Source organism: Chryseobacterium lactis, from assembly GCF_003815875.1.
GTDB classification, from domain to species: domain Bacteria; phylum Bacteroidota; class Bacteroidia; order Flavobacteriales; family Weeksellaceae; genus Chryseobacterium; species Chryseobacterium lactis.
This window is the reverse complement of record NZ_CP033924.1, coordinates 2,306,627-2,364,297: the sequence shown is the minus strand read 5'-3', so window position 1 is coordinate 2,364,297 and position 57,671 is coordinate 2,306,627. Positions and strand designations below refer to the sequence as shown.

Sequence of the window (57,671 nt, the reverse complement as noted above, 5' to 3'; positions counted from 1 at the left end):
GCCCAATACTCTTTTTTAAGGGTATAATGAAGTTCCTTTTGCCATTTCTTTTGAAGAAATTCTACGATCGCTTCTCTTCCATTGACAAATGTGTCCCTGTTTCTCCACTCACTGTCGATCGTGTATGCTTTGGATACTCTTTCAGGATCCTGACTGTTCCAGGCATCTTCCGCCAATTGAATTTTTTCCTTCGCCGTTTCTAATGTGAAAGGGGGAAGCGGATGTTTCTGTTCCACTATTTATTGTATTAAACGGGTGACTATATTTTTTGATTTTTCAATAAGTTCATTGGATCTAAAAAGCTGGCTTTCAATAATACTGCTTTCAAAAAGCATATAAATATGATCTGCAAGAACTTGATTTTCTGCCAATCCTGAAAAGTAGTTTCTGAGATCTGTTTTATGGGATTGAATCACATCCAAAATCTTGATATTATCCATCGGGATTTCTGATAAAATATTCAGAAAGCTGCAACCTCTGAAATTCTCTTTTTGGTTCATGTAGATAAGAAAATCAAATGCTCCGGCTATCTTACCCTTTCTATTTTTTATTTCTGATAAAAAATTATTTAACTCATTAAACCAATATTCATGTCTTATCTTCAGGAATTCTACACACAAATCTTCTTTAGATTTGAAATGCTGATAAAAGCTCGCTTTTGCAACAGCTGCTTCAGCAATAATCTGATTGATTCCTGTAGAATTGTATCCTTGCTTCGCAAATAATTCAAAAGTTGTTTCTACAATCCTGTCTTTTGGAGATGCCATATGAGTTTGTTTGTGAGACAAATGTAGGATAAAAATCCAATATAGACAAACCTGTCTGTCTATTTTAATTTAAAGATAGAAGTTGGAAGTACTTTTTGTTTAAATAATTAATATGAAACTTCTGAAATAATGAAACCCAGTTATAGATGATCACAATATCACTTCTCTGTTCCTGTCTTCTATTCCCACAAAAAAGCCCCGAAATTTACATTCCGGGGCTGTATCTGTATAATCGTTTAAGACTTTTATTCTTCTAATTTTTCCTTTTCATCTTCCTTATCAGGGAACATAATGGATAGAATAACGGAAATAACCAATACTCCACCTACAATTCCAAGTGAAACCGGAGAAGAGATGTGATACCACGGTGCAATAAGCATTTTAACCCCGATAAACGAAAGGATAATCGCCAGGCCGTATGGTAATTTGCTGAACATGTGAATAAAATTCGCCAATAGAAAATATAAAGATCTAAGACCTAAAATAGCGAAGATATTGGATGTATAAAGGATGAATGGGTCATCAGAAATCGCAAAGATTGCAGGAATAGAATCTACCGCAAAAAGAACGTCAGTAAACTCAATTACTCCAACCACCACTAAAAGAGGGGTTGCCATCTTAATCCCATTCTGGATTGTGAAGAACTTATCACCATCGTAATTATCGGAAACTTTCCAGAAGCTCTTGATCAGCTTTGCTCCGGCAGTATTGCTATAATCTTCATCATCGTCATCACCACCGTCACCCCATGATTTGATTCCCGCATATACCAGGAATAATCCGAACAGAGTCATCACAATATTAATCTTTACGGCTTCTCCGAAAATATGCATTTCAGGAAGATAGGTAAGGTTGATAAGCCCTACTCCGGCGAAAATAAATATAGCTCTGAAAATCAAGGCTCCGATAATCCCCCAGAAAAGAACTTTATGGTGAAGAAATTTCGGAACTTTAAAGAATCCAAAGACAAGGATAAACACGAATAAGTTATCGACCGAAAGTGCTTTCTCAATCCAGTAGGCTGCCTGATATTGTGTAAATTTCTCCACCGCCAACGCATGGCTCTCTGGTGTTCCGTCTGTATTGAATGCCCAATAAACTACGCCTGAAAAGACCATGGATAGTGAAATCCATACGATAGTCCAGATGGTAGCCTCTTTAGACGATACTTCGTGACTTTTTTTGTTGAATACCCCTAAGTCAAGGAGCAGCATGATAACAACCGTTATCGCAAATCCCCACACCAGACCCGGGTGCAGCTCTAAAATACTTTGATGTTTTTCCACTTGATTAATGTGTTATTATATATGATAAAAGCAATAGATGCACAAGGTACAAATATTGCTGTTTTATTTTATCTTTTGATTGATAATTGATTACAAATAATTCATCTGTACAGTCTGGATCGTTTGCTCCAGTTTTCTGTCTGATGTAGGATCTCCGATAGCGTTGAATTTCCATTCTCCGTTTCTCTTATAGAAAACTCCCATAACCATGGCCACATGACCACTGAAAGAAGCGTCATTGGCAATGTCATATTTTGCAAATACTTCTCTGACGTTGGTAGGGCTTCCTTCATAGATTCTGATAGAAGCGAAAGGAATTGTTCCGAAATCCTGGCCTCTGTAACTGTTCAGAACCATTGCAACGTGTTCTACATTAGGTTCCAGATTGCTGAAATCTACAGTGATTACCTCGTTATCCAATCCGTCATCTCCGTCTACATCTCCCGTAAGGTCGTCTCCGCTATGTTTAACTGATCCGTTTTTGGATTTTAAATTACCGAAATAGATTACTTCCGTTACATTTTTGTTTGAATCATATAAAATACAGCTTCCATCCAAGTCTACTGCTTCTTTTTTAGTTCCGAAAAATCCTTTTTTTTCAATTGCTCCCCAGTTGATTCCTACACAAGCCTGGGAAAGCTCAGCTCCGTTTTCTTTTTTAAGGTTAATTCTTTGACCTTTTTGTAAGTTGATAGCCATTTTTTTATGTTTTGTTGTTATTTATTTTTTGTGAAAAGCCAAATTTCTAATGCAGATTAGTCTTTCCGTTTTCAAATTTCGTTCTAGTTATTATTCAAATTCAAATTAAGCATTGCTTTCAAAATATTTGTTTCTTCATCAAAATCAAATATTTTGCTCATAATGTCTATATTCTCAAGGTTTCTGAGATAGTCTTTTAAAACGCCTTCCACTTCTATGGGTAAAGTACGTTTTCTTTCATTCATACTGCTTTCCAGCTGTTCATTTTTCTGTTTTAGCTGATCGATAATGGAAGACTGATTAGATTGATTTTCAGAGATATCCAATTTATCCAACTCCTTATCAAAAAGATACAGCTTTTTATCATCCACACTAAAAATGAAATGATCATCAGACTGAAAGATCTTAAAAAGCTCATACTCATGGGTTCCAATCCGGTAACCACAAACAAAGCGGACTTTAAATCCTTGTATATTAAGCCTTCCCAACAGTTTTCTTTCAATGGAATAGTCTTTATACTGATAGGCCGGAAATGCTCCGGTTTTCAATAGTGACTCATCTGCTTCCGTTCTGTAAAATTCCTGCGCATATTTTTTATGAAAATACAGGACATTATCCCAATTGACAGTAAAAATCTCTTCCGTAAGATCTTTATACAGTGATTTCAGATGTTGAGAAAATATACCGCTATACATTTTCCGGTCAGTTTCAAAGCTGTCTACACGCCTTTCTTCAAACCCGGAAATATATTTAGTATTGATTCCCATCTCATTGATGACCGCCAGCATATCATTTTCTTTCTGCCTTTTGATCTTGGTTAAAAGCTCTATCAGACTATCGGTATACTGAAGGTGAAAAAGTTCCAGCTTATTGTAATCCAGAGCCGTATTTTCCTGGAACAAATTGTGGATAATATCTGTTTTGATGTAAATTGATATTATGTCAATATGTTCAAAAAAATTGGCAAGAAGCTTAAGCCTTGTTAATCTTCTTTTGCTCTGCGACAATATGGTTGCTGCATCATCCCCCACCTTAGTTCCCTATTAATTAACCTCTGACATTTGCTTTTAATTCATGCTCCAATGTCTGAAGATCCTGATCCAGTTTTCTTCTGTTATCAGCACCTTGTTTCTGGATTTGTTTCACTTCATTCAACGTATTGATCAACATTGAAGTAGTTTCTCTTAATGTTTCTACAGATACGATCGTCTGCTCATTGGCTCTTGCTACATTTACAGAATTCTGACCAAGACGCTCCGCATTCTTTCTTAAGATTTCTTCTGTAGTAGCAGACACTTTCTGCTGAATCTCAATATTCTGCTGCTGTCTGTACATGGCAACGGCAAGTGAAAGCTGGTTTTTCCATACCGGAAGTGTTGTGGTAAGAATCGTTTGCGCTTTTTCAGCAATAGAAACGTTGTTATTCTGTACCAGTCTGATTTGTGGAAGCGACTGCATCATGATCACACGTACCACTTTAAGATCAGCCATTCTTCGGTCTAATCTTGCAATGAAATCTCTTTTGTCTGCAATCTGATAATCCTGGAAATTCTGAGGAGCGGCTTCCATTTGGGTAAGCTCAACTGCTGCTCTTTCCATTCTTATATTTCCTGCAATTACAAGATCCTCGATCTGTTTAATGGAGTTCACATTACTTTCAAAAATAGTCTGAAGAACAGCGTTATCTTTGGTAGAGGTAATGATTCCTGCATTTACTTTATACGAGATCTGCTCGATATTATTGATGATCTTATCATATTTTGCAAATAAGTTTTCTACCTGAGTCATCACCTTCTTCATGAATGGTAATTTACTCAGGAAACTTTTTACTTTATTTCCGTTAAGCTCTTCTACATCTACATAGTTAAGCTCTACCAAAAGATCATTGATAAGTCCGCCCACCTCACCTGAGTTGGATCTTCTTACATTCCCTAAGAAGCTGTCACTCTGGTTGGTTAATGTTTTCTGAAGCTCAGCTCCGAAATTTACGATTGAACCCGGATTCGCTTCATCGATAGAATTCGCCAACACTTCATATTTCTGACGTTCCTCTGTCTGTATCTGAGTAAGATTTACATTTCCTTCTCTGTCAACAAGCACTGCCGGCGCTGAGTTTTGCACAGGCTGTCCCGGTGGTGGAGTCATTGGAGTTGGCTCAAATGTTTTAAGAGGTTCAATTGATCCAAGCGGATCTATAGGTTGATTTTCTTGATTGTCCATAATTACTTTTGATAAATTGATACAAATTTGTCAAGGCCGTCTCTTTGTCCTGCCCCTACTGCTTCAAATTTCCATTCTCCGTTTCTGTTGTAGATTCTTCCGAATTCTACTGCCGTTTCGATTGAGAAATCTTCGTCAAGTTCGTACTTTAAGATTTCTTCATTCGTATCTGTATTAAAAATTCTGATGAAAGAATTTCTTACCTGTCCAAAGTTCTGTCTTCTGGAATCTGCTTCGTGGATCGTTACTACCACTGTAATTTCTTTTACAGCATCATCAATTTTAGTAAGATCAATTTTAATCTGCTCATCATCACCTGATCCTTCTCCTGTAAGGTTATCCCCGGTGTGGATTACAGCTTTATCCGGAGATTCCAGGTTATTATAAAAAATAAAGTGATTGTCTGAAACTAATTTTTTATCATCTCCTAATAAAAATAGAGAAGCGTCAAGATCGAAACCGGTTCCTGTAGAAGTATTATTGATATCCCATCCTAAACCTACAGTAAATTTAGGTGCGTTGATGTTTTCTCTTTGTCCTTTTTGTAAGTTAATAGCCATAATATAATTCCGTTTGTGTTAAAGTATTGATGTTATTTTTATATTCTTTTATTAAATGATAATTGTTGCTGATGGCCAGTTCCAAAAGGAGATCCATCTGCTCTCTTTTTACATTAGACGTAAGATAATCAAAATTACTTGAATCCAGGCCTAAAATATATTTTACGATTCTTGTATTAAACTCAAAACTTGGTTTCTGCATTACTTCTGCAACGTGCACTGCATTTTGCACCGCATAATAATTGAAGAAGTTTTCAATTTTGGGATCGAGATTAAAATTCATTAATTCTGCATAATACAGGAACATAAAATCGGCCTCCACAGCATATTCATCAAGAATTTTATTGACCGTGTATTCATGACTTCCTGTTATTTTGATATCGTCTATAAAAATACAAAGTTTTCCTCTCAAAAAATCCTTGTCGATATAATAAGTATCATTGGCAATCAGATTTTTGCGATCTTCAAAGCTTAGATTCCCATAATCTGTGATATAGGTATGATTTCTATTGATTTTCGATAAAATACTAGACTTTTTTTCTTTCTGAAACAAATAGAAATCAAGTTGCTTTTTAAAGAAAAAACACAAAAAATTAGAAGCTGTGGGAATCGCCATATAAGGACTTGGAAGCACCACAATTTCTTTATCTGTATTTAAAAGCTCCTCATGTTCGGAAATAAATCCTTCGAATAATTCTTTTGCAAATTTTTCAGCATACGACTTATCGCCATACTTGAAATAGCTGTATTCAGCCGGTGAGAAACTAAACTCATCCGCCGAATGAATGTGGTGTAAGCTGTATCTTTTATTCATGTTTATATTAGTGTTTAAGTAAATGTGCACTGAAACCGAAGTCTGTTGCTCCTTTATAGTCTGCAAAAGGATTATCTCCGATATGCAGAACCTGGTGCAGAGGTATATCCTGATCTTTCAGATTATTCTTCACTTCCTGAAAAATAAGAGGATTCGGTTTGGAACAGTTGATCTCATCAGAGTAAATATGGAAATCAATATACTGATCCAGATTTTCATGAATCAGAAATTTTCTCATGGTTTTTCCCTTGATAAATCCTGTATTGCTTAAAATATTAATGGTTTTTCCCTGATTTTTAATTTCATCAAAAAAATCATGAATATTTTCAAAAATGACAACCGGTTTATATTCCAGAAACAACTCTTCACTTTTCTCATAGAACGCATTGAGTTTTTCTTTGTTTAAAAGCTTTACATCTACATTCAATGCTCCCAGAATCATCAGATAAATTTCAAAAGTATCAATATTTCCTCCTGTTACTTCATTAATGGTATTGCAAAGATCATCATAATATTTTACGGTTCTTGCCACTACTTCTATTGGTGCATCTACATTAAAAAATGAGGAGAACAGCTCAACTCTTTTTGTTTTAAATTCAGGATGAGATTTGATTAGGGTGAGCCACAGGTCAAAGGAAAAATGACAGTGGTTTTGAATGTCGATATCTGTTTTCAATATGTTTTAGTTAAAAGTTTTATTTAGCTCTTGAAAAAGATTTTTACTATTTTTTAATCATCAACAAGTGTTTACTTTTCTATTCTTCCCAAAGATAAAATTTTTATCATAAATGCATTACTTTACTTGTCTGTTTTAAGATATTTTTATGACTTTTCAATCCTGCTCCCTGATCTCACACATATTGTAAAACTGAAAAAAAATGAAAAAATTCTTTGAAAATGAAAAAATTATTATATTTTCGCAACCGATTAACAATCAACAATGTCAACAAAAATGATAAATATTATAACTTTAAGTAACCCTGTCAGAGCTGTGTTCTTTGGCAGCACTCAATATTTATCTGAATAGTTCTATAGATCTTTACAACAAAATATACTAAAGACCTGTCTATTCGGATAGGTCTTTTTTGCTGCCCTACTTTCAGACTTTAACAAACAACAGGTCTGTTGTTAAGATTATTCTGAAAAAATCACATTCACACAAAGTTCAAAAAATTTTACCGGCTTTATCAGGTCGGGTTATGCTTTGTGTCTGCTTTTTTCAGAACAACGCTTACACAGATTATTAAAAATCAACAATTTAAATCAAACAAAATGAAAAACAAAACCAGAAATATAGGGATTATAGCACATGTAGACGCCGGAAAAACAACTTTATCGGAAAGACTTCTTTATTACACAGGACTCATCCATAAAATCGGTAATGTAGACGATGGAAATACAACGATGGATAAAGACATTCAGGAGAAAAACAGAGGAATTACCATTTCATCGGCTGCTGTTTCTACTCAATGGAAAAAAGGAAATGAGGTGTATAATATCAATATTATTGACACTCCGGGACATATTGACTTCGCTGTAGAAGTAGAACGTTCATTAAGGGTATTGGACAGTGTCGTTGCCGTTTTCTGTGCTTCTTCAGGAGTACAGCCACAAACCGAAAATGTATGGTTCCAGGCTGAAAAACACGGAACGTCAAAGATTTGTTTCATCAACAAAATGGATAGAATCGGAGCTGATTTCTTTGCTGTTCTTAAAGATATTGAAACCAAGCTGGATGCTGTTCCTATGGCTTTACAAATTCCAATAGGAGCTGAAGATAACTTTAAAGGTATCATTGATCTGATACAACAGAAAGCTTTATACTGGACAGATGAAAACGGAGAAACTATTCTTGAAAAGGAAATTCCGGAAGATTACCGGGCAGATGCTGATGAATACAGAATGCAATTATTGGAAACTATTGCCGGACATGATGAAATCTTCTTTGAACTCTTCATGGAAGCTGAACATGAAATCACTGTTGAAAATATAATTAATGCAATACAAAGAATCTGCAAATCGGGAGCGGCTGTTCCTGTTCTTTGTGGTTCAGCATTCAAGAATAAAGGCGTACAACCTCTTCTTGACGCGGTGGTAACTTATTTCCCTGGTCCGGATGAGATTGCTGATATATGTGGAAAAGATCCTCAAACAGAAGAAAGCATCATGTTGCAGAGAAATGAAATGGAATCTTTTGCAGGTCTTGTCTTCAAAGTTGTTATTGATAAACACATGGGAAGACTAGCTATGCTGCGTATTTATTCAGGAAAGATAAAATCTGGTGACACTGTTCTCAATGTAAGAACCGGAGAAAGTTTCAGAGTTTCCAGGATTTTACAGATGCAATCTGACAAATCATTATCGATAGAAGAAGGACAAGCGGGAGATATTGTAGCCTTAACAGGAATAAAAGATGCTAAAACCGGAGATTCTTTATCCTCTGCAGAAAGGCCTGTATTATTGGAAACAATTATGATTCCGGCACCTGTTATCAGAGTTTCTATTGAGCCTAAAACCAATCATGATGAAAAATCTTTCGGTTTGGTCTTAGCAAAAATTCAGGAAGAAGATCCTTCTTTGGTGCTCGAAAAAGATCGGCAAACAGGAGAAACTTTGCTAAGCGGGCTTGGAGAGCTTCATCTTGAGGTCACTTTAGAAAAAATCAGATTGAATCATGGCATTGAGATTAATCAGGGACAACCTAAAGTTTCGTATCGTGAGATTTTAACTACTACTAAAGTTCACAGGGAAAAACTTTCAAAACAAAACGGAGGTAGTGGACAATTTGCGGACATCAGTTTTGAAATTGGTCCCAGAAATGATGAGGAACAAGGATTGGAATTTATTAATCAAATCAAAGGAGGTGTCATTCCGGGTGAATTTATTCCTTCTGTTGAAAAAGGATTCCGCGAAGCCATGGAAAATGGACCTTTGAAAAATTATCCTTTGGAAAGCATGAGGATAACTCTTCTTGACGGCTCTTTCCATGCTCAGGATTCTGCAGCTTTTGATTTTGAAATTGCTGCGAGGGACGGATTCAAAGCTGCCGCTAAAGGATGTAGTCCGAAACTTATGGAACCTGTAATGCAGGTTGAAATTCAGAGTATTGAAGAATACACCGGTGCAATTACCGCTGATATCAACCGAAGAAGAGGGATCATTACTTCAATTGAGGAAAGATCGGGAAGAAAGCTTTTTACAGCAGAAATTCCGTTAGCTTCAACTTTTGGATATATTTCTGATCTGAGAACGCTGACCAGTGGAAGAGCTTCCATAAGCATGAAATTATCACACTATGCTTTAGTGCCTGATTTCATTGCTAATACATTGATAATCTAAAAAGCAAGGACTGTAAATAGAATTACAGTCCTTGTCTGGTTATGGGTATTATCTTTTATAATTGATAATTGATAATTGATAATTGATGATTGATAATTGATGATTGATGATTGATGATTGATGATAAAATTAGTTTAAACCTTTCATTTCATATCTATTATCTCTTCATCTCTCATTTAAATATCTCTTTTTATCTTTCCGGCATCACTTTATAGGTCGGATCTTCCTGAATATTTACTTCAATAACAGCTTCAGCAGTCTTTAGCATCTTTCGGCAGTCTTCGCTGAGATGACGCAGATATACCGTTTTATTTTGTTGCTTATATCGTTTTGATAATTTATCCAACGTATCAATAGCACTCATATCCACAATCCGGCTTTCTTTGAAATCTACAACGACTTCGTCCGGATCGTTCATCGGATCAAATTTATCAGCAAATGCAGTTACAGAACCAAAGAATAATGGACCTGATATTTCATAATGTTTTATTCCGTTTTCATCTGTATATTTTTTTGCACGGATTCTTTTGGCATTATCCCAGGCAAAAACAAGTGCTGAAATAATTACTCCTACCAAAACAGCCAACGCAAGATTGTGCAAAATGACCGTTATCAGTGCTACCGTAATGCCGACAAATATATCCGACTTTGGCATTTTGTTGATAACTCTGATGGATACCCATTGAAAAGTACTGAGCGCAACCATCATCATCACTCCAACCAACGCTGCCATTGGAATTTTCTCAATAACGGGTGCTCCGAATAAAATAATCACTAAGATCATCAAAGAAGCAATAATTCCTGAAAGTCTGGCTCTTGACCCTGCATTCAGGTTTACCAGAGTTTGTGCAACCATCGCACAGCCGCCCATTCCGCCGAAAAATCCGTTCGTCATATTGGCAAGACCCTGAGCGATTGATTCTCTGTTCGTATTTCCTTTAGAATTGGTAATCTCATCTACCATTGATAACGTCAGAAGAGATTCAATCAAACCAACTCCGGCCATAATCAGGGCATAGGGGAAAATAATCTGCAGTGTTTCCAAAGAAAAAGGAATCTGAGGAATATGAAAACTTGGAAGATTTCCACTGATATGGGCGATATCAACTACTGTTTTAGTATTGATATTAAAACCTAAAACAACGGCAAAGACGATCATAATAGCAACCAAAGATGCCGGCACAGCCTTTGTGATTTTAGGAAAGAAATATACAATGGCAATAGTCATGGCCGTGAGCCCACCCATGATATACAAAGGAACTCCCTGAAGCCAGCTTACCGCTCCGTGACTATCTGTAATTTTAAATTGTTCAATCTGTGCCATGAAAATGATAATGGCTAATCCGTTCAAAAATCCGTACATAACAGGTTGCGGAATCAGTCGTACAAACTTTCCCAGTTTAAAGATTCCGACAAGCATCTGGAGAATTCCCGCAAGTACTACTGTGGCAAAAAGATATTCTATCCCATGAGATTGTATCAGAGCAATCAAAACTACAATCGTTGCACCGGCTCCACCGGATACCATTCCCGGGCGACCGCCTAAAACAGCTGTTACCAATCCCATCATAAAGGCAGCATACAATCCTGTAAGTGGTGAAAGACCAGCCAGAATAGCGAATGAAAGAGATTCCGGGATCATGGTCATGGCTACGGTAAACCCGGCCAAAAGCTCATTTTTATAATTTATTTTTTTCGAAAAGTCGAATAAGCTTAGTGTATTTTTCATTGCATTGCAAAGTTATGGACTTGCTCAATGCTACACAATTTTTTTATTTTCCCGTTTTTTAATATCATTTCAATTTTTTAAGATAATTCACACATCTGTTTATATAATATGTTAATTTTAATTAAAATTAGATGATATGTAGACTTTTTTGTATTTATTCGTATTCTCGTTTTCAATTTTTGTTTAAATTTGAAACCCATTAAGCAGTTCATTTGTTATTGAATTAAAAAATAAAGAATGTAAAACGCTAGTTATCAACACATAACCAGTAATAACAAGTAAATGCTTAACACAAATAGGATTGCATGAAAAAACTTTAATAGGTTATATTATTTGCACAGATGGTAAGAAAAAGAAGTTGGAAGGAGAAAAGTTATAAGCCCATTGAAAAATAAGGAATATACCTCAAATCATATTAAAGTAACAATAAATACATTCTTTTTAAGATACCAGCTATTCTAATTTTTTTGGAAGTGTCCGGCGTCATTCAATGTATTTAATATTCTTGAATAATGACTTTCATTTTTCACAATATGTGGATCACACCCCTCATTATATAATAATATACTACCTTTTTTCGTTTTTTGCTGCATAAGTTTTAACAAAAGATAATATTCAATAAAATGTTATATAAAGAAATCCATATTGGAAAGTTTATAAAGGAGAGGGTTGAGGAGAATGAAATACCAATGGAAAGGATATGTAAATTCTTAGGCAAAGACGAAGAATCTGTAGAAAACATGTTTAAAAGCAGATCTTTAGATGCTGATCTTCTCCTGAGATGGAGTAAGTTATTGGAATACGATTTTTTCAGACTCTATAGTTCACATTTAATATTATACGCTCCACCGGCAGCAGTTAATAAAAATCAACAGAAATCTGATAAAATTCCTTATTTCAGGAAGAATATTTACACTCAGGAAATTAAAGATTTTATTATGAAAAGAATTCTTTCCGGTGAGATGACCCAAAGTGAAGTGATTAAAGAATATTCTATTCCGAAAAGTACCCTCCACAGATGGCTTCAAAAGACAGATAATACTAACGGAGAAAATAATAGCTGATGCGTCCCAATTATAAAAAAATTTACCAGGATATGCTGAAAATGGAATATCCGGAAAAATTAAAAGATCCGAAAGTACGGGAACTTTTGGATAAGCTTAATACAACGGAGGATGTTCTGAAATTTAATGACAGGCTTTTTAAACCTTCCAGGGAAAATCAAAAGCTTAAAACATATGATAAAAAAACCATGCTAAAACTGCTTCAGTACCAAAAGAAGCATGGCCATTCTACAAGTTATATGTCTAAGAAATATAAAATAAGCAGAACTACCCTTTCGAAATGGAAGGTAATGTTTGAGCAAGAGCTTGAAAGTATAGAAAATGCCGGTAAATAACGTACCGGCCTTTTTTATTAAAAGGTTATGATAAGGAAAAAACGGGGTCCAGGTTTGCCGGAGTCGAACCGGATAGCCTTGCCGGAATGACCGACTTCGCTATTCCTCCCCAATTGCGTACCGATGAAATTTTTCCTGACGACACTTCTATGTTGGAAAAAAGAAACCGAAAACGGAAAGATTGGATCTTGTAAAGGTCTGAAAGTAATCTCTCTGACCGGGTAGAAAATTATATACAAAGATGGTTTCCAATTTCCCGCTTCCAGCTTCCTGTTATGGTAAAAACAAGGCAATGACTGAACGTGTAATGTCGTGCTCTAACCAACTGAGCTACTCTTCCCACAGCAAATCTGTATTTTAGTGGAAGAGACGGGACTTGAACCCGTGTCCCCGTCGTGATGATCGAAGTAACACTATTCTACGGCACTTGTTTAGTTTTTTTAAATTAAAAAGAGGCGAAGTGTGAAAAGACTTTTACAGATCATTTTCATGACCTTTCTGGAGTTGAACCAATATCATAAGATTTACCGAAGTAAGCCTTCTCTACGGCACTCTTTAAAAAATCAAGGTTAAAAAGGCGGAGTCTTTCTTTTCCATCTGCTCCACCTGCTGAGCTACATCCCGTTTACAACAAGAATGACAGGAATCGAACCTGTGACCGGATGGTGTGAATCGAAGTATGACTCCAAAAACGACACTTGATTATGTGTAAGCAAGGTAAATGAATCAAACAGAGACTTACTGGCGGAGTGTTACCATTTTCACTACCCAAAGGACAGGAATCGAACCTGTATTGCCGCCCTGAAAACGAAGTAACTCTATTTTACGACACTTGCTTTTAATTATTAATTCATAGTTATTAGTTTCTTGTTGCAAATTTATATTTCTACTACGCATTCTTTTTACGCAGTTATTTTTTTATTAAAAAAACCAAGCAATTGATTGTAAGAGTAAATGATAATTCAATTGGAAGTTAACGATGAAACTCTTATTTACGGCATTGGTTATAAGTACCGGGCAATCTGTGGAAAGACTTTGTCAATTTGGATTCGATGAATGTCTTTTCTAACGGCACCAGTATGATGAACACTGCAAAATTATGTAGTAAATACGCACTCTTTTTACGCAGTTTGATTTTTATTGGAAAAATAATGAAGATATCAGTTCAAGTAACTTAAAAATTCCTAAAACCGGAATTAAGATAACTAATCCGATGAAGAGGAAGATTCCTATCTTACTTAAAAGATCTGTATGACTCTCCTTATGCTTACCTATTTCTCTTGTTTTTGCTTTAAAAACAGGAATATGTTTTGTGACTTTGAAACTATCTTGTTCAAGTTCAGCCATTACTTTCATTGCATATTCATTAAGAAGCCCCTTGTTTCCTCTGAAAACAATATCTTTTAAAATTGCACTTCCTGAATTGCTTAATGATTTTCTATAAATCTCCACCGCATTTTTCATTTCATTATTTTCAGGAGCGCAGAGAATCCAGAATTTTCCAGCTTCGTCAATAAATCCTGCTTCAAAATAAATCTGTCCTAGCTTTTTTCTCAGAGAAATATCATTTGGAAACTGATTGATCATATTTTTTAGCCTATCACATGCTTTTTTCTTTCTGCCTTCTTTAAGGTCCTGTTCAATTCTGAACATTAAATTACCCATAATACTATTTTAAATTAAACCAAGTAACAATGGGTAAGAGTTTTTGATTCTGTTCAAATTAAAAGTTTGATGATGGAACTCTTACGTACGACATTGGCTATTTTTTTGTTCGTTTTGCCTTGAAGCAAAAGAACCAAAAGTTCAGATCCTGAACATGTAGGTGCTACTTAATTCCAGCTATTACTTCTGAAATTTTTTCTGCATTTTCAAAATTCATTTTTTTTAAAATTTCTAAAATTTTATTTTTAAAATTGGTTTGGTGTTTTTTTATTTTTTGAAATTCTGTTTTTAGTTGATCTTCATCTACTTCAAAAACAGGCTTTATGTCTTTAAAATCCTTTAAATTCTCATCTGAATAATCAGAAAACTGAATTTTCCCATTCTCTTTTTTATAAAAAATCCAGGGATGTCCTATCCATAAATCTGACCAGCCAGTAGTTTCCTTTTCAAAGATTCTTTGCCATTCGGCAATATTTCCGATATCACTACAGCAATTGGGAGCAATTTTAATTTCATCATCTATGGTTAAAACGATTCCTCCATCAAAAGCTCTTATTGAATCTTTGTCAGAATCTTTTAAGTTCACTTCTAAAATAATCTGTAAATTCTTACCATCAATATTTTCCATGTCAACGAGGCATTCTCCAGCTTTAATGGCGTTCAGATCCAGATCAAGAGTGGAAATAGCGTTTATCCACCGATTGTACCACTCTTCAGAATCAGGATGATCAGAAATATCCGGCATTTCATATTCTTCTTTAGAATATTTGAATGGACTGATTTCAATAGTATTAATAAGTTTCAACATAATTTACAATTTACAACGATTTACTCTAGCCCCGATTGCAACGGCATCCTTTTTCTGAAATGGCTTTGTAAAAAAGCGCTGCGAAAAAGATATAGTGGAAAGCGGGAATAAGCTCCTAAAAAAAATGGTTATCAGTTTTTATAAAAGCAGTGCCTGTTACAGCACTACTTTTTGTATCATTTGTACTGCAGATTTGTGGTCTTCCAACGCATTCAATACATCGAAAATTTTGTCTGACCAACCTGCAATAAGGTATACATCATTTTTTCTGACATCGAGGGGCTGTCGGCCATAACCCGCAAGGTCAAAAATATATAATTTGGCATTGGGAGCGATGGCTTTGTATCGGTTCCACAAATCTTCAAAAGAGTTTCTGCTGCCTGTACTATTCCACATCTGAGTATCGGTGAACAACATTACTTTGTCTACTTTTTCCTGTCTTTTGATCAGGTCTTCCAATACCAGGTAGCCATTTGTTGAGTAGCCCACTTCACCTTCACGTTTGTAGAAAGCGTCTACGTTTCTCAGAATACCACTTTTAGGCATCGCAACACGCAGCCAACGGTCACCGAATACACCTGTCACCACGTTTTTACACTGTGACTGCAAAATCATAGACATCAGCAAACCGATATCATACAGCAATACTTTGCTTTTCTTAGAAACCGATTTCTGCATAGAACCGGAAACGTCTGCGGCAATGACCACCGAAGTTTCAAAGCCGAAACCTTTGATATTTCTGGCACTCACCATAACAGCATCTTCCAAAGCTTCCAAAACGGAGGATACGTAAGGAGAATCAATGATTTTCAATTCTCTGTAAGCCGCCAGGAAACGAAATGGGAGCTGTTTTGAGTTTGACACCGCCTTTTCATCGGACAAATATCGGCAAACTTTACTCATTGCATCAGATGATACATCTGCTTCCAGAATGTTCCTCAGGTTTCGCAAAGTAGCCATATAACCCATTTTATTGCTAAAGATCAGTTCTTCCCATTTGCTTTTGAATGCTGATTTTCTTTCGGCATCACTTGCAAATTTCGTCTGACCCAGCATTGAAAGCTCTACTTCCCATGTGTAAGGCGTTTCCAACATATCGGATACGATTTTGTTGAAGATCATTTGCTGGTTTTCATCTTTCGCTTTCGGGTGAACAAGAAACAAAGCATCTTTGAATGTCACTTCAGCTTTTCTGTTGTATTTTGCAAACTGGTATTCATCAAACTTGTTGAATGATTTTACCAGTCCTTTTTGGATCTGCTTAGACAGCCTGTTCAGTTTCTTTGTTTCTGTTCTGCCATTTGCCAACTGATAGTAAGCCAAAAGTTCTGTGATTTCATCTGCTCTCTGAACAACTCCATCTACCGTTCGGCTTACCAGATCAGTACCGGAAACCTGCTTTGCCAATTCAGTCGTCAAAACCAATGGAATAGAACGCAGGTACATATCTTTCCTTGCGTATACTGCCAGCTTAGCTACAAATTCCGGATCATTTTTTTCGATCAGAGACTGGATTCTCGCCAATCTGTCATTTCCCTTTTCATAGGTTGCATCTGACAGTCCTGTTGTAACAACAGCACTATAGAGTTCTTCTGCAGGTGTCATTGTATATGCTTTTGCACCTTCGTAGTTCAATACAACTTTATTTTCTTTTCTTAAAAAATTAAATTTCATGGTTACTGTTTTTTTGTTAAACATAGGAGAGTTTGTCTTTCTCTCTGATTTCTGATGCAAAGTAATCACTCTATTACGCAATCTTTTTGCGTAGATTGTTTTTTTATCATTTTTTTTAATTTTTTATTGTAAAGGATAGCAAATAGACCGTTTCAAGGGTATTTGAAAAACTAATTTGTTATATCTCACAGATTTCGAAGAGGACTCAGATCTTTTCGCGCAATTTGTAGAATATCAACTCAGGTGTTTAACAGTAATATCAATCATCAATCATCAATCATCAATCATCAATCATCAATCATCAATCATCAATCATCAATCATATTATACGATTCTTCTATCATTCATTTCCACGAAAGAAATCGGGATTATCAGGCTTTTCAGCAAGTGTTTTCTAGCTTTGTGTACATTAAAATTAAAGCTATGATTAAAGGACTATATGAGACACATGTTCAGGTAAGCAATTTGGAAAATGCAATCACCTTTTATACAAAAGTGCTGGGACTGAAGCTCGCTCACAGAGATGGAACAAGGCCCATTGCCTTTTTATGGGTTGGTGAAGGAAAAGAATTTATGCTGGGTTTATGGGAGCAAAAGGAAAATCTTCAGACGAGGCATTTTGCATTTACAAGTACTACGGAAGATATTTTAAAGTATTCGGTGGAGTTTCTCGAAAACAAAGACTTGCAGCCATATAATTTTCTAAAGGACGGCTCTGTTCAGCCTATGGTATTTGCATGGATGCCGGCGCTGGCTATTTATTTTAATGACCCTGACGGCAATCAGCTTGAGTTTATTTCAATTTTAGAAGGTGATGGGAAACCGGAATTGGGCGTACTGTCCTATGAGGAATGGATGAAGCAGACCCAGGAAATATAAAAGTGATCTTGTTGGAAAATGCAAAGACGCAAGTTTTCTTTGGGTCTTTGCATTTTCTATTATCTGCTTTAATTGTTTACGAGTTTTTTTACAGCCAGAACATGCTTACAAGGGCCTCTTTCGCCCTGATACTTACTAAACCATTCACAGGTGCAACGTTCTTTTTCATCTTCGATGATAACAGTATGATGCACTCCTGTTCCTTCAACTCTGGCTTCTGTTCGTTCTTTACTATTGTTCAGAATAACAACCTTTCCTTCATTAATTAGTTTTTCAGCATTTTTCATACGAGGGTTCAGCTCCATGACGCGACTAAGTCTGAAAGGTAACCGACGGTAGAAAAATTCATTATCATCCAGATCGTAACCTAATAATCCCATTGCTGCGAGCCTTCCCGTAAGATTATCCGTTTTCGATAAGCTTATATTTTCTTCCAAAGCCAACATCGTTGCATTGAATGATTGGTTGGCATAAGCATATTTATCTAATGCATCGATCCACTCGTCAGAAACGTCCGTAATTAAGCTGTCCAATACAGCGCCTTCGCCGGAAAATCCTCTCCAGCTTTCTCTGGATAAAGAAAAACTGAATTTTATATTTCCCATATAAAGCTGCCATGTTGTAGACTGCATATTGGGATGTGCAAAAACCTGCATACTATCGATGTAAGGAAGCAGAGGCTCCAGTAAACGAAGTCGGTGAAGGCCTCCGATACACATTGCATCAGCCGATTTTACCGGTGAAAACATAGGCTTATTTCCTCTTACAATCAGGTAATAATCTGATTTTATAATGCCTTTAGGCATTCCTCTGAAGAGTTGCTGGGTCTGAATTTTGTTAAAGGTATGTCGTTTTTCAGATTCGGATAAGTAGACCTGAACTGTTCCCAGCCCTTTAATCCATTTTACCGGCAATGGAACTTTTCGTTCCACGATCTTTTTCTCGTCCTTGTAGAGCCCGACTTCTTTTTCACCCACCGAAAGCATAATTTTTTCGTTGGGACGAATACTTCCCAGCGCAGTTATCATGGCCTGGTTAAAGTCTACATTGGTAGTTCCATTTTCCAAAAATTCTCCGTCCAGTCCTTCGGAAAGGACATCCACACGTGCATAAACGCCTGCACAATGTGAAAAGCCTTCAAAACGCAACCTTTCATTTCCCGCTGTTACAATCGGGTCTTTCAGTAATGCCATCTGAAACGGTGACAGATTAAAACTTGATTTTACAATATTGGAAAGGGTGATCAGGCACCGTGCCAATATAAAGGGCTGCCCCACATTTCCCCAGAAAAAGCAAGGGACATCAGTATTTTTCTGTACCTCACTGTATTTGGCGAGAAACAGTTCCTCCAGGGCATCCTTCTTTACCAGTGATGATGACCTTGAATAGTTGTAACTAAGCGTATCTTCCATAATTTATTTTTTTAGAAGAAGATTGCAGATTTTTTTCAGACTGGAGTTTTCTTTCCAGTTGTTCAGTTTTTCTTTTACTTGAGGATCAGCTTCTGATTGATTCAAAGCCAGTACTTCATGGTATACTTCCAATAGCTTCTTCAAATTGGTCACCGGTTTTTCCATTTGAAGTATGATATTGGAAATTAGTTTTTCCAGGGCTAAATTATGATTTTTGCTGACATTCAGCATATGATTTTGCATAAGATCCGTTAATCGCTTAACGGGCGCCCACTCCAGCTTTTCATGTAACCCTATCACTTTTCCCAGTTGAGCATTATCGATCATCTGATGAGAAACGTGTTCCAGCCAGATTTCAGCAGCGGTTCCTCGGATGGTTTTATCTCCGTCCAGGAAAATAGTTCCTAAAAACAGATATCCTATTTCATCCAAAGGTTTTTTGACCTGATAAAGGGCTTTTGTAGTATTCAAAACCAGGTTTCTTTCATATACCTCAGCTATTCCCGAGTAAAAAAGACAATGTTTAATTACTTTCGCCAGAGCATTTGCCGGAGTATTTGGAAAACACCACATCAAGGCAGGAATTTCAGAAAGCTCTTTTTGCTCGGCAACAAAATATTCCATGAATAAAGGATTTTTCCTTTTTTCAAGATGATATTTTGGAATGACAATGCTCAACTCCACCGGATAATATGAGTTTTTCTTATTATCAATTGTTTTCCAGCTATAGGCTCCTGAGAAGAACTCCGCAGGAATATTATCATACCCGAAATCACTGAATTCCTGGAAAACAGTTCCTGGTGACCGCGTAATTCCTGCTGTCATCCACCATGCAGGATGTTCAAATTTTCCTTTCGGTACAGCATTTTTACCAAAGAAAAAAAGTAAAAGGTCTTTAAATTCGCCTTTCAACCTCTTTTCTACCCATTGTATAGCTTCAGCGGTATCATCTAATGCACAACGTTGCAACGCCAGCTGAATATCCAGGTGGTGAGGCTCAATATTATTATTCTGATAAATCTCCAGTCTTTCCACTAAGGTAACGGGAGAAATCCAGCAAGGATTGTGGGTTATCGTGAATAGCAATGGAACAGTATCTCCCTCTTTTATCTTTTGGCTGGCCAGTATTGCAAATTCTTTAAAAGCTTTTGAAGCCGGGCCTTCTACCCCAACTTTCTCTACCGGACCAATTTTCTTATGGTATCCTGAATAAGCTTCTCTTGCAGCTTCTTCTTCACAGGTTTTATGATATATCTTTTCCAGATTTTTAAGTTGAATCGGAAATTTCTCCAGTAAATTCAATCCATAATTAATGATCAGATTGCATAGTAAAACATTCAGATAAGGAACTTCCCATTTGGAAATAGTTTTACAAGCTTTTAAAAATACCGGTTCTATTAATTTTACAGATTCAGCATCGACTTCACCAGCAAAACGGATAAATCCGGCTAAAGCGATGTCACAATGGTAGCTGTACGGATCTTCTATGGCCAAGGGAAGGAAAAACATTAAATCTTCAAAGCTTTCAAGCTCTTTAAGCTTATTTTCAGATGAAGTCAGATATAGTTTTTCGGATGAAATGGCTTCCAGTTCCGATTGTTTTTCTTCGATGTATTTTGCTAAAGCGGGACGCACATTCGTCAGGATATTATCTGAATAATGAGAAAGTGCTTCTTTTATATTTTCAGAAACGGGAATATATTTCAGAATAATTTTCGCAGCTTTCGATTGTATGCCATCATCTTTGCTTACAAATGCTGTACTTAAGGCCATCCCCAGCATTTCCGGATCAAGTCTTTTATGCTGGAAAATCTTTTCCGTTAAAGCCAGACTGGCTACCACTACTGTTTTAACCTCCGAGCTTAATAAATTGGGAAGGTAATGCGAAAATTCATCACTTTTAAAAGCCGGAGTTGCTACTATTTTCTTTAAATGAGTCAGAATGGTATTAATCGCCTTTGATTGTACAGATGTCAATCCCGCAAGCAATTCGTTCTGCAGAGCGATGAGTTCGTCATCCGTTGGTTTCAGCGCCGTGAAGGCATCCATGAACCAACCGGTTACATTCTTATTAAAATTTCTATTGGAAGCTAATAAGCATTCTCTTAAAAATCTCTTCCTGTCGATTTTTTGTTCTGTGACCAGCTTCTGAACCAAAGGAAACCATTCTTTCCGGAACGGTAACGACTTTGATGGAAATTCACATAAATACCAGAAATGGGTGGCCAGGGTATCAGGGTGTTGATCCAGATCAGAGGGGTAATTACTGAGATGATGTCCCAATAACTCAGGCTTTGGTTTCACATAGCCTTTTTCTACCCACCCAAGGATATCCTGATAGGTAAAGGCTGTAAATTCAGCATCTACAGATTCGTTGATAAAATCTGAGAACCAGTTCGGGCATCCCCATTCCAGGATTTTGTCGGTTTGTTCTATGTTCCGGAAAAGGCTCCAGTAATTTTTACCGAAGTTTTTCTGATCCATACATACAAATGATGCAATATCAATAATGGAGTGCTGATTTACAGAACCTGCCGTATGATAAGAATTTTTGGTCATTATGATCTTGCTGATCTCACGATCCATTTTCTTAATCGTTGGGACTAATGTTTTTCTTTCCTCGGGGCTAAGCTCTTTCAAAAAAGGGATGATCTCATGTACTTTCTCCTCATTAAGGATTTCATAAAGTCTTTCTTTCATTTGTTTTTAATTTGATAGATAGTTTTTTCAGGTTATTTTCTTTTCCCCATTCTTCAAGCAGATCAATAATTGTTTTATCTGTTTCAGATTGGTTCCGGGTTTTTAGTTCATCATAAAGTTCCAACAGCTTTTTAAGGTTAAATACAGGTTTTTCAATAGCTGCAAGAATGGATATTAATAATTTTTCAAAAGCAATATTATGGTTGGTGCTCAAATTGATAAAACCGGATAATCCATCTGTCAGTCTTTTCACCGGAGCCCATTCAAAACTGATCTTTTTACCAATCAGCTTTCCTAATTCCTCCATATCAAAATCATTGGAAACCGCCCTGTTTATCAGGACTTCAAAAGCCATACCAGAGAAGGTTTTATCTTTATTAAACAGACCGGCAGACAGGAATACATAATGCACCGGTTGAAAGGGTAAATTCAACTTCATCCAGGCATCAAGCAATGCCATGCTTTCTTTTATATCATACTGGTAAACAGCGTTTGACAGGTTTTTATTATATTTTTGGGCAAAAACAGAACACGAAAAATAAGGTACCGTATACAAAATACGAATCATATCATCGTCATAAACACCATCATAAGAACTGAATACATAATCAGGAAAAGAAGCATTTTCCGGAAGTTCTTTTCGACTTTCAATATCGACCAGGAACTGAGGAATTTCTTCTGTTTTATTCCATTTATAGATTTTTCTATAACTTAAGTTCCAGGAGAAATTTCCATCCAAAAATCCATTTCTATAGTGTTCTGAGAAATAATTTTGTTCGAAAACCGGTTTCAGAAGATGGAAATATTCTGTGTTAAGATGTTCTTTTGCGTAACCTTCTCCTTGTTTAAGTTCTTCTTTCTCAATACGAAGCAATGCTATCTCCAAATCAAACGGGACAGGCATTTCACCTTTTTGCTGATAGATTTTTAATTTATCCACAAGATTATGGACACTGATCCAGCAAGGTGAATGGTCCGGTACAGAAAGAAGCGGAATTTTTTTATTTTGTTTTAATGCTTCAAAAATATCCAGGAGCAATTGATGATAGGCCTTAAAAATCAAAGGTGTTTTCTTCCCAACCCAATTTTCAAGGTCAGGAAATGCCAGTCTTGCTTCCAACAGAATTGGTGATTTCTTTTTCTGTCTGAATAAACCATAATTGATCAGGAATGTAGCCAGCAAATGACGAAATCCTGAGGTATCTTTTAGTTTAAAGGCTGCTTTAAATGCTGGTTCCAGCTGATGAAAATGATCTTCTTCAAACTCATTATCAAATCTCATCAATGCATCCAGAAAAAGATCAAAATGATACATTTCACCTGTATTAAATACCTGAGGAGCAAAAAAAATAAAGTCACTGATTGTCTGAACTGGTAAAACAGGCGCGGAAGTATGCCACACCACAGCTTCGTAATTTTGTTCTTCTTTATTTTCCTTTTGTTCAACAAGGAATTTATCTAATAATGTATGAATATCAGCAAGAAGTGATCCTTCATAAAGTTTCATTTCTTCCTGTAATTTTTCTGATGCCGGATCTCCGTATTTTAATACAATCTTTGCTGCTTTATTTTGAACCGCTTTATCTTTATTCAAAAAAACCGGCATCAGAAGCAGACAAATTTCTTCCCGGTATTTTTCATTGTTTCCTGCTATCTTCTCAAAAATCTGCAGTAACGGATTAATAATAGTTTTGGAAGAAAGGGTGACCAAAGGCATTACCGCCTGTAAAAACTCTCCAGTTTTAAAATCTTTATGAATAGCAATCGGGGTAATCATTTTCAATACAACAGAAAACAATGAGTGCTGAGTAGAATGGAAAATCAGAAACAGCTCTTCCTGCAATTCTACTATTTCTCTGTCAGTAGGTTCCAGATAATTAAAGAGTTCCAGAAACCATGTATTATTTTCTTTTGAAAAATTGAAATTAATCGCTTTAAGACTCGATTTCAATACCCTGAAGCGATCTATCTTATTTTCCTGAACAAGTGTTTTTAAAGTATCTTTCCAGTTGACATCATGGTAACGGGCTGTGATACTGCATTCATATTCGAACAAAAGCCAGATATATGAATCCAATATGACGGGATAAGATTGTAACTGATCCGCTGAAAGTAAGGAAGATGAAAGTAGTGAAGCATTGAGTTCATCAGCTAAGGTAAGATATCCACTCTGCTCCCACTCCATGACTTTTAAATACTCAATTTCTTTTAAAAAGGGATAACTTTCTCCAATCCATTCGGGAATGAAAGATTCAAAAAGATCTTCAATAAGGTCGATAGGAAGAGAATAATATCCCGGACTTAGCTTTGCATATTCTTCTTTGGTTCTGCTGCATGCCAAAGCGGCCAACACAGAGATATTATTGTGCCCCCATTCTTTATTAATATGCTTTTTTAATATGGCGGCAACTTCTATTTTATCTTTTGGTGTAAGCTTCTTGAGAAAAGGAACAATTTCCTTGATTTTATAGTTTAAATATATAGCCTTAAACTCTTCCTCTGTAAGCATAAATTCATTCTTGCCGGCTAAAATAACAAAAATAGACAGACAGACATTAAATTATCCCTTAAAAGTGAGTTTTTTAACAAAAATTTATGTTAATGAAAAGACTTCTATCACTTATCATACCACATGATACAAAATTCACTAAATATTGATTTATATTAAATCATTTTAAAATAATGGATGGTTTCACAGTTTATAACAGGATGATGCGAAAAAATATGTCTTTTTTAAAAAAGAAAAATTTTATTAAAAAAAAGAAAATTGTAATCTATTTAAATGTATATATTTGCATCATAAAAATACTTGACAACTCAAATACTTTTCAATGATAAGCACTGAACTATTATTTTTAATCAACATCAACAAACTTCAATCGGTTATTTCGAGAAAATTTGATTCTTTAAGTGTACACGGATTAGGGTTTAATGACTTTGTAATTCTGTACATCCTTAGTTCTTCTTCTGAAAGCAAGATGAGGCGGATTGATCTGGCTGAAAAAATTGGTCTTACGGCTTCAGGAATTACCCGTTTGCTGAATCCGCTGGAAAAAATTGGTCTGGTATCCCGGGAGGTGAATGAAAGAGATGCGAGAGTAAGTTACGTTGTGATTACTCCTACCGGAAAGAAAATTTTTGAGGAAGCGAAAACAACAGCTGAAAATATTACAAAAGAGGTCCTTTCCTCAAAAAAAAGCAAGTCATTAAAAGTCGTTACTGAGCTTCTGTTTGAGTTGGGAGGAAATATTCAATAATTTAATAGATATCATGAAAAATGCATTAAAACACGAACTGCGAGAAAAGGCAAAAAGCCACACAATCACAATGGGTATTCTTTCGTTAAAAAATAAGACGACTGGAAAACAATACATTCAGGGTTCCGTGAATCTTGAGGCTCTTGTCAATAAAATTAAATTTCTTTTAAATGGAAATCTGTTTGCCAATACACAACTACAGGAGGACTGGTCTCAACAGGGAAGCGAATCTTTTACTTTTGAATTTGTCTCCGTGATCGCACCTCAGGACAATAAATATATTAATTACCGCCAGAAAATTAAAAAGGCAGAGGCTGCTTTTATTTCTGAAACGGGTGGTGAATTCTATTAAAATCCAACAAAAAATGCCGTCTATCCTTAAAGCAGGTGAAGACCAAATGAAAATTACAGAACAATAAACTAAAGCAATTGAGGATTTGAGATTGCTACGGTGGGAAGAAGATTATTAACACTACAAAAATGGAAATGGAAATTGTAAGAATTGGAGAGGTAGACCTTGCATATGAGATTTTTGGCATGAAAACCAATAATGATATAATATTGATTTCGGGGCTGGGAAGCCAGATGATCCGCTGGGAAAATTCTTTTTGCTCATTACTTGTTGGTAAAGGGTTTCGGGTGATCCGGTTTGATAACAGAGATGCTGGAAGCTCTGTTTTTAATAGTCAGAAAGAAATTAATTCTAAACAGAATATTGAAGAACAATTTTCTACGCTTCATGAAAATGAAATTCCTTACTCTTTAACGGATATGGTTTATGACGTTATCGGCTTACTTGATCATCTTAAAATAGATAAAGTTCATATTGCAGGTCGTTCAATGGGTGGAATTATCGGACAGCTTATGGCATCTTTCTATCCTGCAAGAGTAAGAACATTAACGATCATTATGTCTACTTCTTTACATCCCGCTTTGCCTCCTCCTGATCCTGAAATTATGCAAATAATGATGCAACCCGGAACTGATCCTGTGGTAGATAAAGAACAATATATTAAGGAAAAGATAGATTTTACTGAAAAAATTTCAGGCACCTTGTATAAGCCCGATCACAATCGTGAAAGAACATTAATTGAAGAAGAGCTTCAAAGGTTAAAAACTAAAAACGGTATTATCAGGCAACTTATGGCTATAGGTTCCTGGAAATACAATCCTGAAATTCTTAAAGAAATAAAAGTCCCGACATTGGTTATTCATGGAACCGATGATCTGATCTTTCATCCGGATTGCGGTAAGGATATCGCAGCTTCGATTCCTGACTCTGAATTGATCTTGATTGAGGGAATGGGACATTCTATTCCGACAGAGCTTTACGGATTGATTTGTAAAAGTATTATAGATTTAGCCCAAAAATAAGTTAGAAATTGGACATTAAGAAAAATATTGCATTCTAAACGTTCTTTCCACTTCAGTCAGTCCCATTTTAGCCAAATGTCTGTAGACTGTCGACAGCATAATATTTCTTTTTTCTGCAATTTCAAAAGGAGGCATTCCTTCATCAAATAACTGAAAAGTGATCAAATGGGTTTGCTTTTTTACAATGACCACTGAAGTTTTTTATCAAATAAAGGTGTCTCCAACCTTCTATATTGAAGTAAAAAGACTCCCTTTTTCAAGAGAGTCTGCGCTATTACTATTGTTGATGATATGACCTCATTCTAATAGTTCTTAAGGCACCAGTGTAGAATCTTTGCAATGTTTTTTGCATCATCTACTCCTCTGTGGTGAGTGCCTTCCAATGTAAGCCCCAGCTCGCCCAAAGCCCTGTTCATGCCTACACTTTTCCTGATTGTAGGATGAATTTCACCAAACAAGGTTTTCACATTGATGTGGTCATCACTCATCGGATAATCGGTATAGAATCTTCGGGCCTGGTCCTGAAGCATATTCAGGTCATAGTTTCCGTAGCTTGCCCACGTCAGGTCTTCCGAATCATATTCTGCTCTCAGAATATCGAATGCATCGTCCAGCATAATGCCTTCATTATCCAGCATACTCTGGGTAAGCGTCGTAAGTTCCGTACAAAACGGACTTACTTTTGAATACTGGGGTTTCACTAAGATCCCTTCATTTTTTGAGATCTTACCGGTCTTTGCATTCATAATACAGACACCGATCTCAATGATCTCGCTTTCCTGGCCTCTTGGCGGTCGGTTATCCCAACACGTTGCTTCCAGATCTACAATTAATATATTTTCTGTTGTTTTCACTTTGTTTACATTTTTTAAAGGATGAAAGCCAGAAGCACTAAGGTGGAATTCATTATATACATTTCAAAATTCCGTTCTCTGCTTCAGACTCCAGCCTGATTATTATTTCAGAATTTTACTTAAAATTCTGGCTGTATTATAAGCATCATCTGCTCCGCTATGATGATTTCCCTCGAAATTCATGTTCAGATGATCCAGGGCTCTTTTAAGACCTATTGATTTATGAAGTCTGAAATGTCTTTTGAATTCATACATCACATCCAGGTATTGGTCTGAAAAGGGACTTTCTATTCCGAGCCAGTCACACTGTTCGATAATCTGTTCTCTGTCAAAATTTCCATATCCGGCCCAGGTGAGAGGCAATGAAGCGTACTCATCTCTGATCCTTTCACAGGCTTCTTCAAAATAGATTCCTTTTTCTCCTACCAACTGCGGGGTAATTCCTGTAAGGTTTGTACAGAATTTATTAATTTCTGACCTTTCAGGCGTTACATAAATGCTTTGTTTCCGGGAAACTGTATGGGATGTAAGATCCAGTTTACAGATCCCTATTTCTATAATATCGACCTTTTGTCCGATGGGAATTCTATCATTCTCCCAACAGGTTGCTTCCAGATCGATAATTATTATTTCATTGGTTGTTTTCATAGTTTTAAATTAAAAATGAGTGAGGCAAAATTCTCTCAACCTTCCCCACTTTTCCACTCAGCATTAATTTCTTGGAGCGAATGGTGGTGTCCATTTTTTCTTCTTCATTATTTCTTTGACATCCTCGTACGAAATCGGATAAAAATCGTGGCAATCTACTCCAACATCAATGCTCAACGCCATTTCGTCATCCGGTAAAGTTCCGTGTGAGTGACCGTATAATTGCCATACTCCGCGGTGCGAGCCGTTCCAGGTGCGCATCGCGTAATGGAAAAGTATTATTTTCTGTTTTCCATTGCTCGTTTCAGAATCATCGATTCTCAACTCATGATAATCTCTGATGGAAGCAAATCGTTTAGGATAGGTTAAGGCAGCTCCTTCATGATTGCCTTTGATCAAATGGATATTTCCATTCAGCTGATCCAGAATTTCTTTTGTAAAATCAGGTTTTCCTAAACTCATATCACCTAAATGGTAGACGGTATCATCCGGATTTATCTTTTCATTCCATCTTTTAACAAGTTCCTGATTCATATGTTCCAGAGATTCAAAAGGCCTCCCGGAAAATTTTATAATATTTTCATGACCAAAATGATGGTCTGCTGTGAAAAATATATTGGGTTTCATTTTTTTAATTGTTTTTAATTGTTCTCATTTCTACCACAAAAGCTTCAATGATGATGGTTATTCTGATGAAGGAAAAATATCTTCCTTACATTATAAGCAGATTATTTATTTCGCTTCGTTATTTAGAATAACAACTACCATGTTTGACTGTTACGGTACGTTTATCCATAAAAAAGTTTCGATAAAAATTTACCGAAACTTAGACTTTAATCGTCATTAATTCTTCTTTAACAAAATCAATGACTAAAGAATTCAATTTTTTGTTGATCCTTTTTTGTTCTTCTTTTTCAATGGTTGTAAAAGCTACAGGAAAATCTTTTTCAAAATCTTCCAAGATATCCTTCGCAAAAAGACCGATTACTTTCCCTATCATTTTGGGCTCGAATTCGCCAATTTTGCTCATAACATTATTCAAACGGTTTACTGTTACATATTTCTGGATTTCTTCCCAAATATGCTCGGCGATTTCGCTAAAATGAACCGTTTTATGAACCACTTTCGCCTGTTTTTTAACCATTTTGGATTTTTCAATCCATTTTTCATTTTTATTCTTCAGAATGATTCTTGCACCATTACCAAAATATCTGGTTTTCAAAGTTTTGATAATCGTTCCTTCACACATATTGTTCAATTCAGGCAATCCCAGCCAAGCAGGAATTTTAGAATTAAAAACATTGGGAAACCTCAAAGCTTCTTCCAAAGTTCCCTGAAACAAAATTTTAGCATAGAAAAAGCCGGTTTCTTCAAAAACCTGATTGACTAGTTCCGTATCCAGATAAGTAGTTCCATTCAACTTGATATCGAATGCATAAAATTCGTTGTAAGGTGCATATTCAATACCTTTTTGCACTCGTACAGCATCTTTTACGGGTTCTACCTCCTTATGGTTGTAACCTCCACCGAACAATTCACCATAGATAACTATTGTTTCAACATTCGGGTGGATCACTTTTACTTTCTGAAACGCTTTCATTACATTTTTTCCGTAACGTTCCAATATTTGATGGGCATTGAAAAATTTTTCATCCTTTTCAATGAAGGCAGTTCTTTTCGCGATTTTAATTTCCTTTCCGTCGGTAAAGAAAGAAAAATTAGCACCGTGAACTTTTTCCTGCACGATGAAAATCTCATCCCCAAAACCCTGCAATCTGATCTGATCGATCACGCGGGTTTGGTAAGCATTTTCTATAGAGTTATATGTTTTGAAAATCATTGTTTTAGTTTTTTAATTGTTTCTAATTCATTATTCTTCATCTGAGTAATGTGTCTCCGGGCATGAAGTGAGAGAAAATAAATGTATTCATAGACATTGATTTTTCCCAGCCCATCTACGGTCATTGTAGTTTTACAAAGGAGCCCTTCCCCATTTTTCATCAGGTCCAGATAATCTAAACATTGATGATACTGCTGAGAAATTAAGCGTCTTATTTCAGGCAGATTCAATTCTCCCTTGGGCTCCATATGCTCCGGTCTGATCCACTCAAAAGCTCCGTATTCACCTACTCTTCCAAAGTGTTCTTTATTGAAACTGTAATTCTTTATTTCCGATTGTAAATCAAGATCTTTATAATTTCGCATTGCTTTTTTTGTTCCTTTTTCAATAAGAATCAGCAAATAAAAATTGGTAAGATAAATGTGTTCCAAAATCTGCTGAACCGTCCATCCTTTGTTTAAAGGCTGATCATTCAATATATTTTTATCTTTTTCAAACCATCTGTCAACCTCATCAAAATTGAGTTTCAAATGTGTTTTTATATCCTGAATTAATCTAAAAATGTCCATTACAATTTTTTAAAGTTTTTTAAAAGGCTTTCAATATTCATCTTTCCAACCGGATTCATAGAGTGACAGTAGAATTTTGGTAAGGGTAACAAATTATCCATGCAATATTCTATAAGCCATTTAGCACAATCATAACCTGTTTTCTCGATACATTCGTGAGAGCCGGATTTCGCACAGTACTCATCTCCAAGATCATGGTCAAAAGAAATCATTTCCGGAAGTCCCTTTTCCAGAATTCTTTTGATAAACTGTTCATAATTTCGAACAATATACCAGTCATTTCTAAGGAAAACATCCTGTTTGGTATACGGATATGCCTCAATCGGATATCTTATATCATCCAGAAATAATAATCTTTTTGTCATTCTTATTGTTTTAAAACCGGAGAATGAAAGTTAGAAGTCTTACCTCTTCAGACCTCCATTTTCCAGCTATCTTATACCATCATATCGGCACAGTTGGAACTTGCGAATGCAAAGGGTTTTGCTTTAAACACATATCCCATTCCCAGAATGTACCCCATTGCATCTTTCAATGCTACGTTGGATTTAAAATCCGGATCGGTATTAATGTCTGCGTGTACCTCCATTTCCACACCATAAGTATCCAACACAGAGCAAATAGCGTAGGCAATTTCTACGGATTTGTTCACCTCATTTAGCATTCGCTCTTTAATACTGATACTCTGTATTTCTCTTTCTTTTCTAATAAAGGTAAACGCTCCTTTTCCCTCACGAATAAATACTACTGCCGTAGCATAATTGATGACATCACCATATACATGGGAGTCTGATCCCACACATACCTTCAGACGATGTCCGTTTGCCAATTCGCGAATGATGGCTTGTTCTACCAGCTGTGTGATAGAGTCCTGGAAGATCTTTCCGTTCATGTTCTGCCATGTTTGTTGTTGCGTTTCCATTTTTTCTACATACTTTAATTGATAATTAATAAATGATTATTGATAATTAATTTGTGAATGGTCAATAGAAATTTTGCTTATCAATGAATTTTAAAATTGCCAGCAAAATGAATTGACTATTCATCATTTTTGCACTCCGAACCGGACTCGAACCAGTACCATCAGTTTTGGAGACTGAGATGCTACCATTACAATATCAGAGTAATGCCATGAGTAATCGGTAATAAGTAACTACCTACCTGTAATGATTATTCATTGCTCATTACTTATCATTCATGTTTTGTGGAACAGACAGGAATTGAACCTGTACCTCTAGTTTTTCAGACTAGCGTGCAACACCTTGTACACCACTCTTCCCTTATTTTATAAGTAATGAGTAATAAGTAATTTTGATAACTACCCGATTGTAATGATTACTCATTGCTTATTACTTATCTTTCATGTTTTTGGAACGGGAAGAGGGATTCGAACCCCCAGCTGCTTGATCCTAAATCAAGTGTGTCTACCATTCCACCATTCCCGCGAGTTTTATAAGTAATGAGTAATCGGTAATGAGTAATTTGACAACCACACGATTGTAATGATTACTCATTGCTCATTACTTATCATTCATATCTTTGGTACGGGAAGAGGGATTCGAACCCCCAGCTGCTTGATCCTAAATCAAGTGTGTCTACCATTCCACCATTCCCGCGAGTTTTATAAGTTATGAGCAATCGGTGATGAGTAATTACCTACCTGTACTGATTACTCATTGCTCATTATTCATTGCTCATAAAAAGGTAAGGCCGTCTTTGTTTATATTTGATTAAAGATCTTCTGCGCTCGACAGCCTTTTCTCTTTTCTTATTTTGTGTGAATGATAACTGGCCAATATTTCTCCATTTGAACTTTCATGGTATTATTATCAATTCAGGATTGACCAGTTGATTCACATTTTGTACTCTATAAGGGAATCGAACCCTTGTTTTCTGCTCGAAAGGCAGGCGTCCTCACCGTTAGACGAATAGAGCAATATAACCACCGACTAGGAATCGAACCTAAACAACAAGAGTACATTTCCTGCATGCTGCCGTTACATTATCAGCGGTTTGGTAGAAGTAGCAGGATTCGAACCTACTCAGCAATGAAGCAACAGATTTTAACTCTGTATTTTTCATTCTTTTAAAGGAATCGTTCAATTCGTTCCTCATGTCAGTCTGCCCCCGACTCTCCAACTTCGGCGTACTTCCATTTTTATGAGTAATTAGCAATGAGTAATAAATAATTTCCCATGTCACTTATTTCCCGGTGGAGTTAAAAAAGTTTGTCTTTTTTTGATACAAGAACTTCTGCGCTCGACAAACTTTTATTTTTCTCCTGAACTAATCTCATTTTAGTTATTTGAGATGGCTATGGGATCCAAACCCACTCAGCTTATGCAACGGTTTTGCAGACCGCCCCGACTCTTCCACTTCGGCGAACCATCAGATCTAGATATAAATAATAAGTAATGGGTAATGATTAATTTCCCTTTTGCTTATTATACTTTGGAGAAAGAAAAAGTTTGTTCTCATTTTTTGTGTTTGGCGTAAAGATCTTCTGCTCTTGACAAACTTTTACTTTTTCTCCTGAAACAATTAACATTTAGTTAGCTGCGATTTTGGAAAGACTCGAACTTTCAACTTCCGGTTTAACAGACCGGTGCTCTACCATTGAGCTACAAAATCCTTTGTAGTTTCGGAAGGACTCGAACCTTCAACCTCCGGCTTATGAAACCGATACTCTAGCCACTTGAGCTACGAAACCCTTTGTAATTCCGGAAGGACTCGAACCTTCAACCTTCGGTATATCAGACCGATACTCTAACCATTTGAGCTACGAAATCATTTAACTGATGAATAATAAATGGTCAATCCGCTTTGCGGTCAATTTTCAAATTCACTGGTAAGCAAATTCACCATTGACTTATTCATTTTATTGTCTGGAAAGCAAGATTCGAACTTGCGACCTCCCGCGTCCAAGACGGGTAAACAACCACCGTTATCTTTCCAGCTTTGCAGATTCACTTCAAGCTTCTTTTCCGAGAGACAGTCGGAGCTGAAATTTCCATGAACCTTTGCGGTCTATGCGAGAATCGAACTCGCAGTGCCCAAGAGACAGTCGGGCAGGTTAGCCATTACCTCAATAGACCTTTTTTGTGATTCCGAGAGGGCTCGAACCTCTAACCCTGGGTTTAGAAAACCCATGCTCTATCCAATTGAGCTACGGAACCATTGGTAATCCCAGAAAGATTTGAACTTTCAACCTCCGGTTTAAAAGACCGGTGCTCTAACCATTTGAGCTATGAGATTCTTTGGGTATCTTCGGGGATCGAACCCTGTTCTCCGGTTCCACAGACCGGCGCTTTACCAAATAAGCTAAAGAAACCATAAAAAAAGCGCCTCTTTTTGGGAGGCGCTTCATATATTTTTAACGTAAGAGATCATTAACTGACCCACGTATATAAGCACCTTTTATCCACAATTTCACGATCAAAAATACACAGATTCCCTGTCGGCTCCATGCCGAATAGTCTTGAATATGAATTGAATATGTTATGTAATTGCTTCATTTTATTTTTGTTTGTCTTTAAATTATTTTTTTGTTGAATCCTGAAAACCTGTTGCTTTCAATTTTCGGTTGCAAAGTAAATATGAATTTTTGAAACTCACAAATAAATTTTCAAATCAAATAATTGATAATCAAATAGTTATGCCTTATTTTTAGAACAAGAAATCCCGGTCTGCAATACTTTGCAGATCTCTAAAATACCTAAATGACTGTCTCTCATTGGGTTACTTATCACTCTATTTTATCGTTTTAAAGTTTCATTGTTTATTAAAAAATTTTCATGTTTATGGTTATTTTTTTTCATTCTAAATAATTTCTGACCTAAAAAACAAAAAACGCCTCGAAAAATCGAGGCGCTTCTGTTGTATTTTGATTAAATTTTTACGAGTTTACAGTAAATAATTTCCAAAGTCAGCACATTTCGCCTCATTCCATATCATCTCATCATATCCGAATAACCCCTTTGTAGAAGGGCTTTCGCATAGTTCTGCATTGATATGTGCTCTTTGTATTGTCATAATTTTCTGGTGCAAAGATAAATCTTTTTTGCGTTTAAATAATAAATTCCACAAGATGGAAAGAATGAAATGACCGTTTGATAGGCCTTTTTAGAGATAAACAGACATAAAGTAACCGGCTAGAATTGATCGGATAAATTACAGGTTTCAATCGTGGCTGAAAATATTAGGTTTTGGCTAAAGCCGATGGAATTATTTGATGATTTTGTTTGTTTGGGTGTTTGGGTGAGGTGGGCTAAAGCCCACCCCTATTGATGTAGCCAAGCAATATTGAAATGTAGTGTCAACATCTTTTATCTTTTATCAATTCCTGAACATTTTATTTCTTCCGGTCTTAAACCTTGAAATATCTTTCAGAATTACCTCGTCATCCGGATTGAAATATTTCAGCTCATTCACAATCTCTGAGCGGGTTGATACTTTTTCAGCAATAATTTTGTAGGCAATGTTTCTGGTCGTTGTCTGCAACTTCGGGTCTTTTTTAAACTCATGCTTCATGGCATCCAGATAGATTATTTTCTTGTAATCCGGTGTTTTTGCATAGAGTTCCTGTATTTCAACTTCCAATTCTTTAACATCAGAGATATTAGTAAAATAGTTATTCAGACAGTTGAAGGCATCTTTATCTTCTTCCCATCCCTTCAGTAGGACTTTTTGGGCCTCTTCTGTTTTTTCCATTTTTTTTCGGTAGATCAGAGAAGCCTTTACCATTTGGTTATTTCCTGTATAATCATCGGCAACCATTTGATAATAGGTATTGGCATTTTTAAAATCATTGATTTGTTTGTAAAGATCACCTACTTTCTCTTTCTGCTCCATTTCTTTGTACAGTTCAATGGCTTTTGTATACTGCTTTGCCTTCTCATAGCAGATGGCAGCATCAGATTTATTTTTTAATTTTTTAAGATATACTGCGGCGGCTTCATTGTAAAATCCACCATCTTCCAGTGTTTTTGCTCCTCTGTAATTATCCTGAAGCAGGTTCATGTAGACTTTTGCCGCTTTTTTATAATCGTTTTCAGCGATATATTTTTCAGCAAGTTCCTCATATTTACTTCGGATCCTGTCAAATAATGATGTTTCCAGATAAAAATTCCCTCCACCTCCGGCAGCTCTTCTTTTTGAGTTTCTTTCATTTTGTTCTTTATCTTTCAAGGCTGCAATAACCATCAGAATGATAAAAGCTACAATTAAAAAAAGAATCAAGGTTCCAACTACACTCCAGAAGCTTTCATGGAACAGCTGAGCTACGATTCCGATGATCTTAAACATGGCCAGCAATACGAAAGCCGCCATAAATTTGTCTATAAACTTCTGTCTATTCATCATCTTCTGAGTTTAAAATGGTTTTATCTTCTCTGAATAAACGGTAAAGAAGCAGCATTACACCAATCACAAGAGCCCATACAAACCAGTTGTAGCCAAACATTTTCACTAAAGGATAAAACAGATACACCAACATAGCCACCAATATTCCTATTAAAAGAATTTTGATCCAACCCGGAACGTTATCGCCTCCAAGATTGAAAAATTTACCTTTAAAAATGAAAGAAAATAACCCAACTGCTCCTATCATGATTATCACCAAATAAAGAACATCTGAAACGGGTGGTTCTTCTTGTACATTATTTCCACCTTTAGTATCGATACCTTTTACCCTTCCACTTTTAGCCTGCAACTGAGAGAGATCAGAAAGATCGACAGTTCCGTACAGCCTGCCAAGAGAATCCTCCATCAAAACCTGTTTTTTCTTTAAAAGGAATTTTACAACCTCTCCATTTACCGGTTTTCCTTTGGTATATTGTTTTAGAGAATCCGAAATTTTGCGTTTCAGATTTTCTGTTTTTTGTTCTACATGTTTTTTGATTCTCTTTGTATAGATTATTTTAAGAGAATCCCTGCTTTGTTGTTCTTTACTTCCAAGCTTTTCAATATCATGTCCTATTTCTTTAACTTCCCGGCCTCCGGATTTTTTGTATTCTTTCTTTTCTTTTTCATTTTTGGCTTCCATCATTCCGGCAGTCAGAAGTTCATTAGATAAACCTCTCCTTTTATGAAAGTACATCGAATCTATTTTCTGATCAATCTCAGAAATTCCGGATTGGAAAGCCACCATATCTGAAGGAGCTTTTACAGCATCTGTTAAAATAGTTCCCGAAGAATTACGCTGAACTTCCTCAGTAGATTTATTTTTTTCCGGAGGGAATACAATTCTTAAAACAATGGCTATCGCAATAACCGCAAAAAATATTTTACGTAAATTTTTGGATCTGCCGGTTTGAGGTTTTCCGTCAGAATTCCCACCTAGTAATCCTTCGAACCAGGTAAATTTCCCAAAGCCATCGCCTCTGGATGTTCCCATAATATCTAAGGGAACTCCCAGTTCTATTGCTCTTTCAGGATATTTTTCAATATATTTCAGATATTTTTCAATTTCTTTTTTATTTCCGGCCATTACTTTTTTAAGGTCAAATGGCAGGTTATTCATCCACTCTTCTTCGCTTTGCTTGGACTGAAGTGCTTCCAAAATCTTTTCATCATCCATTTCAACCGTATAACGTTGGATAGTCTGAGGAATCTGAACTCCGTTTAAGGGTTTACGGACTGTTTCACTAATTTTTCCCGGTTCATGAATCAGTGTTATCCAATCTATTTGTTCAGAAAGTTTCACCAAGCCAAATTCAGGATGCATCAACAGAAAAGAAGCCTCAACCTGTTGCCAGTCTTCGGGATTCATTTTAGGATAAAATAGGGTATTTTCCGGAATAAAAAATCGGTCGGCTATACATTGAAAGTAAGCATTCTTCCCTATTTCCTGTGGGGCATGATCGTTAAAAACAAGAAAGCATCCGTACAGCTCATTCGGGGTATTCGCCGGAACAGCAAAAGATTGTACCTGAGTAAGATCGATCTCAAGTATTTCCATTTCCTGAAGCCATACCACGGGTGAAGAGCCTTTGATCAAAAGCCCTTTTTTAGGATAACTATTTTTCGGGAAAGGTTTTATTCTAAGCTCCATAATCCAAAATCTGCTCTATAAATGCTTTTAAAAACCGGTCACACATCTCATCCATTGTTTTTACTTTCAATAGGGAGTGTTCCGGAAGGTAATATTCTGATCCACCAAATTCAGTATAGGTTGCCAAAGACAGAAATCCATTGGCTGTGGATGGAATAAAAAATTCTTCAATACTTTTATTGCTGCTTCTGAAAGTCAATATTCCCCGGGAGTCTGTGATGATTTCGCTCCCGTCCGGAAAGGTAAATTTATTTTTATTCTGCTCGGCAAAAATTTTAATATCGTATTTATTTTTGGAGAAATCCAAGGTGTTTTCGGAAGCACTGTATAATTCATGTCCTGATATCACAAGATTCTCATACTTATTGATGCCGATCTTATTAAAACTGTTGATAATCTTCAGACCGCTTCTGTTCAATTTTGCTACTTCAGCTTCGGCTTTGGTATTATTTTTTTCGATCTCCTTATCTTTAGTGGAAATCATTTCTACAGAGATATTGCCCTCAATGTTGATTTTGTACAGTGTGGAATGGTCAGTCTGATGTAAATAAAAGCTTTTACCAAAGTAAATCAGTTCATAAGATTCAGGAATATGTAATCCGGTGACATTCTGCTCCGAATATTCTTTTGTATTTAAATTCAGCTTGGAAATCAACTTTTTATCGTGCTGATATTGGCAGATTATAAAATGTTGTTGTTTATTTTTGGCCAAAGCAAATTTTCCTCTCGGCTTTACAGAAATGTCTTCAAACAAGACTTCACATCCATGATAGGTTTTATAGTAATCATATGAATGTCTGTCATAATAATTGTCTGAAAGATAGGTTTTCAACAGCTGCTTTTTTGAACTCAGGATAAAAAATTCTCCCTCGTACAAAAACTGAGTTATTTTATTAACCGGTGTCGGGAATAAAATAGGATAATTTTGCGGAAGCTCTGTCTTCTTTCCGTTAGTATGATCTGATTTCTGTTTTTGTTTTGGAGGATTTGCCCACAATTCCTGAAGGGGAAGTTTTATTTTCTGAATGTGTTTTCTTGCCCCCTGATGATGTTTATAAAAATTGATTTCTCCATCTGAAGTAGTGGTCACAAGAAATTTCAGTCGGTCTCTATTCTGATGAACAACCCGCTGAACTTTCTCATCAGCCATATTTTCCTGATGGGTGATGAAAAAAACTTCAATATCTTTTTCAGTATGTTGCTCGTTAAAGAATGTTTCCAAAGCTTCTGAAACTTCCAAAACAGGGCTCACCTGGTTAAGGTTTTCAACAACATCTTCCACTTTATCAAGAGAAACCGGAACTCCTGCCTGGCCTAAAGCAAAAACTTTGCACTCTGAGTGTGCCTTTGGATGTTTGATAACGGCTATCGCAGATGCAAAGGCCAATACTTTCGGGGTTCCCCAATTTCTAAGGGAGGTATCTATTAATAATATCCTTTCAAAAATATTTTCTTCTGGAGGTATTTCTCTTTGAATATAAAGGGCTTCATTATTTGCCACTCTATTCATGAAAACCTCATCATCATTGGCAAATTCGGAGAGAAGCATTCTGTGAAAGTCTCCCTTATTGGTCATATCAGAAATTCCTCCGATCGGTTGTTCTCCCGGGGAAAGATGACGCATGGGAATCTTCAGTCCGCTCCAGATTCTTTTGATAAGGCTTCCTACCTGAAAGGTCTTTGGCTCCTCTATCAGTTCTTTGATAAAATCTTTACCGCTATCTGCTGTAGTTTCTTCCTGTAGCACGTCATCATTCAGTTCAGGTTCTTCTACAAATCCTTTCATGGCATCGATGATGGATTGTACGGTAGGAAATCTTTCGTTAAGATCTAATGCATTTAAATCTCTGTTTAAAACTGAAGGCCCTGCATGTTGTTTTTCTGCACTTGCAGAAAGCTCCTGTGGTCTTTTGTAATAAATTCTTATATAATTCTCAGCAGTACCTGAAGAGATTCTGTTATGCCCGTTTTGAAACAGTATTTGTAAAAGTACAATTCTGTTTTGCTTTTGTTTATAGACATTGGGCAGTGATTTTATTTTGTCAAGAAATTCAATTTCTCTTTTAGCATTAAATTCAAAATTACCTATGCTGTAAAATTCTGTGGTACTTTTTAAAGGACCTGCAAAATCTGTATATCCTTCCTGCATGGCATATAAAACCATCAGCAAAGCTCCGAATGACGGCCACCCCTGTGGTTGAAGTTCTTTCAGAATCTCCATTATATAAGGCCTGTAAGCGATAGCTCCTACTCCCGGAATCGAGAGGAGGTTATTGTCATGATACCCGGAGTCACCGGGAACATCTTCATCGGTTCTCCATTCCCAGAAATAGTTTTCATAGGATTGGAAATAAGCCTTTAATTCCATTCTTTTGATTTTTCTGTAAGACGGAATGAGCTTATGGACAATGGTCGGAAATCAGTATGTTTTATTGAAAGATAATTTCCGTTTTCATCCCATAAAAGCCATCCATCAGAATTTTCATTATATTTTCTTTGCAGAAACGGGCTTAGATTTTTAAATTCAAAATCATAACCGGCAGGCAATAAATGGCCGTCTTTTGTCCAATATGCCTTCCCCGGAAGACTTAGTAAGGGAGTTCCTAAGAACAATGCTTTATCACCTACAATTGTCCACTTTATTTTTTCCAGTTTAAATTTTGGAAATCCTGCAATACTTTCTTTACTATCAGCTATAAAGCTTAATAATGCCACTACCGGCTGTTCTTCGGTGCTTTCTTTTAACCTTACCTGAACTGTTTCACTGATTCCGAAATAGTTTTGATTGGAGGCTGGAAAAGTCAGTCGTAGAGCCTTATCTATGGGAGTCCATAGTAATCCTGTTCTTACCTTTTTGCTGGGAACCAACGTATCCTTTTTAAATAAAAGGCCTTCACGAAGTTCGTATAGCACAAAGTTGGGTAACTGATGAATCTCCGAAGCTACAGCTTGTTCATCAGTGAATCCTTTAAGCCAAATGGTTTCATCATCTACCGCGATCTGAACATTTTTCCAGTCACGGATTGATCCCAGAAAATCTTCATCAGCCCGGGGTAACTCTGCCCAGAATTCTTTTATATACTTTGAAGGATCTTCTGCCATAAGCTTTCAATTTCCTGCTGGATGTATTGTTTCTGATCCTGATTCCTGATCCAGTCACAACGCGTTTGCAGGTATCTTAATTTATCCTTTATTACATTTTGCTCTTCAAAACTCAATGTTCCCTCATTCCACTTATCAACAAGGATTTTCACATCTTTCATAACTTCTTCAGGATTTGGAGTTTTATTCTGCATCGCCTGAGGATGGGATTTCGGATGATCCTCCTTTTCAATGGTTCTGTTGATAATTCCTTCGAGAATTTCAATTTGTTCCTCTGTATCCCAGATATGTTTCAACACCCACAGATCGGAGAGTACCGCTTCATTTCTTCCACAGATCAGGGCACTCGCCGCAATCAGGTTCTGAAGTTTAACCGCTCTACGGTCAGAAATACTGATTCCTGTATTTCTAAGACTCATAATGGTATTTAAATATACTTCATAAATAGGCTTCAGGTCAATCGTCCTGCACAGATTCTGAAGTTCTCTGATCTCTGCGGCATGAATTTCCGGCACCTGCGTTTCTTCTTCGTTCTCTAGCTTTCTTCCTGCCAACAGTACCTGATGTAATAATTCAGGGTTTACATAATCAACATTGATTCTTACCAGAAAACGGTCAAATAAAGCATTCAAGGCCTCATCTTCAGGAAGAACGTTGCTTGCTCCTACAAACATCAGGGCAGGCAAATGTTTTGTTTCTTTTCCTCTTTTGAAAATCTTTTCGTTGAGAGCCATTAGAAGTGAGTTCAGAATTGCAGAGTTTGCATTGAAGATCTCATCCAGAAAAACCATCGAAGCCTCGGGCATCATCCCTTCTGTATTAGTCAACAATTCTCCTTCTTTTAATTTCCGGATATCAAAAGGCCCGAAAATTTCATTAGGTTCTGTAAAACGGGTCAACAGATATTCAAAGTTTTTGCCGTCTTTCATTGTTTTTGACAATGTTCTTACGATGGCTGATTTTGCAGTTCCCGGCGGGCCGTACAAAAAGGCATTTTCTCTTGCTAAAAGACAAATTCCCAGCAAGTCTACTACATCATTTTTTCCTACAAAAGTATCTTTTACGTAGGTAAGGGCTGTATTGAGTTTATCGATATTCCGAGTCATTGATTTTCTTCAGTTATTATTTTTAGTTCTCTCCAGAATGCTTCTTTATGCATCCCGAATTCTGCTATCAGCAGTTTATTAATCAACGGAATTTCCGCCAGTTTATAATCTCTTTTTTCGACAATTCTTTCCAGATACAATTTCCGGTAGGTTTTGTCTTCCAATTCTTTCCCCCAATTTATATGCTTCAGATCCAGGTCATGGCCAATACCGGAATAGTGAAATTCGGTGAGAATGTTTTCCAACATTTTAATTAAAACATCTTCCGGATCCACTGAATGTAATGCTGTTATAATCTGAGGTAAAAATCTTAAAGCCAGATCCGCAGACAAAACAGTAGAGATATCTTTTGTTTCTTTATATTCAGGAATAAGACTTCTCATATTTTGTTCCGTATTCTTTCTGATCAGATAAAGCTGGGCACTGTGATACACGATTTTTGCCGCCCAAACAGCTGCTTTTTTATTGCAGACTATCCTGTCAGAGAAAAATTCTAATCTTTCTTTTTCAAATTCTGTTTCAAAATAGATTTCTGCATCATCCTCTTCTTTTGGAGAAATCTCCTGTACGTTTGAGAACAGAGTAATGCATTCATCTTTACGAAGCAGGAAGATGGTGTCTAAAAATGGTGATCGGGTTTCCATGATGTAACAAAAATAAAATTATTTCGCAGAGAATAAAATTTTTGAACAAAGTATTGGTGTTAAATAAGGTTTATTCCATTTTTGAAGAAAGATGAATAAAGAATTTATGGGTATGTACAAGGTATATTTAAATGAGAATATCTTTAAAGGCCGAGGATTTTATCTCAGTAGATTTTGTAGATTACCGAGAATCCACCTTGTCAAGGTAGATGGATTAAGCAACTATTTCAATGATATTATTTTCCGGATCGAGAATTACACTTTCGTAATAGCCGTCACCGGTCGTACGAGGTTCGCCGGCAATGGTGTAGCCGTCATTTCTTAGTTTCTCTGTGAGTCCATCTACTTTTTCTTTACTTCCTGCAGAAAATGCCAGATGCACAATCCCGAATTGCTGGGATTCGAAAGAGCTTGTACGAGTTTCAATGTCCGGCCTGGTCATAATTTCTATTCGGCAGCCGTTATCAAAACTCAGAAAGTAGGATTGGAAGTTTTTAACGGGATTGTGGTATTTTTCATTAGAAGTTGCTCCAAAATATTTCTGATAAAACATTCTGGACTTTTCAAGATCTTTCACCCAAATGGCTATGTGCTCAATTTTCATTTTTTAAATTTTTACGCTGTTGAATCCTGCAAAAGTACCAGCCTTTGCCCTGGCATGTTTGCTCCTGACGATTGATTTCTTGTTCTGTATTGGCATTATTAAATTTTTTAATCAAAAAGAAAAAAAAGGATAATATCAGGTTTTCGAAAAGGTTTTTAATATAACAATGCAATTAATACACTTATTGATAACATTTTATATATTATTTTCACATCAATTTGCGTTGTGGTTTCACTCGCTGCAATGACAAGTACAAACTAAAAGTTATTATCTTTGTGCCATTCAAAATAAAATTATGAGTATTCACATCAGTGCCAACAAAGGAGAAATTGCCAAAGTAGTATTGCAGCCGGGGGATCCGCTTCGTGCACAGTATATTGCTGAAAATTATTTAGAAAATGCAGAACTGGTAAGCAAAACCAGAGGTATCTTTTATTATACAGGTCTTTACAAAGGTAAAGAAATCACTGTAGGAGCTAGTGGAATGGGGTTTCCGAGTATTGGGATCTATTCTTTTGAGTTATTTACAGAATATGAAGTAGAAACCATCATCAGAATCGGAACTTGTGGTGCCTATAACACCGATCTTAAGCTTTTTGATATTTTAAATATTGAAAATGCAGCCAGCGAAAGTACATATGCTAAGTATGCATGGGGAATTGAAGACGAAATCCTTCCTCATCAGGGAAATATTTTCAGCACCATCAATGAGACTTCTAAAGAATTATCATTAAACGCTAAAACGATCAATATCCACAGTAGTGATATTTTCTACAGAAAAGATCCTGAAACGCCTGCTATTGCTACAAAACACAATTGCCCGGCAGTGGAGATGGAAGCTTTCGGATTGTTTGCGAATGCGCAGTACCTGGGAAAGAATGCAGCGACTATTCTTACGGTAACTGACATCATCCCGACTCATGAGAAAATTTCTGCTGATCAGAGAGAAAAAGCTTTGAATCCAATGATGGAACTGGCTTTGGAATCAGCAATTAAAAGTTTATAAGAACAAAGTTAAAACGGCAAAAATAGATTTGCTTTTCAACTTTACGATATAAAAAAAAGAGCTTTACCTTATCAGTAGAGCTCTTTTTTATAGTCTGAAAAATTTCCTGGCAGTTTCTGTGGTTTCGTCAGCAACTTCAGAAATGCTGATTTTCTTCAAATGGGCAATTGTTCGCGCCACATACGGTAAAAAGGAAGGTTCGTTTCTTCTGTTTTGGGTTCTGGGCATATTCTTTGGCAGCATAAATGGTGCATCGGTTTCAATCATCATCCTGTCGAGCGGAATATATTTAATCACATCTTCTAAATGCTTAAATCGTCTTTCATCGCTGATTGCTCCTGTAAATCCGAGGTAAAATCCCTTGTCCAGGTATGTTTTTGCCTCATGTAAGGTTCCTGTAAAACAGTGCACAACAGCTTCCGGCAGTTGAGAAAGATATTCATCAGTAATTTCATTGAATCTTTTAAATGCAGACCTTTCGTGCAAAAAAAGAGGTTTATTAACTTCTATAGCAAGCTCGAGCTGGGCTTTATAGCACTTTTCCTGAACAGGCCTAGGCGAAAAATCACGATCGAAATCTAATCCGCACTCCCCTACCGAGATGACGTGATCTTGTTTTAACAGCTTTTTGAGCTCTGAAATGCTTTCATGACTAAAAGATTTAGCATCATGAGGATGAATTCCTGCCGTAGAAAATAAAATTTCAGGATAATCTTCAGCTATTTCAGCAGATTCTCTGCTTCCGCGTACACTTGTTCCTGTGAGAATCATGTGCTCTACTCCATGATCTAATGCACGGTTGATAATTTCGTCGTGTTCGTTGTAGAATTGTTTATTGGTCAGGTTAATGCCAATATCGATGTAGGTATTCATTTGTTTTTTGTTTTGTTTGTTTTCATATAAAAATATCTTATAACATGTGGGCTCTCCACAGCGCTTTTTAATTCTTTTCCGGTATAAAATCTTCGGTAATCAGATTTTGTCTTACCATTAATTTCTCTTGTAATTTTCACCTGGATGGTCTTTCTTCTGATCTTCTTTGCTTTCCTGAATTTAACTTCTTCCTGTAATTCGTCTTCGATTTGGGATTGCTCAGTTCTTCTCCATTTTTTGTTTCCGTATTGTCTCAGCCACTGAGAAATCTTCCCATATTCTCTACCTCTAAAGCGTCATTTATTATAAGTATTTCTCATAGGCTTATTGCAATTACGTATTATTTCTTCTGCAAAACTAACCTGCAACTACGCAATCTTTTTACGTCGTCAATACATTAATCATTGATAAACTTCTCAAGGAAGCCTATCAGTTTTGTTCCCCTGTGCGCCCAACGGATACCGTGTCCTTCTTTTTCTCTGACTTCAAAAACCAGTTCATGTTTATAATGATAGAAAACATTCCACCAGGTTGCCTGATCAAGAATGTAATTGATTTTAGCCATCACTTTTTCCTGTTTCTCCTGATTATTTCCTTTGATCTTACCCCAAAATTCATCATCCATTCTCCCGATATGCTTTTCCCAGGCTCTCTGCGCAATTGTTATCTCATCATTAAATGGTTCCCGGCATGCTTTCATCAAAGCCGAATGAAGAGGAGGAATCGCATTTTCATTCCTAATGCTTGCGGAAGTTAATCTTTGCCCAAGAATAATCAGCCAATCTTCAAACGGGATTTGTTCCAAAAGACTTGCAATCACCTCATCTGATTCATCAGCTTCGAATACCTCAATAAACTTTCGGAAAATTTCATGACGGCTTACTTTTACTTCTTCATTAAAATAAGGGAGATTAAATTCCAGACTATCATCTTTGAATTTTTGGATATTCTTTTCAAGGTTTTCCAAATGTTCTTCTGCTAAAATATCCTGATATTTTTCTTTCCAGGAATCTGAAAATAATGGAATATATTTTTTAAACAAATTCATCTTTTAAAATGTTTTTACCAGATTAACAGGCAGATCTTCTTCTTTGATCAAATATCCGATAAGATTAAACCATTCTTTACAATGATCCAAAATCCAGGCGTCGGAAGATATTGATATTGCTGAACTTTCTGCTAAAAATTTATCCGGGCTGAATTGCAGTTCGGCGTCCCAATTAAGTTTATTTTCTTCTGCAAAATCAAGAACAATCTGCTTGATTCTTCCACTGTTGGAGACTGGTTGATCAAAAATCCAGATTAATTGATGAATATGATTTTTTGTAAAGAATCGTCCCACCAGTTCAATAGCTCTCAACGTCTGATTGACCCGCTTATAAGTACCGTGCACTCCTGAAAGATCGCGGAAACAGCCATCCAATCCTTCAAAAATATAAGCTTCCGACAAGAGACTTTCTAGTAGGATCAACACATTGAATCCGTCAAGATATAGTATTTTATCTTTTAAATCCGACGCATTTCTCTGCTTCATTTGTCTGTTCTGTACTTGTATATCAGAGGCTGAAGCTCCCCGTAAAGCCTGTATCTGTCTTGTTTTTAATCTGTATCTATTTCCTACGAGTTCAGAACCTGCTTTTTCTGCGTAACCTCTTGTCAGCAAATATTGCATATCCTGAACGGCCAGTTTCAGTTTGTCAATCTGCTTCTCTGAGCCAAACAGCACATCATCTCCTGTATTTTTTCCACGGTTCCTGTTATTCATACTCAAAAATAGTTTTTTAGCAAGATATGATGAAAACTAAATTCAGCAAGGTTGAAAGAGTTGTTGGAAAATCATATTTTATTGATTTGAATACTTTAAAAAGCTAAAGTTATATTTTCTACAACAAAAGAGATATTTTATACAAAGTTTTAACAGCCATAAGGGATATGTTTGCAAAGACTTAAAAATACCCTTATGAATACACTGAAAAAATTATGTTACCTGTCAGCGGCAGTACTGTTATCAGCATCTTTTGTATCATGCTCTGATAATGATAACGAAACGATTATAGAACAACAGACTCCCTCGCAGACTTTATCTGCTACTCCATGGGAAACAACGGGAGCTAAAGATAAAAATGGAAATAATGTAGTATTAACGGATGCCAACGTAGCAGGATATGTAGGTTTTGCTTACTTCAGAGCAAATGGAAATTTTGCTATTTATGGATTGAACGATGTTTTAAGATCCAGAGGAACCTGGTCTGTAGATGCTCAGGGAAAAACCAGAAGCATCGCCTCTCTGAACCCGGATGGAACAACGATCTTCACCCGTGATGTTGAAATTCTCGTTTTAAACAAAAATGAATTCACTTATAGAATCCGCCCTAATTCAGCTGATCCTTCCATTTATTATGACATTATCCATACAAGAACTTCTCATGCAGAGCCTGGTAACGGACAAATTACTTTAGCTTCTACTCCATGGGAAACGACAGGAGCTAAAGATAAAGATGGAAATAGCGTAGCGTTAGATAACAGCAGTGTCGCCGGTTATGTGGGATATTCTTACTTTAAAGCTAATGGAACTTTCAAAATTTTCGGATTAAACGATGTTTTGCGCTCTGAAGGAACATGGTCTATTTCTCCGGATGGTAAAAAGAGAACTTTGACTACCCCAACTTTTACAAGGGTTGTTGATATTCTTGTTCTGAACGAAACCACATTTACGTACAGAATTACACCAGATGCAACTAATCCGGCTGTATTTTATGATATTATCCATACTAAGGTGAATCACAATGAGCCTTTGTAGAGATTTTTTTTTTAATAATAAGGAAAAACCTGCTCTTATGGGCAGGTTTTTATTTTTTTAATAAACTCTTACTATTGGGAAATTACATGAATGGTTCCCACCATTTTTTCCAGAAAACATGACCTAAGTTGTTCAGATCCACTTTTTCACCTATGACAGGCATTGTGACAGCCTGCTGATGAGCTTCTGCATTTTTTGATGCCAGTTCCAGAGGTTCATACCAGACATGTTGTGCCAGTTTAAACTTCGAATTGTGTACAGGCATAAAGTTTTTCGCTTTCAGTTCCTGTACTTCTTGTATTAACTGATCCGGCAGGGTATGAATATAAGGCCATTTCTCGTTGTATTGCCCGCATTCCATGATAGCAAGATCGAAAGGGCCGTATTTATTTCCGATTTCAACAAAATGATTTCCATATCCGCTGTCTCCACCCAAAAACAGATTTTTAGTGGGTGTTTTTAATACAAAGGAAGTCCATAGTGAGATATTTCTGTTCAATAATCTTCCCGAAAAATGTCTGGCCGGAGTTAAGGTAAGGGTAAAGCCATCTCCCAGCTCTACGGTTTCCCACCAGTTTTTTTCTATAATTTTATCTGGATTCCATTCCCAATATTCAAAATGCTGGCCTGTTCCGCAGCCACAAATGACTTTACCTACCTTATCTTTTAAAGCCTGTACGGTTTTATAGTCCAGATGATCCCAATGATCGTGTGAAATAATTAGGAAATCAATATCGGGCATATGTTCCGGTTTGTAATAATCTGCACCAGGAAATGCTTTTATAGAACCGGGCATAGGTGAAGCATTACCGCTAAAAACGGGATCTATCAGGAATCGTTTGCCATCGACCTGTATCAGGTAAGAACTGTGTCCAAACCACACCAGTACATTTTCTTCCGGAGCAAGATTCTTCAAGTCTGTGATGACAAACGGAAGTTCGGATTCTGGTGAGGTATTTTCTATTTTACAAAGACTTCCAAGAAGTGCCTTGGTCATGCTTTCTCCTTCCAGTAAAGCAGGAGTATTCAATATATTCTGAAATTTCCCATTGGCATAGTTGGGAAGGGTATTGAAGTATTCTTTTCTTTTTTCATCGGGAAACTGCCCGAGTTGTTTTACTAAATTCATGCTTCGGTTTTTTATATTCTAAGTCTTTCCTCTTCCAGATCCAGTCTTGTTAAATAATGTCTTATGAATTCCTCATCAATATCCGGGTTTCGTCTGTTTTCTTCCCGGAGCCAGATTCTTTGTTGTTCCAGGGTTTCAAAATAAATTTCTTTGGCTTCGGCAGACATTATGTGACCGGAATCTTCTTTATCTTCCTGTTCCCAGCGATCCATGAGTTTATTAAAATATTCATTTTCACTTCTTCTATCTTTATAATTTTCATTAAGATAGCTGAAGGCTACATGGCGCATTCCTCTTCTCAGGAAATGTTCTGATTCTTCTTCGGACATCAATTTGCCCTGAGATTCTGGTAAATCCAGCTGTTTTATCAATCCCGGTAAGGTAAGCCCCTGAAGGATTAAGGTCACGAGAATCACGATAAAGGTAATGAACAGAATAAGGTCACGATGTGGAAAAGGCTGTCCGTTTTCCATAATGACAGGAATAGATAATGCGGCAGCCAGGGAAACAACCCCGCGCATTCCTGTCCAGCCCAAAAGCACAGGAACTTTCATCCCGGGATCTCTGTCTGCAACGTTGATAAAATTCCGCATGATCAGGGTGGTAAATAAAGCGCCAAATGAAGCCAGAAAACGGACAATAATGAGTACCGCTGTAATGAGAAGTCCATATCCAACGGCTTCCGACAGGCTTATTCCTTCTTTGTGCAATCCTACCATTATTTCCGGAAGGTCTAATCCGATTAAAAGAAAGACAATTCCGTTGATGAGAAAAACAAAACTTTCCCAGACATTGGATCCTCTCAGTCTGGATTCTGAAGTTCTGAAGACTTCATGCCTTCGTATCGAAAGATACAAACCGCCACTTACTACCGCCAGTACACCGGAAGCGTGAACTTCTTCAGCTGCGATATACATTACGTAAGGAGCTACAAGACTGAGTATGGCATCCATATTGACATCGGTAGGAAATATTTTTTCAATTTCGAGAAAGACAAAAGCCAGTAGCAGACCGATTCCCAGTCCTCCAAACATCATCCAGCCGAAACTCAAAGCAGCTTCCTGCCATACAAATTGCCCCGTAGCTACGGCAACCATTGCAAACCGGAAAATAATAAGTGAGGAAGCGTCATTGAATAAACTTTCTCCTTCGAGAAGGGTTGATACATTCCTGGGAACTTTTATAAATTTCAAAATCGCTCCTGCACTTACGGCATCGGGTGGTGAAACAATACCACCCAACACAAAACCCAGAGCCAGTGAAAATCCGGGAATAAATGAATTGGCAATAAAAGCAACCGATATCGCAGTAAGAAAGACGACGATAAATGCAAAGCTGGTGATAATTCGCCTCATCCTCCACAACTCCTTCCAGGAGACAGCAAAAGCGGCTTCGTATAGAAGTGGGGGAAGAAATATGATAAAAATAAGTTCGGGATCAATTTTCATGGCCGGCAAACCGGGGATGAAGCTTATTAATAATCCAGCAATAACTAAGATGATAGGATATGCGACCTTTAAACGATTGGCCAGCATAATGGCTCCTATAATGACCAAAACCAGTCCTAAGTAATAAATAAAATTTTCCACCATTGTCTTTTGTTTTCAATTAATTTTTAAACCCAATCAGCTATTTTTTGGGGTTCTAAATTCAATAGAAGAATAAATATAAGCAATTGTTATCAATTTGGGTTGAGATAATTTTCGGGCTAAATCTCTTTTCGTTTGTCGAGTTTCTCTCGCGGATTAGACAGATTTTTATTTTGATGACAAGCATTTTCTGTGTCAGAAGCCCGGCATTACTCATTACTCACCATTCCCATAGCCCTGATAGCAACGGGTACCCCGCAGCTGGCGTCAGAGAGTTTGAGGGCTTTAGAGCTGGCATGTGTGGGCGCGAGGAGTATGAGTGGATAGCAGGATAAAGCTCCTGAAAAAAGAAAACTTTCTTCTTCTTTGTTCAGAAAAAGTGTTTTATGGTTGTTACATAATTTGAGGGATCCATTATGAAACAAATTCAGGAATGAATGATACATTGTTTTGAAATGCCTCACCTTACCAACCACAGCATGAAAAAGGCTAATGCTGTGCCCAAAACCAACATCACGGCAACAGTACCCAGTATGCTTTTCCAATATTGCATGGCATTGAAACGGAAGTTTTCAGGATTGATATAGAAGGCATCAAATATAAAGGGATCTATTCTTAAATCTGGCCTGAAATACACTATTCCCTGAACAAATTTTCTTCTGAGAGCTCTTGTATTTCCGGCATAATAGGTAAATCCTGGATCTATCATATCAAAATTAACTTCAATGACATCATCGTCATATCTTACTTTGATAAACCATGTCTTAACTTTTTGGCTTACGCCTACATCATATACATCGTTGAGAGCCCATCCCTGAATCTGACTGTAAAGAATTTCTTCTGTGCTTCCGTCTATTTTATAATAGTGGAGCCCTTTATCATCTACCAGAACTTTAGTTACCCTTTCTTTAAAAGCTTTTTTACCGTGCCGAAACAGGCGATACACGATGTAAATCAATGTCGGATAATAAAATATAGCCAGTATGGGAAAAAAGACTTTATGACCGGTCAACAGAAAAGGAAATATTAAAAACGCTAAAAGTATAGCCAGTAAAAAGGCAGGTGTAAAGATCCTGATCAGCCAGGTCATAATCCACCATGGTTTGGATTCTAATGGTAAAAATTCGTTTTTCATATCCTCTTGCATAGGTTCAAGATATGAAAAACAGATCATAAAAACAAAAAAAAAGAGCTACAGTGGCGCGCTGCAGCTCTATTGGTACAAAATTGAAATTAAGATATGAGTTTTGAAACTATGAGATTGTATATGTTTTTTCTGTACTGGTATTATAGGTTTCTGAAACGATATTATCTACAAACCTCCATTCTGCCTGCGAACTTCCGGTAGTAAACTTCACGTGTAAGTATCCTCTTTTATAAAGATTGGCATAATCGAGATCATCAATCAAAAGGGTAAATGCCTGAGCAAGTTCTATTGCTTTTGCAGGATCGGAAGTAATGCCCAGATATCCTTCAAGCCCGGGAGACGAAACGGAACTGCAGGCCAGTTCTGTTCCTATAAAGGTTCCCTGTACATTTGTCAGTTTACCAAGCCAGGCATTATGGGTATCTCCTGCCAATACGATTACATTTTTTCCCGCCAGGATAGAATACAATTGTTCTCTTTCCATGAAATATCCGTCCCAGGCATCTAAATTATAAGGTAAAGTTGTTGTAACTCTTGCAATTTCCTGCGGTGTAAGGGTTGGATCCTGCTGTTTGTGTCTTGTTTTAATGATAATCAGCTGAGTAATTGTATTTTGAAGAGCTAACATCGTAGCCGGCTGCGCACTTCCCAGCTTTTTTATTTCGGCAAGAATCTGGTTCAGAAGCATCAAAAGCTCGGCAGGAACCATCATTTTGGTCATCAAAATCTGTTGTCCCAACACTTTCCATTTTGCGGTATCTGCATTAATCTGTGATCCCAGCCACGTCATCTGTTCGTTACCGATAAGCTTTCTGCCGGTGCTTAAGAAATCCGCTTTGAACTGTACCTGATTAAAGTTCCCTGCACTATCCAGATAATCTGAATATTCCAATTGCTTGTCTCTTGCAATCACTCTTGTATCCATCATATAAAGGGAAACAATATTTCCGAAATTGAAACTTCTGTAAATTTTCAGGTCCTTTCCTGTTTTAAGAGGAATATATTCACTGTAGGCCTGAAAGGCAGCCATTTTTCTCACCTGGAAATCTCCTTCATCGGGTTGATGGTTTTCTGCTCCGGATTTGTAAGTATCATTGGCAAATTCATGATCATCCCATACGCAGATAAATGGCTTTTTCTGGTGAAGAAACTGAAGGTTTTTATCACCCCTGTATTGTCTGTATCTTTCTCTGTAATCGCTGAGGTTAAGAATTTCTCTTGCGGGTTGGTGCGCTCTTCCAAGCTGATTGGTATAAGGATTGGTTCCGTACTGTCCGGGAGCATATTCGTAAATATAATCTCCAAGATGTACTACCACATCGGCATCAGATTGTGCGATAGCTCCATATACATTAAAAAGTCCTGCCGGAAAATTAGAACACGATACTACCGCCATTTTCACCTCGTTTACGGAGTCTGTTTTCGATGGCAGGGTAAGGGTTTCTCCTACAACACTGGTTTCTTTGGTTTTAACGTTATAAAATCTATAGTAGAATTTTGTATTTGACGAAATATTCTGGATATCAACGGCAACGGTAAAATCATTAACGATTGTTGCATTGGCTTTTCCTCTTCGTATTACTTCTGAAAAAGTATTATTTTTACTTATTTCCCAGGTAAGCTCAGCATCTACCCCAGCGGAATATCTTGTCCAGATAATGACATTTGTAGCTCCGGGATCGAAACTTGCGACTCCGGTTTCAAACCCTGCATTTTTAAGACCATCCGGAGCGGTATCCGTATCACCGGTAAAGTCGTCACTACAGCTTTCAATCAAGGGAGCGATAAAAATCCCTCCGGCTGCTAATAGTGAGTTTTTAAGAAATCTTCTTCTGTTGAACTTGTTGTTATTTTCCATCATTACTTTTCTGCAAAGCAACGGGATCTGAGTAAGAAGACTGTTAACTGAGTTTTAATTATTTTTTATGGTTTTTTAAACGGATGTTTAATGCAATATTTTGAGAAAACTTGAAAAGTTCTACATCCTCATCAATAAAACATTTTCCATTACAAAAATATAGTCGTGATACTGCTTATTATTATTTTCATTTAAATCAGTATAATTCTTTTTAACAAAAAACACCCACATCAGAGCGATCATCAAACCAAAGAAGAACAGTACTTTTATTATCGACATTAGTGCTTCAAAATTCTCTGTAGAATAATTAGACTTACTGTATTGTCCAATGAAAAAGCCTAGAAAAAGCGTTATAAAATTTTTCCCAAAAAAGCTTACAATGCTTTGAATATCCATGAATATTTCATTTCTATCTGCTTTCACTTTTTCCTTCGCCATATTTATTCTTTTTACAATAATATCATTATTGGTATCTGTGTAAAACTCTGCTACTTTTCTTATTCTCATTCCATCATGATCAGGTAACTTCCATTTGTAAAATGATTTTGAAAAAGGTAAATTATTCTTTTCTAATTCTATCTTAGCCTGTTTAGTCTTTACAAGAATAACATAATAAAAGAAAACCAAAAAGCTAGATATTGCTAATATCAGTCCCCAAATCCAAAAATTAAAACAAATAAAAACACAACCTGCAAACACACAAATCATAGGAATCAATAAAAGCCAATCTTTTCTTTTGGATGAAAATGTTTCCCTAAGAAACATTCTTTCAAATGTATAATTCTGTCTAAAATAATTAAAGTCTTCATCGAAGGTTTTCATGTATATTTATTTATAAGTTATAAAATGGGGGGCATCGGTAAACTTCCCTGTTTTTGAAGACTTCCCTTAGAGTATAATATTGATTTGATCATGATCATTACAACTTTTCTTGCAATAACATAAAAAAAGACACTCACATCGCTGTAAGTGTCTAATTTTATCGTGGTCCCACCTGGGCTCGAATATTCTTTATTTTTCCCTTTATTTATAGTACTTTCAAGCATTGCAATTTTCAAAGGGGGCGTTTTAGGGAATATTCTATTTTTTTTCAGTTAATGATTCATATAGTTTTGTTCTCCAAAAATCTTTAGAAATAACATCCGTGTGCTCGAATAAGTCCTCAACATTTCTTAACAATTCAAATAAAGCAAAAACATTATCAACATTAATACTCATTAATTTATTGAACACTTTTTCTTTATAAATTTTAAATTCAGGTTTTTTTGAATATTTAACTTTATTAGCAATAAGAGTTTTTACATCGTTAGGGTTTTCAATATCCACAATCTTTTTTGCATCATTGCCGACTTGTTCAATATATTCCTTTATAAGTTCTGGCAATTTTTCTATTTTCTCTTTGACATTCTCAATTCCCCCACTATGTTTATAAGTTAGTAAGTCTGAAACAAAAGAGTTTTCATCAGATTTCATACCTTTCGGCTTTAGAAAAATTTCACTTTCCCTGTTATTATCTCTAAATGTTAAAGTAAACATTCCGTTAAAAGATACTGCATTCCTTTTAATTTCATCATTTTCTAAAATTAAACTAAATCTCAATGAAAGATTTTCGTTTAAAGCAATGCTATTTGTTAACTGAAAAGATATATATACCGTAGAGTCGTCAACAACACAAGTGTTTATAAAGATTTCCTCATTATTATCTTCTACATATTTATTTAACGCTATTAAAGCTACTAAGACAGAAAAGTTAATTCCATAATCTCTATATCCATCCTTAGAAGTAACAGCTCTTAGATAATACTTATCTTGTTCATTATGATACAACAATCTCAGGCTACATTCATCTTCATTAAACTCGTTCTTTACCTTTAAGTAGTTTTTGATTACTTCAACTAAATCTTCATAATCTAAATCACGACAATAATTTGCAAACTTACTTAATGAATAGTAATCAAGAATATCATGTTTAGCTGAATATGCTGTTTCAACATCTAAAATATCTCCTCCAATACGATTCATAAGATTTTCATCTGCTATTTCCAGAATCTCAAATACTGCTACCTCTTTTTCAAATAGTTTTTTCAGTTGCACATTCCTAATCTTAGATTCAATATCTAGCTTTTCACAAGAACTATCTAACTCTAGTAAGGCATTTACTACATTCTTAGCATTACCTATTTTTAAAATTTGTTCTCTATTTTCTTCTAAGGAATACAAATTTTTCAACTCTTCTTTATACCCTTCCTTTATTTCCAAATCTAAAAGTTTATTAACTTTTACAAAACTCTGGGTATCAAAATCTCTAAAATACAATTCTTTTTTTTCTAAAATCATAATTAATCTCGGTCTTTAATTAAACTTAAAATGCGTTTTTGAAAGGAACGCTAACCTAATTTTACCTACTTTCTTTTTTTCGGTTCAACTTGGGATAAAGCACTAGCAGCAACAGATTTAACTTTTGCAGAAGTCTTGGTGCTTCTTAAAAGCGCAGATGCTTTAGTCCCGATTTTAGAGCTGGTCGTCTTCTTAGCCATAACCTAAAATTTTTAATTAAACCCCTTGAATTACGAAAAGGGGATTTATCCGAGAAGAGATAATTTTTATATATTTAGTAAAAAGTATTATTTTTGCAAACCTAAATTACAGACTCTCTCTTCTATGAGTCATTTAAAAGCCCTATCCGCCAAGTAAGGGCTTTTTTATTTATTATGACAATAGCTTAAAATTGTGTAAATTTGTGACAGAAACAACAAACCCGTATCACATTAGAAACAATTGTCTCTGCAAAGAAACAAAATAAATTTGTATCATACAAGAAACATTTGTATTTTTGCTGCAACATTACTAACAAAATAAAAAAGTTATCCACAATGAGCACTTCATTAGACACTCTAAGATTTTCAGAAATGATTAAATCAAAAAGAGGGAGTAAAGGATTACGAACACTTTCTTCAGAAATAGGTGTGAGTGCTTCTACACTATCTAGAGTAGAACAAGGAAATTTACCCGATATAGATACATATCTAAAATTATGCGATTGGTTAGGCGTTTCAAGTGATTATTTTACAAATAATGCTGTACAAGATGTTCAAAGCGAAGTTATAGCTCATTTACGAGCTGATAAATCACTTCCCTCAAGCACATCTGAAGCTTTGATACAAATGATAAATTTAGCCTATGCCTCCGCAACAAGAGAAGATCAAATATAAAAATGGATTTAAGAAATGGGCAGATGAAATAGCTATTGATACAAGAAAACAGTTAGGCTTGTACCCCTCATCTCCTCTTTGTGCTTTTAAATTATGTAAGCATCTCAATATTCCCATCTTTGAGCCTTCACAAGTTGAAGGATTACCAACTGAGCATTTAAATGAGTTACTTGGTAATGGCTCATCGCATTGGTCTGCTCTAACAATTCCATTACCACTAGATAAGTATTTAATAATTCATAACCCTACGCATTCTGAAGCTAGACAACAAAGTAATTTAATGCATGAAATAGCGCATATACTTTGTAAACATACTATACCTGAAGAAAAAAGAAAAACAAAACTTTCAGGATTTCTTAGAAACTTAGACATAGATCAAGAAAATGAAGCAGAATGGCTAGGGGCATGTCTGCAACTTCCAAGACCTGCCTTACTATATTCTTTAAAAAAGGGCATGACTCAACTCGAAATTGCAGAATACTACAATTGCAGTATTGAAATGGTCAGATATAGGACTAATATAACAGGTGTAAATAAACAAATACGTTATTTAAAGAAATAGTTAACAATATTGAATTGCTAGCTACTTTTAAAATTAGATTGGTAACAGAGATTGTCTCAAAGGTTAACTAATGCTAAAAATCTCCAAATGACAGAAATTGTCAGACAGAAGAGAAGTAGTAACTTTTGAGACAGTCTTTTAAATCATTAAATTTCCTTTTAAATTTTCAGTATAAGTAAATTTATATCGAGAAGTATTTAGGAGCTTAAAAAGGTACATTTACAAGACCCTCAGACTTCTTCCCTATCATTAGTCTCTCAATGCAAGTCTGCAAAATACAGTTATTACACATTCTATTGGTTCTTCGTATGATTTTTACTCTGATTTGCATCTCTATTATAACTTATATATTAATTATTAGTAGTAATAATTTTTAGAGATATATTAACGCTAGTTACTACTTGAAAAAGCGGGTACGGTCAGTTTATTAATCCTTGCTGACAATTTCCTCTGAAACTCTTTTTTCACAAAATCATTATCTCCTTTGTATTTATT

General features: G+C 36.2%; 54 protein-coding genes and 13 tRNA genes (2 of these 67 running past the window's edge). 11 read left to right on the top strand and 56 right to left on the bottom strand.

The annotated features are described in order from the left end of the window. The 9 genes from EG342_RS10450 to EG342_RS10410 form a co-directional block, all read right to left on the bottom strand. On the bottom strand, positions 1-236 hold the 5' portion of the coding sequence (locus EG342_RS10450; protein WP_103291184.1) for a nuclear transport factor 2 family protein. 178 nt of this gene lie to the left of the window's left edge; 236 of the gene's 414 nt are visible here — the first part of the coding sequence; its start codon is at positions 234-236; its stop codon lies beyond the left edge, outside the window. A 3-nt stretch (positions 237-239) separates the two neighbouring features. Further along, positions 240-767 carry a TetR/AcrR family transcriptional regulator gene (locus EG342_RS10445; protein ID WP_103291186.1) on the bottom strand — a complete coding sequence of 176 codons (528 nt, stop codon included), beginning with the start codon at positions 765-767 and terminating at the stop codon, positions 240-242. A 245-nt stretch (positions 768-1,012) separates the two neighbouring features. Beyond that, complete coding sequence (locus EG342_RS10440; protein WP_103291188.1) at positions 1,013-2,053, bottom strand: TerC/Alx family metal homeostasis membrane protein; 1,041 nt, start codon at positions 2,051-2,053, stop codon at positions 1,013-1,015. A 90-nt stretch (positions 2,054-2,143) separates the two neighbouring features. Beyond that, positions 2,144-2,752: a TerD family protein gene (locus EG342_RS10435; protein WP_103291191.1), complete on the bottom strand. Its 609-nt coding sequence runs from the start codon at positions 2,750-2,752 to the stop codon at positions 2,144-2,146. A gap of 83 nt (positions 2,753-2,835) precedes the next feature. After that, positions 2,836-3,783 (bottom strand): hypothetical protein, encoded by a 948-nt coding sequence (locus tag EG342_RS10430; RefSeq protein ID WP_103291194.1) that lies wholly within the window; start codon positions 3,781-3,783, stop codon positions 2,836-2,838. Between the two features lie 16 nt (positions 3,784-3,799). Then, positions 3,800-4,972 (bottom strand): toxic anion resistance protein, encoded by a 1,173-nt coding sequence (locus EG342_RS10425; protein WP_185126892.1) that lies wholly within the window; start codon positions 4,970-4,972, stop codon positions 3,800-3,802. A 2-nt stretch (positions 4,973-4,974) separates the two neighbouring features. Then, on the bottom strand, positions 4,975-5,532 hold the full coding sequence (locus EG342_RS10420) for a TerD family protein (RefSeq protein WP_103291196.1): 558 nt from the start codon (positions 5,530-5,532) through the stop codon (positions 4,975-4,977). Beyond that, complete coding sequence (locus EG342_RS10415; RefSeq protein ID WP_103291199.1) at positions 5,522-6,346, bottom strand: phosphoribosyltransferase family protein; 825 nt, start codon at positions 6,344-6,346, stop codon at positions 5,522-5,524. Before EG342_RS10415 ends, EG342_RS10420 begins: the two co-directional genes overlap by 11 nt. Positions 6,347-6,353: 7 nt before the next feature. Continuing rightward, positions 6,354-7,022 (bottom strand): HAD family hydrolase, encoded by a 669-nt coding sequence (locus EG342_RS10410; protein WP_103291201.1) that lies wholly within the window; start codon positions 7,020-7,022, stop codon positions 6,354-6,356. A gap of 596 nt (positions 7,023-7,618) precedes the next feature. Here EG342_RS10410 and fusA point away from each other — a divergent pair. Beyond that, positions 7,619-9,685: an elongation factor G gene (gene fusA, locus EG342_RS10405; RefSeq protein WP_103291715.1), complete on the top strand. Its 2,067-nt coding sequence runs from the start codon at positions 7,619-7,621 to the stop codon at positions 9,683-9,685. 190 nt (positions 9,686-9,875) lie between these two features. Here the strand turns inward: fusA and EG342_RS10400 are convergent, their stop codons facing one another. Further along, positions 9,876-11,414: a SulP family inorganic anion transporter gene (locus EG342_RS10400; RefSeq protein WP_103291203.1), complete on the bottom strand. Its 1,539-nt coding sequence runs from the start codon at positions 11,412-11,414 to the stop codon at positions 9,876-9,878. Between the two features lie 623 nt (positions 11,415-12,037). Here EG342_RS10400 and EG342_RS10395 point away from each other — a divergent pair. Next, entirely contained in the window at positions 12,038-12,478 is a 441-nt protein-coding gene (locus EG342_RS10395) for a transposase (protein ID WP_103291205.1), read from the top strand. Then, entirely contained in the window at positions 12,478-12,813 is a 336-nt protein-coding gene (locus tag EG342_RS10390; RefSeq protein ID WP_103291208.1) for a hypothetical protein, read from the top strand. The genes EG342_RS10395 and EG342_RS10390 overlap by 1 nt, the downstream gene beginning before the upstream one ends. A 1,137-nt stretch (positions 12,814-13,950) precedes the next feature. On the opposite strand, the gene EG342_RS10385 is transcribed toward EG342_RS10390, so the two are convergent. From EG342_RS10385 to EG342_RS10375, 3 genes are all read right to left on the bottom strand, one after another. Then, complete coding sequence (locus tag EG342_RS10385) at positions 13,951-14,478, bottom strand: DUF6584 family protein (protein WP_123868075.1); 528 nt, start codon at positions 14,476-14,478, stop codon at positions 13,951-13,953. 163 nt (positions 14,479-14,641) lie between these two features. Continuing rightward, positions 14,642-15,286: a hypothetical protein gene (locus EG342_RS10380; RefSeq protein WP_103291213.1), complete on the bottom strand. Its 645-nt coding sequence runs from the start codon at positions 15,284-15,286 to the stop codon at positions 14,642-14,644. 156 nt (positions 15,287-15,442) lie between these two features. Beyond that, complete coding sequence (locus EG342_RS10375) at positions 15,443-16,960, bottom strand: TROVE domain-containing protein (protein ID WP_103291716.1); 1,518 nt, start codon at positions 16,958-16,960, stop codon at positions 15,443-15,445. A gap of 423 nt (positions 16,961-17,383) precedes the next feature. Between EG342_RS10375 and EG342_RS10370 the strand changes: the two genes are divergently transcribed. Further along, positions 17,384-17,839, top strand: coding sequence for a VOC family protein (locus EG342_RS10370; RefSeq protein ID WP_103291216.1), 456 nt, complete (start codon positions 17,384-17,386; stop codon positions 17,837-17,839). 68 nt (positions 17,840-17,907) lie between these two features. Here the strand turns inward: EG342_RS10370 and EG342_RS10365 are convergent, their stop codons facing one another. From EG342_RS10365 to EG342_RS10355, 3 genes are read right to left on the bottom strand one after another with little or no spacing between them, the layout of a single operon-like run. Next, a complete protein-coding gene (locus EG342_RS10365; protein ID WP_103291219.1) occupies positions 17,908-19,251 on the bottom strand; it encodes an SWIM zinc finger family protein in 1,344 nt (447 codons plus the stop codon). 3 nt (positions 19,252-19,254) lie between these two features. After that, positions 19,255-21,951: a DUF6493 family protein gene (locus EG342_RS10360; protein WP_103291221.1), complete on the bottom strand. Its 2,697-nt coding sequence runs from the start codon at positions 21,949-21,951 to the stop codon at positions 19,255-19,257. Then, entirely contained in the window at positions 21,932-24,460 is a 2,529-nt protein-coding gene (locus tag EG342_RS10355) for a DUF6493 family protein (protein ID WP_103291223.1), read from the bottom strand. The genes EG342_RS10360 and EG342_RS10355 overlap by 20 nt, the downstream gene beginning before the upstream one ends. Positions 24,461-24,782: 322 nt before the next feature. Here EG342_RS10355 and EG342_RS10350 point away from each other — a divergent pair, with 322 nt between their 5' ends. From EG342_RS10350 to EG342_RS10340, 3 genes are all read left to right on the top strand, one after another. Continuing rightward, positions 24,783-25,208 carry a MarR family winged helix-turn-helix transcriptional regulator gene (locus EG342_RS10350; RefSeq protein ID WP_103291226.1) on the top strand — a complete coding sequence of 142 codons (426 nt, stop codon included), beginning with the start codon at positions 24,783-24,785 and terminating at the stop codon, positions 25,206-25,208. Between the two features lie 13 nt (positions 25,209-25,221). Beyond that, complete coding sequence (locus EG342_RS10345; protein WP_103291229.1) at positions 25,222-25,560, top strand: GIY-YIG nuclease family protein; 339 nt, start codon at positions 25,222-25,224, stop codon at positions 25,558-25,560. A gap of 128 nt (positions 25,561-25,688) precedes the next feature. Beyond that, on the top strand, positions 25,689-26,582 hold the full coding sequence (locus EG342_RS10340) for an alpha/beta fold hydrolase (protein WP_103291231.1): 894 nt from the start codon (positions 25,689-25,691) through the stop codon (positions 26,580-26,582). 15 nt (positions 26,583-26,597) lie between these two features. Here EG342_RS10340 and EG342_RS25480 read toward each other — a convergent pair whose 3' ends face one another. The 29 genes from EG342_RS25480 to EG342_RS10205 all read right to left on the bottom strand — a co-directional run bounded on the left by EG342_RS25480 (position 26,598) and on the right by EG342_RS10205 (position 43,000). Next, a complete protein-coding gene (locus EG342_RS25480) occupies positions 26,598-26,774 on the bottom strand; it encodes a helix-turn-helix domain-containing protein (protein WP_246008767.1) in 177 nt (58 codons plus the stop codon). A gap of 110 nt (positions 26,775-26,884) precedes the next feature. Continuing rightward, positions 26,885-27,436 carry a 3'-5' exonuclease gene (locus EG342_RS10330; RefSeq protein ID WP_103291234.1) on the bottom strand — a complete coding sequence of 184 codons (552 nt, stop codon included), beginning with the start codon at positions 27,434-27,436 and terminating at the stop codon, positions 26,885-26,887. Between the two features lie 102 nt (positions 27,437-27,538). After that, positions 27,539-28,084, bottom strand: a complete 546-nt coding sequence (locus EG342_RS10325) for a 3'-5' exonuclease (protein WP_103291236.1) — start codon at positions 28,082-28,084, stop codon at positions 27,539-27,541. 63 nt (positions 28,085-28,147) lie between these two features. Continuing rightward, entirely contained in the window at positions 28,148-28,711 is a 564-nt protein-coding gene (locus EG342_RS10320) for a metallophosphoesterase family protein (protein WP_103291239.1), read from the bottom strand. A 199-nt stretch (positions 28,712-28,910) separates the two neighbouring features. Further along, positions 28,911-29,924 (bottom strand): RNA ligase, Rnl2 family, encoded by a 1,014-nt coding sequence (locus EG342_RS10315; RefSeq protein ID WP_103291241.1) that lies wholly within the window; start codon positions 29,922-29,924, stop codon positions 28,911-28,913. After that, on the bottom strand, positions 29,921-30,493 hold the full coding sequence (locus tag EG342_RS10310; RefSeq protein ID WP_103291243.1) for a DinB family protein: 573 nt from the start codon (positions 30,491-30,493) through the stop codon (positions 29,921-29,923). The genes EG342_RS10315 and EG342_RS10310 overlap by 4 nt, the downstream gene beginning before the upstream one ends. Further along, complete coding sequence (locus tag EG342_RS10305; protein WP_394338014.1) at positions 30,493-30,858, bottom strand: cyclic-phosphate processing receiver domain-containing protein; 366 nt, start codon at positions 30,856-30,858, stop codon at positions 30,493-30,495. Before EG342_RS10305 ends, EG342_RS10310 begins: the two co-directional genes overlap by 1 nt. A 71-nt stretch (positions 30,859-30,929) precedes the next feature. After that, on the bottom strand, positions 30,930-31,415 hold the full coding sequence (locus EG342_RS10300; protein ID WP_103291249.1) for a ribonuclease H-like YkuK family protein: 486 nt from the start codon (positions 31,413-31,415) through the stop codon (positions 30,930-30,932). Positions 31,416-31,547: 132 nt separating this feature from the next. Further along, a tRNA-Trp gene (locus EG342_RS10295) sits at positions 31,548-31,618 on the bottom strand. Between the two features lie 80 nt (positions 31,619-31,698). Further along, positions 31,699-31,772 (bottom strand) — tRNA-Phe (locus tag EG342_RS10290). A gap of 90 nt (positions 31,773-31,862) precedes the next feature. Further along, a tRNA-Leu gene (locus EG342_RS10285) sits at positions 31,863-31,938 on the bottom strand. A gap of 95 nt (positions 31,939-32,033) precedes the next feature. Further along, positions 32,034-32,109 (bottom strand) — tRNA-Leu (locus EG342_RS10280). Between the two features lie 247 nt (positions 32,110-32,356). Then, positions 32,357-32,428: transfer RNA gene (locus EG342_RS10275), tRNA-Glu, on the bottom strand. Between the two features lie 624 nt (positions 32,429-33,052). Next, positions 33,053-33,124 (bottom strand) — tRNA-Asn (locus EG342_RS10270). 5 nt (positions 33,125-33,129) lie between these two features. Next, positions 33,130-33,203: transfer RNA gene (locus EG342_RS10265), tRNA-Met, on the bottom strand. 5 nt (positions 33,204-33,208) lie between these two features. Then, positions 33,209-33,282: transfer RNA gene (locus EG342_RS10260), tRNA-Ile, on the bottom strand. 95 nt (positions 33,283-33,377) lie between these two features. After that, a tRNA-Pro gene (locus tag EG342_RS25145) sits at positions 33,378-33,449 on the bottom strand. A 67-nt stretch (positions 33,450-33,516) separates the two neighbouring features. After that, a tRNA-Asp gene (locus EG342_RS25140) sits at positions 33,517-33,588 on the bottom strand. Positions 33,589-33,595: 7 nt separating this feature from the next. Further along, a tRNA-Arg gene (locus EG342_RS10255) sits at positions 33,596-33,669 on the bottom strand. A gap of 2 nt (positions 33,670-33,671) precedes the next feature. Beyond that, a tRNA-Lys gene (locus EG342_RS10250) sits at positions 33,672-33,748 on the bottom strand. A gap of 4 nt (positions 33,749-33,752) precedes the next feature. Further along, positions 33,753-33,825 (bottom strand) — tRNA-His (locus EG342_RS10245). A gap of 571 nt (positions 33,826-34,396) precedes the next feature. Beyond that, positions 34,397-34,525, bottom strand: a complete 129-nt coding sequence (locus EG342_RS10240; protein WP_047377786.1) for a hypothetical protein — start codon at positions 34,523-34,525, stop codon at positions 34,397-34,399. Between the two features lie 303 nt (positions 34,526-34,828). Further along, on the bottom strand, positions 34,829-35,854 hold the full coding sequence (locus EG342_RS10235; RefSeq protein WP_246008766.1) for a soluble NSF attachment family protein: 1,026 nt from the start codon (positions 35,852-35,854) through the stop codon (positions 34,829-34,831). Then, entirely contained in the window at positions 35,844-37,544 is a 1,701-nt protein-coding gene (locus EG342_RS10230) for a hypothetical protein (protein ID WP_103291254.1), read from the bottom strand. Before EG342_RS10230 ends, EG342_RS10235 begins: the two co-directional genes overlap by 11 nt. Then, positions 37,534-39,912 carry a hypothetical protein gene (locus EG342_RS10225; RefSeq protein WP_103291256.1) on the bottom strand — a complete coding sequence of 793 codons (2,379 nt, stop codon included), beginning with the start codon at positions 39,910-39,912 and terminating at the stop codon, positions 37,534-37,536. Before EG342_RS10225 ends, EG342_RS10230 begins: the two co-directional genes overlap by 11 nt. Beyond that, on the bottom strand, positions 39,903-40,646 hold the full coding sequence (locus tag EG342_RS10220) for a hypothetical protein (protein ID WP_103291259.1): 744 nt from the start codon (positions 40,644-40,646) through the stop codon (positions 39,903-39,905). The genes EG342_RS10225 and EG342_RS10220 overlap by 10 nt, the downstream gene beginning before the upstream one ends. Next, the gene (locus tag EG342_RS10215; protein ID WP_103291261.1) at positions 40,619-41,752 is read right to left on the bottom strand and encodes an AAA family ATPase; all 1,134 of its coding nucleotides are present in this window, start codon (positions 41,750-41,752) and stop codon (positions 40,619-40,621) included. Before EG342_RS10215 ends, EG342_RS10220 begins: the two co-directional genes overlap by 28 nt. Next, the gene (locus EG342_RS10210) at positions 41,749-42,396 is read right to left on the bottom strand and encodes a hypothetical protein (RefSeq protein WP_103291263.1); all 648 of its coding nucleotides are present in this window, start codon (positions 42,394-42,396) and stop codon (positions 41,749-41,751) included. The genes EG342_RS10215 and EG342_RS10210 overlap by 4 nt, the downstream gene beginning before the upstream one ends. 214 nt (positions 42,397-42,610) lie before the next feature. Further along, a complete protein-coding gene (locus tag EG342_RS10205) occupies positions 42,611-43,000 on the bottom strand; it encodes a VOC family protein (protein WP_103291265.1) in 390 nt (129 codons plus the stop codon). A 295-nt stretch (positions 43,001-43,295) separates the two neighbouring features. Between EG342_RS10205 and deoD the strand changes: the two genes are divergently transcribed. Further along, complete coding sequence (gene deoD, locus EG342_RS10200) at positions 43,296-44,006, top strand: purine-nucleoside phosphorylase (protein WP_103291268.1); 711 nt, start codon at positions 43,296-43,298, stop codon at positions 44,004-44,006. An 87-nt stretch (positions 44,007-44,093) separates the two neighbouring features. On the opposite strand, the gene EG342_RS10195 is transcribed toward deoD, so the two are convergent. The 3 genes from EG342_RS10195 to EG342_RS10185 all read right to left on the bottom strand — a co-directional run bounded on the left by EG342_RS10195 (position 44,094) and on the right by EG342_RS10185 (position 46,644). Beyond that, a complete protein-coding gene (locus tag EG342_RS10195; RefSeq protein WP_103291271.1) occupies positions 44,094-44,879 on the bottom strand; it encodes a TatD family hydrolase in 786 nt (261 codons plus the stop codon). Positions 44,880-45,276: 397 nt separating this feature from the next. Further along, on the bottom strand, positions 45,277-45,927 hold the full coding sequence (locus tag EG342_RS10190) for a hypothetical protein (RefSeq protein ID WP_103291274.1): 651 nt from the start codon (positions 45,925-45,927) through the stop codon (positions 45,277-45,279). A 3-nt stretch (positions 45,928-45,930) separates the two neighbouring features. Then, positions 45,931-46,644 (bottom strand): DUF434 domain-containing protein, encoded by a 714-nt coding sequence (locus tag EG342_RS10185; RefSeq protein WP_164465167.1) that lies wholly within the window; start codon positions 46,642-46,644, stop codon positions 45,931-45,933. 195 nt (positions 46,645-46,839) lie between these two features. Between EG342_RS10185 and EG342_RS10180 the strand changes: the two genes are divergently transcribed. Further along, positions 46,840-47,679 (top strand): DUF4822 domain-containing protein, encoded by an 840-nt coding sequence (locus tag EG342_RS10180; protein ID WP_123868074.1) that lies wholly within the window; start codon positions 46,840-46,842, stop codon positions 47,677-47,679. An 82-nt stretch (positions 47,680-47,761) separates the two neighbouring features. On the opposite strand, the gene EG342_RS10175 is transcribed toward EG342_RS10180, so the two are convergent. The 7 genes from EG342_RS10175 to EG342_RS25630 form a co-directional block, all read right to left on the bottom strand. Further along, positions 47,762-48,808, bottom strand: a complete 1,047-nt coding sequence (locus EG342_RS10175) for an MBL fold metallo-hydrolase (protein WP_103291280.1) — start codon at positions 48,806-48,808, stop codon at positions 47,762-47,764. Positions 48,809-48,819: 11 nt separating this feature from the next. Beyond that, complete coding sequence (locus EG342_RS10170) at positions 48,820-50,400, bottom strand: Na+/H+ antiporter (RefSeq protein ID WP_103291282.1); 1,581 nt, start codon at positions 50,398-50,400, stop codon at positions 48,820-48,822. Positions 50,401-50,857: 457 nt separating this feature from the next. Beyond that, entirely contained in the window at positions 50,858-51,532 is a 675-nt protein-coding gene (locus tag EG342_RS10165) for a hypothetical protein (protein ID WP_123868073.1), read from the bottom strand. A 118-nt stretch (positions 51,533-51,650) separates the two neighbouring features. Next, complete coding sequence (locus EG342_RS10160) at positions 51,651-53,405, bottom strand: alkaline phosphatase D family protein (RefSeq protein WP_103291291.1); 1,755 nt, start codon at positions 53,403-53,405, stop codon at positions 51,651-51,653. A gap of 117 nt (positions 53,406-53,522) precedes the next feature. After that, positions 53,523-54,224 carry a hypothetical protein gene (locus EG342_RS10155; protein WP_103291293.1) on the bottom strand — a complete coding sequence of 234 codons (702 nt, stop codon included), beginning with the start codon at positions 54,222-54,224 and terminating at the stop codon, positions 53,523-53,525. A 258-nt stretch (positions 54,225-54,482) separates the two neighbouring features. Next, positions 54,483-55,739: a hypothetical protein gene (locus EG342_RS10150; protein ID WP_103291299.1), complete on the bottom strand. Its 1,257-nt coding sequence runs from the start codon at positions 55,737-55,739 to the stop codon at positions 54,483-54,485. Positions 55,740-55,804: 65 nt separating this feature from the next. Then, on the bottom strand, positions 55,805-55,939 hold the full coding sequence (locus EG342_RS25630; RefSeq protein ID WP_260232363.1) for a hypothetical protein: 135 nt from the start codon (positions 55,937-55,939) through the stop codon (positions 55,805-55,807). 336 nt (positions 55,940-56,275) lie between these two features. Here EG342_RS25630 and EG342_RS10145 point away from each other — a divergent pair, with 336 nt between their 5' ends. Continuing rightward, a complete protein-coding gene (locus tag EG342_RS10145; protein WP_103291301.1) occupies positions 56,276-56,614 on the top strand; it encodes a helix-turn-helix domain-containing protein in 339 nt (112 codons plus the stop codon). Beyond that, on the top strand, positions 56,583-57,176 hold the full coding sequence (locus EG342_RS10140; RefSeq protein ID WP_103291303.1) for an ImmA/IrrE family metallo-endopeptidase: 594 nt from the start codon (positions 56,583-56,585) through the stop codon (positions 57,174-57,176). The genes EG342_RS10145 and EG342_RS10140 overlap by 32 nt, the downstream gene beginning before the upstream one ends. A 390-nt stretch (positions 57,177-57,566) precedes the next feature. Here EG342_RS10140 and EG342_RS10135 read toward each other — a convergent pair whose 3' ends face one another. After that, a protein-coding gene (locus EG342_RS10135; RefSeq protein WP_103291306.1) for a hypothetical protein crosses the window boundary here: on the bottom strand, positions 57,567-57,671 show its final stretch. Its footprint extends 1,020 nt past the window's final position; only the last 105 of its 1,125 coding nucleotides appear in the window; its start codon lies beyond the right edge, outside the window; its stop codon occupies positions 57,567-57,569.

Coding starts and splice junctions, on each gene's coding strand:
- EG342_RS10345 (WP_103291229.1), top strand. CDS start 25,222: ATGAAAAATGCATTAAAACACGAACTGCGAGAAAAGGCAAAAAGCCAC.
- EG342_RS10390 (WP_103291208.1), top strand. CDS start 12,478: ATGCGTCCCAATTATAAAAAAATTTACCAGGATATGCTGAAAATGGAA.
- EG342_RS10355 (WP_103291223.1), bottom strand. CDS start 24,460: ATGCTTACAGAGGAAGAGTTTAAGGCTATATATTTAAACTATAAAATC.
- EG342_RS10375 (WP_103291716.1), bottom strand. CDS start 16,960: ATGAAATTTAATTTTTTAAGAAAAGAAAATAAAGTTGTATTGAACTAC.
- EG342_RS10300 (WP_103291249.1), bottom strand. CDS start 31,415: ATGGAAACGCAACAACAAACATGGCAGAACATGAACGGAAAGATCTTC.
- EG342_RS10150 (WP_103291299.1), bottom strand. CDS start 55,739: ATGATTTTAGAAAAAAAAGAATTGTATTTTAGAGATTTTGATACCCAG.
- EG342_RS10185 (WP_164465167.1), bottom strand. CDS start 46,644: ATGAATAACAGGAACCGTGGAAAAAATACAGGAGATGATGTGCTGTTT.
- EG342_RS10170 (WP_103291282.1), bottom strand. CDS start 50,400: ATGGTGGAAAATTTTATTTATTACTTAGGACTGGTTTTGGTCATTATA.
- EG342_RS10145 (WP_103291301.1), top strand. CDS start 56,276: ATGAGCACTTCATTAGACACTCTAAGATTTTCAGAAATGATTAAATCA.
- deoD (WP_103291268.1), top strand. CDS start 43,296: ATGAGTATTCACATCAGTGCCAACAAAGGAGAAATTGCCAAAGTAGTA.
- EG342_RS10445 (WP_103291186.1), bottom strand. CDS start 767: ATGGCATCTCCAAAAGACAGGATTGTAGAAACAACTTTTGAATTATTT.
- EG342_RS10215 (WP_103291261.1), bottom strand. CDS start 41,752: ATGACTCGGAATATCGATAAACTCAATACAGCCCTTACCTACGTAAAA.
- EG342_RS10320 (WP_103291239.1), bottom strand. CDS start 28,711: ATGAAACCCAATATATTTTTCACAGCAGACCATCATTTTGGTCATGAA.
- EG342_RS10190 (WP_103291274.1), bottom strand. CDS start 45,927: ATGAATTTGTTTAAAAAATATATTCCATTATTTTCAGATTCCTGGAAA.
- EG342_RS10175 (WP_103291280.1), bottom strand. CDS start 48,808: ATGAATTTAGTAAAACAACTCGGGCAGTTTCCCGATGAAAAAAGAAAA.
- EG342_RS10220 (WP_103291259.1), bottom strand. CDS start 40,646: ATGGCAGAAGATCCTTCAAAGTATATAAAAGAATTCTGGGCAGAGTTA.
- EG342_RS10305 (WP_394338014.1), bottom strand. CDS start 30,858: ATGACAAAAAGATTATTATTTCTGGATGATATAAGATATCCGATTGAG.
- EG342_RS10420 (WP_103291196.1), bottom strand. CDS start 5,532: ATGGCTATTAACTTACAAAAAGGACAAAGAGAAAACATCAACGCACCT.
- EG342_RS10415 (WP_103291199.1), bottom strand. CDS start 6,346: ATGAATAAAAGATACAGCTTACACCACATTCATTCGGCGGATGAGTTT.
- EG342_RS10370 (WP_103291216.1), top strand. CDS start 17,384: ATGATTAAAGGACTATATGAGACACATGTTCAGGTAAGCAATTTGGAA.
- fusA (WP_103291715.1), top strand. CDS start 7,619: ATGAAAAACAAAACCAGAAATATAGGGATTATAGCACATGTAGACGCC.
- EG342_RS10230 (WP_103291254.1), bottom strand. CDS start 37,544: ATGGAGCTTAGAATAAAACCTTTCCCGAAAAATAGTTATCCTAAAAAA.
- EG342_RS10165 (WP_123868073.1), bottom strand. CDS start 51,532: ATGAAAAACGAATTTTTACCATTAGAATCCAAACCATGGTGGATTATG.
- EG342_RS25630 (WP_260232363.1), bottom strand. CDS start 55,939: ATGGCTAAGAAGACGACCAGCTCTAAAATCGGGACTAAAGCATCTGCG.
- EG342_RS10340 (WP_103291231.1), top strand. CDS start 25,689: ATGGAAATGGAAATTGTAAGAATTGGAGAGGTAGACCTTGCATATGAG.
- EG342_RS10205 (WP_103291265.1), bottom strand. CDS start 43,000: ATGAAAATTGAGCACATAGCCATTTGGGTGAAAGATCTTGAAAAGTCC.
- EG342_RS10395 (WP_103291205.1), top strand. CDS start 12,038: ATGTTATATAAAGAAATCCATATTGGAAAGTTTATAAAGGAGAGGGTT.
- EG342_RS10140 (WP_103291303.1), top strand. CDS start 56,583: ATGCCTCCGCAACAAGAGAAGATCAAATATAAAAATGGATTTAAGAAA.
- EG342_RS10360 (WP_103291221.1), bottom strand. CDS start 21,951: ATGAAAGAAAGACTTTATGAAATCCTTAATGAGGAGAAAGTACATGAG.
- EG342_RS10180 (WP_123868074.1), top strand. CDS start 46,840: ATGAATACACTGAAAAAATTATGTTACCTGTCAGCGGCAGTACTGTTA.
- EG342_RS10325 (WP_103291236.1), bottom strand. CDS start 28,084: ATGAAAACAACCAATGAAATAATAATTATCGATCTGGAAGCAACCTGT.
- EG342_RS10310 (WP_103291243.1), bottom strand. CDS start 30,493: ATGGACATTTTTAGATTAATTCAGGATATAAAAACACATTTGAAACTC.
- EG342_RS10210 (WP_103291263.1), bottom strand. CDS start 42,396: ATGGAAACCCGATCACCATTTTTAGACACCATCTTCCTGCTTCGTAAA.
- EG342_RS10235 (WP_246008766.1), bottom strand. CDS start 35,854: ATGATGAATAGACAGAAGTTTATAGACAAATTTATGGCGGCTTTCGTA.
- EG342_RS10380 (WP_103291213.1), bottom strand. CDS start 15,286: ATGTTGAAACTTATTAATACTATTGAAATCAGTCCATTCAAATATTCT.
- EG342_RS10225 (WP_103291256.1), bottom strand. CDS start 39,912: ATGGAATTAAAGGCTTATTTCCAATCCTATGAAAACTATTTCTGGGAA.
- EG342_RS10240 (WP_047377786.1), bottom strand. CDS start 34,525: ATGACAATACAAAGAGCACATATCAATGCAGAACTATGCGAAAGCCCT.
- EG342_RS10315 (WP_103291241.1), bottom strand. CDS start 29,924: ATGATTTTCAAAACATATAACTCTATAGAAAATGCTTACCAAACCCGC.
- EG342_RS10350 (WP_103291226.1), top strand. CDS start 24,783: ATGATAAGCACTGAACTATTATTTTTAATCAACATCAACAAACTTCAA.
- EG342_RS10400 (WP_103291203.1), bottom strand. CDS start 11,414: ATGAAAAATACACTAAGCTTATTCGACTTTTCGAAAAAAATAAATTAT.
- EG342_RS10160 (WP_103291291.1), bottom strand. CDS start 53,405: ATGATGGAAAATAACAACAAGTTCAACAGAAGAAGATTTCTTAAAAAC.
- EG342_RS10155 (WP_103291293.1), bottom strand. CDS start 54,224: ATGAAAACCTTCGATGAAGACTTTAATTATTTTAGACAGAATTATACA.
- EG342_RS10365 (WP_103291219.1), bottom strand. CDS start 19,251: ATGGAAGATACGCTTAGTTACAACTATTCAAGGTCATCATCACTGGTA.
- EG342_RS10385 (WP_123868075.1), bottom strand. CDS start 14,478: ATGGGTAATTTAATGTTCAGAATTGAACAGGACCTTAAAGAAGGCAGA.
- EG342_RS10425 (WP_185126892.1), bottom strand. CDS start 4,972: ATGGACAATCAAGAAAATCAACCTATAGATCCGCTTGGATCAATTGAA.
- EG342_RS10435 (WP_103291191.1), bottom strand. CDS start 2,752: ATGGCTATCAACTTACAAAAAGGTCAAAGAATTAACCTTAAAAAAGAA.
- EG342_RS10195 (WP_103291271.1), bottom strand. CDS start 44,879: ATGAATACCTACATCGATATTGGCATTAACCTGACCAATAAACAATTC.